Below are 53991 nucleotides of genomic sequence, written 5' to 3' on the forward strand. Positions count from 1 at the left end.
CCACCACAAAGGCAGCGATGAACCGGCCTCAACGGTTCAGAGGGTTGGCAACTGACCCGGGTGTGCAGCGTAAAGCACCAGAAGCAGTTATCCGGCGGGCAGGGACCGCGGTCGGAAAAACAATATGAATGGACTCGTACCGCGCCAGTAGCGCCGAAAGGTCAGCGCGAAGGACCGCATTACTGAAAAGCCCGGCCAATACCGGGCTTTTTGGAATGCCTACCTACCGTCAGGCAAATCAAGAGACACCGTTTGAAAGACACACATCACTCATCAATCACCCCCGGGAGGCGTGACATGACAAACGAGCAACAAGCGTTGCTGGACATGCCGATCTGGCTCGTCATCGTCCTCGCCCTGGTGGGCGGGGTGTCCGGCGAAATGTGGCGCGCCGACAAGGAGGGCGCCCGCGGCTGGTCATTGCTGCGGCGTCTGGCCTTGCGATCCGGGGCCTGCATGGTCTGCGGGGTCTCGGCCATCATGCTGCTGTATGCCGCTGGCGTGTCGATCTGGACGGCTTGCGCGTTCGGTTGCCTGACGGCGATGGCCGGGGCAGACGTTGCCATTGGTCTTTATGAACGCTGGGCGGCCAAGCGGATTGGCGTTTGCGAATTGCCGCCGCGAGATACCCGCCAGGATCACTGAACACCAAGCCCAATGGAATGGCGAGCAGCGGTGCCGACCAGCATCCGACCCGCAAGGACGCGGGTTTCCCAAGGCCAGTACCTTTCACTCAAACCCGCCAACCAGCGGGTTTTTTATTGCCCGGTGAAAACACCATGAAGATCACCCCCCTGATTACCCAACTGCGTGATCACTGCCCAACCCTCGACAATCGCGTTGCTGCCGGCATCGACCTCGAAACGCTGCAAGCCAGTACCCCGCTTTCAACTCCTTGCGCCTACGTAGTGCCGATTGCCGATCTGGCGGGCGCAAACGCGGCGCAAAACGCTACGCGGCAGACCATTCGCGACCGCTTCGAAGTGACCCTGGTGCTTGACACCACCGACGCTACAAAAGCGCTGGATCTGTTGCACGACCTGCGGGCCGAACTGTGGCGGGCGCTGGTGGGTTTCAAGCCCGGGAGTGATTACGACGCCATCGCCTATGACGGCGGCGAACGGGTTTCCATCAACAGCAACCGCGTGCTGTATCGCCTGCGCTTTTTTGCCGAGTTCCAGCTCGGCCGCAATCTGCCTGGTCAGCCTGCGGAGAGCTGGCACGAACGTGAACTGGACGGTTTGTCGTCCTTTACCGGGGTCACCGTGCGGGTCGATGCGATCGATCCGGCGGACCCCAATCTGAAACGCCCAGGCCCCGACGGACGCCTGGAACTGACTTTCTCTGGAGACGTAACCCCATGAGCAAACGCATCACCGTGCTGCCGGCCCCAGGCCGCGTCGTGCCGGACCCGGAAGCGGGCGATCTGTTGCCCCTCGAGGGCCGTGAAGTGCCGGACAACGCCTGGTGGCGTCGACGTCTGGCCGATGGCGATATCACTACCAAAGCCGTGAAAGCGGCAAAACCACAGGGAGCCAAATAATGGCGATCGGATTCAGCAACATCCCCGCGGACATTCGTGTTCCGCTGTTTTACGCAGAGATGGACAATTCGGCCGCCAATAGCGCGTCGTCGGCCATGCGCCGTTTGATCGTCGCTCAGGTCAACGACAACATTGCGCCGGCCGAGGTTGGCAAACTGGTGTTGGTGTCCAGCGTCGCGCTGGCCAAAAGCATTGGCGGCCAAGGCTCGATGCTCGCCTCGATGTATGAAACCTGGCGCAAGACCGACCCGATCGGCGAGATCTGGTGCCTGCCGCTGCACAACACCGAAGGCAGCATCGCCAAAGGCGTGTTGACCTTGACTGGTGCAGCGACCCAGAGCGGTGTGCTCAACCTGTATGTCGGTGGCGTTCGTGTTCAAGCGGCCGTCGTCAACGGCGCCACGGCAGCTCAGGCGGCTACCGCGCTGGCGCTGAAAGTCAACGCCTCGGCAGATCTGCCGGTCAGCGCTGCAGCCGTAGAAGGTATCGTGACCCTGAGCGCCAAATGGACTGGCGACAGCGGTAACGACATCAGCCTGCAATTCAATCGCCTGAAAGCTAAAGAACAAATCAAAGTTCATATCGCCAAAGGCAAAACCGATCTCGCCAATCAAGTCAGTGATGAGGCGATTGCCGCTATCCGTAAGGTGGTGAGCGACCTGGCTGGCTAGTTCATTCGAAATATCCGCTGTATCCAACGCCCACTCACCCGTGGGCGTTTTGTTTTTATTCAAACACGACCTGCTGCGCTGTTGTGCCAATAGCCATGCAGGGCTTTATTACAGGGAAAACAAACAATGGATTATCCAAAAAGCGTCCCCAGTGTCGGACTGGTCAATGGACGGTTTGTCGATGAAAACCCGGTGGCCGGTTCGCCTGGGTCGTTGATTCCGGCGGTGTGGGGCAATGCCGTCACGCAAGAGATTTTGAGTGTTGTCGCTGGCGCCGGGATGGCGCCGTTGGAGGCGGACACGGGGCAGTTGTTGAAGGCGATTCAGGCGCTTATCGGTGTGAGCAGTCCGGTGCGTTCGGTGGTGACCCGGCTAGCGGCATCGAAGCTGCTGGCGCCGGAAGAGCTCGGTCTGGTGCTGATTGATGCAAACCCTGGGGCCACCACCGTTACCCTGCCAGTGGCCAACACCGGTTTGGGGATTCGTGATGTGATCGTGCGACGGGTGGATAATGCTCGAGTTCTTGGGGCTTCGACGCGCGGCGTCTGGGTCGATAACTCCGATATCGGCGTCATTACACAGTCTTACTTCATCCACGCCACTGCCGATGCCGAACTTTAAGGAGGCTATTTTCATGAACTATCAACTCACTGAAGATCCGGCCACGGTCATTCGTCTGCCTGACGGGGCAACCGTTCCTCTACATCACCGCTTCTGGGATGAATACCAGCAATGGCTGGCGAGCGGTGGTGTGCCGCTACCTGCCATCCAGGCAAGTGCTCCGGAGGCCGTTGCCCGAGCCTGGCGCGACCAGGAACTGGCCGCCAGCCAATGGCTGGTCGAGCGTGATCGCGATGAGCACGCGGCCGGTACTCCGATGACCTTGAGCAGCGATCAATATCATGACTTGCTCGATTACCGGCAGGACCTGCGCGACTGGCCCTCGCTTGCCGGCTTTCCAAAAGACGCCAGCAAACCCTTGGCGCCGGTCTGGTTAAAAACAACGGCCAATGGAACATGACTCATGCCTCTCACTTCAGCGCAGTTGCAACACATATTCCCTGACGCCCGCTCCCAAGCGGGCGTTTTCATTTCCGCCCTCAACACCGCCATGACCCACCGCAACATAAACACCGCGAAACGCATTGCTGCCTTCCTCGCGCAAGTCGGCCATGAATCGGGGCAGTTTCAGTACGTGCGTGAACTGGGCAACAACCAATACCTCAGCAAATACGACACCGGCACCCTGGCCCTGCGTTTGGGCAATACCCCGCAAGCCGACGGCGACGGTCAAAAGTACCGTGGCCGAGGCCTGATTCAGATCACTGGTCGCGACAATTACCGTCAGTGCAGTCTCGGACTCTTCGGTGATGATCGTTTACTGTTTTTGCCGGAACTACTGGAACAACCGCAATGGGCCGCCGAATCAGCCGCGTGGTTCTGGGAGCAAAATGGCTTCAACGAACTGGCCGACCGCGACCAGTTCAACAGCATCACCCGTCGCATCAACGGCGGCCTGAACGGTTTGCAGGATCGCTTGCAACTCTGGGCACGGGCGAGGGCGGTGTTATGCCAGCCTTCGGTTTGATGCCGATGTCTTACCGCGTCATTGGCATTGTTATGTTTCTGGCTGTGTTGGCCGGTGGCTCGGCGGCGCTGGCCTGGCGCTTTCAGGATTGGCGTTATGGCGGGCAACTGGCGGAACAGGCAAGAGTGCACGCCGAAGCGCTGAATCAGCTGACCCTGGCAGCCGCGACGCAGCAACAGGCCGAGCAGGACAAGCGCCTGGCGCTGGAGCAGCGTCTTTCGACCAGCGAACAAACCCATTACCGAGCGCTTAGCGATGCCGAACGTGATCAAGGTCGCCTGCGCGATCGTCTTGCCACTGCTGATGTGCGCTTGTCAGTCCTCCTCGATGCCCATGACACTGCCTCTGTCTGTGGAGTGCCAACCGCCTCCGGAGCCAGCAGCGTGGATCATGGAGCCGCGCGCGCCCGACTTGACCCGGCGCATGCTCAGCGAATTATCGCCATCACCGACGCCGGGGACCGCGGACTGATTGCCTTGCAGGCCTGTCAGGCTTACATCAGAGCCCTCGCTCGCTAACATTTTGATCGATCCTGCGCCTTGCAAGCGTTATTGGCTCGTGTACGGTAGTTCTCATTCCGCTTGCTCAGGAGATGACCGTGAAAGAAATCACCCAACTGGCCGCTGAACTTGGCAGGCGCATGCAGGTTCTCAATGCTCATGTCACTGCCGCCGAGTCCTGCACCGGCGGCGGGATCAGCGAGGCGATCACCCGGATTCCGGGGAGTTCGGCATGGTTCGAGGCTGGTTATGTCACCTATTCCAATCGCCAGAAAACCGAGCAATTGAATGTTCCGGTCGAGTTGTTTGCAGCGGTGGGGGCGGTCAGTCGCGAGGTGGTCGAGGCCATGGTCCGAGGCGCGCAGGAGAAAAGCCGGGCGCGTTTTGCCGTGGCGGTCAGCGGTGTGGCGGGACCGGATGGCGGTTCGCCGAGCAAGCCGGTGGGCACTGTGTGGCTGGCCTGGGGCGTTGGTGAACAGGTGTTCAGCGAGGTGCAATACTTTCCCGGCAACCGTGACGAGGTCCGCCGACAAACGGTGAAGGCCGCGCTAGAGGGGCTGCTGCGCCATGCCGTTGGAGAAATCTCAAATCAGGGGTAGGCGATCCTGAAACGCTGTGGAATAATACTGGCTACTTATACAGGTGTTGGCCGTCAGGCCTTATTGATTACGTGAGGACTTTAATGGACGACAACAAGAAGAAAGCCTTGGCTGCGGCCCTGGGTCAGATCGAACGTCAATTCGGCAAGGGTGCCGTAATGCGTATGGGCGATCAGGACCGTCAGGCGATCCCGGCTATCTCCACTGGCTCTCTGGGTCTGGACATCGCGCTCGGCATTGGCGGTCTGCCAAAAGGCCGTATCGTTGAAATCTACGGTCCTGAATCCTCCGGTAAAACCACGCTGACACTGTCGGTGATCGCCCAGGCTCAAAAAGCCGGCGCGACCTGCGCATTCGTCGATGCTGAACACGCCCTCGACCCTGAATACGCCGGCAAACTGGGCGTCAACGTCGACGACCTGCTGGTTTCGCAGCCGGACACCGGCGAGCAAGCCCTGGAAATCACCGACATGCTGGTGCGTTCCAACGCGGTTGACGTGATCATCGTCGACTCCGTGGCGGCTCTGGTTCCAAAGGCTGAAATCGAAGGCGAAATGGGTGACATGCACGTGGGCCTGCAAGCCCGTCTGATGTCCCAGGCGCTGCGTAAAATCACCGGTAACATCAAGAACGCCAACTGCCTGGTTATCTTCATCAACCAGATCCGTATGAAAATCGGTGTGATGTTCGGCAGTCCGGAAACCACCACCGGTGGTAACGCGCTGAAGTTCTACGCTTCGGTTCGTCTGGACATCCGCCGTACCGGCGCGGTGAAAGAAGGTGACGAGGTTGTCGGTAGCGAAACCCGCGTCAAGGTTGTGAAGAACAAGGTAGCTTCGCCGTTCCGTCAGGCTGAGTTCCAGATTCTTTACGGCAAGGGCATCTACCTCAACGGTGAGATGATCGACCTGGGCGTGCTGCACGGTTTCGTTGAGAAGTCCGGTGCCTGGTATGCCTATGAAGGCACCAAGATCGGTCAGGGCAAGGCTAACTCGGCCAAGTTCCTGGCAGACAATCCAGAAATCGCCGCCAAGCTCGAGAAGCAACTGCGTGACAAGTTGCTGACCCCGGCGCCAGACGTTAAAGCATCGCCAGTCAAAGAGACTGCTGATGACCTGGCTGACGCTGATATCTGATTGATCCGATGACCGCCGTACTCGATACACTCGTCGCGGTGCGGCGAACCGCAATGGACCTGCTCGCGCGACGCGAGCACGGTCGAGTCGAGTTGACGCGTAAACTGCGTCAACGCGGCGCCCTCCCTGAAATGATCGACACGGCACTCGACCGTTTGACGGAAGAAGGCCTGCTGTCCGAATCCCGTTATCTCGAAAGCTTTGTTTCCTACCGTGCCCGTTCCGGTTATGGCCCTTTGCGTATTCGCGAAGAGTTGAGCCAGCGGGGCCTGCAACGTACCGACATCGAACTCGCTTTACGCGAGAGCGGTATCAACTGGCAGGAACAACTGGAAGACACCTGGCGACGAAAGTTTTCCGGGCATTTGCCGATAGACGCCCGGGAACGTGCCAAACAAGGCAGGTTCCTGAGTTATCGGGGATATTCCATGGAAATGATCAGCCGCTTGTTCAGCGGCCGAGGGATGGACGATTAACTGAAACGGCTCGCTATTTCGATAGCGGGCCGTTTTTTTTGCTTACGTAACCTTGGATGGTTCCCGCGAGCGCTGTTGCGCCTGGGGTTGGGATTGCGCCCAGTTTTCCGGCAGGTTGATGTAGTCCACCAGTTCCCGCAGGCGTCCATGATCACGGGCGTTGAAGGTGAAGGCGAGTCGCGCAAGGTGGCTGAACTGCGGCTCGTCGTGTTCCTCTCCGCTGTAGGCGTGTTGATGGAAGTGATCGCTCAGGCACAGGTCGGCAAATGCCTCCTGCATGTGTTCGAGCGCCTGGTCGCTGAGCTTGTGATTCATGCGGATCACGAATTGATGCTTGAGCCAGCGGCTGGAGTGGAAGTTGCTGTAGAACTGGTTGATCTGCTCCACAGCCTCTTCCGCGCTGTAGACCAGACTGACGAGTTTCATATCGGTCGGCAGGATGTAGCGATTTTCCTCCAGTTGATGGTGAATGAAGTCCAACGCGCCTTGCCAGAACTTGCCGCCGGGAGCGTCCAGCAATATCACGGGCACTAGCGGGCTTTTGCCAGTCTGGATCAGTGTCAGCACTTCCAGCGCTTCATCCAGGGTACCGAAACCGCCAGGGCACAGGACCAGCGCATCGGCTTCCTTGACGAAGAACAGCTTGCGGGTAAAGAAGAAGTGGAAGGGCAGCAGGTTGGTAGTGCCATTCACGGTGGGATTGGCATGCTGTTCGAAGGGCAGGGTGATGTTGAATCCCAGGCTGTGTGCCAGGCCAGCACCTTCGTGGGCCGCCGCCATGATGCCGCCACCGGCACCGGTGATGACCATCAGATCTGAGCGCGCCAGCGCTGCACCGAGCTCTCGGGCCAGACCGTACAGCGGATGTTCTATCGGTGTTCGGGCCGAGCCGAAAACGGTGACTTTGCGTCGACCCCTGAATTGCTCCAGAACACGGAAAGCGTGTTCCAGTTCGCGTAGGGCTTGGAGGGTGATCTTGGCATTCCAGCGGTTGTGATCTTCCTGGGCCATGCGTAGCACGGTCAGGATCATGTCGCGGTAGATCGGGATGTTCGGGCTGTTGGGTGAAACCAGGTTGAGTTGCTCTTCGACCTTGCTGATGAGGTCGTGGCCGCTTTCTTCAAAATGACGGCTCAGGAGGTCGTTCGGTTGGTAAGGCATCAACTTCTCCTTCCATACAGGCTCTGTTTTTCCCTTGGATGAAGGAAACATTCGCACAACAAGACGCGCAATGGGCAGCCCCTTTCCTGCCCTGAAAAGTAAACGTGAACACTATGAATCTAGACCCTCATAGCGTTTTTCGCTGACTTGATCATTGCGCTGCAAAGTCTTTCCTGGCAACCGGTTATTGGCGATTTGCAAGGTGCTTTCACCGCTCGTCTGAACAAAAGGCGGGTGTCTGACAGTCTGATTTACTAAATGACAGGCACGACACGACAACTTTGCGTCAAAGGCAGGACGCACGTTACAAGCGGTTCAAGGATTTTATCGCTCAAGTAAGGGCGAGGTGCAGGGAGGCGGGAAGCGATGGCCAGAGTCATTCTGGAGATCGATACGCAATTGTATCGATTACTGAAGTCATCGGCCGAGACCAATCATTTGAGTCTCGAAGAAGAGTGCTGCCGGCGTCTGGAGGGGGGCGACCGACGTTCCCGTTATTTGCAGGCGTTGTTGGCAGAACTGCGCGCCGAGGATGAACAGCGGCGCGCCAATTCCCAATGATTACTTCTTCTTGGTCGGAGCCGCTTTCGGGCAGTCCGATTCCTGATAGCTGGCGGAGCCGACTGCGCGGTTGGTCTTCACCTCAGTGAAGTCGTAACGCATGACCGCACCCTTGGCCATCAGTTTGCGGAACGATGGGTTGTTGCATACAGAGGCGCCAAGCTGGAAATACACGGCTTTCGGGTCGGCACGCATCTTGTTGGCGTGGCTGCTTTGTACGCTCAGATGGTTGATCAGCGTGTTGCCTTCGACGGTGTAGCCCTGATCAAGAATGTCTTCGTTGATCGCCCGTGGAGTACCAACACTGCTTTGTGTGGCGACGTTTCGCAGCTCTCTGTTGAGATTCTGCTCACTCAAGGAAGCAGCCTGAGCGCTGAAGGACGACGCCAGCAAAATGGCAGCGGTGGGAACGATAAGGCGCAGCATGAAACTCTCCTGGTTCAGTGACTGGTGGTTCGACCCGTCACATGACTGTGCGTTCAGTGGCGGCGAATTATAGGGGACGAGGCCTGGACGGTACAGGCTTGCGCCGGCTGCTCTGATAAACTGCCGCCACTTTCTGCCCTGCCGAGTGTTTTTCGTGTCGATTTTCTTCCCCTGCCGGCGTTGCCTGCGATGAACCCTGCAACCCCACGCTTTGCTGCAAACGCAGTAGCCCGCTTGCGCGATGAGCGAGAGGAGGAGGGCATCAAGCCGATTCAGGCCCGAGGCTGGAGGGCGCCGCGTTGCCGAGCCTGCCGCGTGATCGAGAGTCACTGCCTGTGCGCCTGGCGCCCGCAAGTCGAGGCCCGTTCTGGCGTGTGCCTGATCATGACCAACAAGGAAGTGTTCAAGCCGAGCAACACCGGTTGGCTGATCGCCGATGTGGTGCGTGACAACCATGCGTTCATCTGGTCGCGTACGGAAGTTGATGAACAATTGCTGGCGCTGCTGGCCGACCCGCAATGGCAACCCTATCTGGTGTTTCCGGGTGAGTACGTCGAACCCGAGCGTGTCACAAACAGCGTCGATGCCGATAGTTCGAAGCGTCCGCTGTTCATTCTGCTGGATGCCACCTGGACAGAAGCCCGGAAGATTTTCCGCAAAAGCCCCTACTTTGATCGGCTACCGATCCTGAGCCTGTTGCCCGAGAAGTTGTCGCGGTACCGGTTGCGCCGATCGACCCGCAGCGAGCATTTATGCACCGCCGAAGTGGCGGCGTTGTGTCTCGATCTGGCGGGTGATACTGAGGCTGCGTCGGCACTGGACGCTTATTTCGACGTATTCAGCCAACATTACCTTGATGCCAAACATCAGCTTGAAATGAATGTTTCAACACCGGCGCACGCCGAGCTGATGCCTTTTGTGTAAATCGGCGCCCCTGTCACGCGCTGATTGTCGCCCATACTGCAAAGAACTGTACTGGCCAAGCACCTTGACCACCCCGGCTTCGCTGGGCATGCTTGGCGCCGATTAGGGCGCGGCCAAGTTTGATACGCCGTATTCTTTACGTGGATAGCCACGTGATTGGCGTTGAACGTGCCCTGTTGGTACAGCTCCGTGGCTGTACCTCGAGTTGTTTGAAAAACAGGATCATTTGAAAAATGGCCACATACGAAATCCTGATTGCCGATGACCACCCTCTTTTTCGTAGCGCCCTGCATCAAGCGTTGACCCTGGGCCTGGGCCCGGAAGTCCGTCTGGTGGAAGTGGCAAGCATTGCCGAGCTGGAAACCCGTCTGGACGAGAAGTCCGACTGGGATCTGGTGCTGCTGGACCTGAACATGCCGGGGGCCTACGGTTTTTCAGGGCTGGTGCTGTTGCGCGGTCAGTATCCGCAAATTCCGGTGGTCATGGTGTCGGCCCAGGAAGAAGCCTCGATCATGGTCAAGTCCCGTGAATTCGGCGCCAGCGGCTTCATCCCCAAGTCCAGTGATCTGAGCGTCATCCAGAAAGCCGTACGCGCGGTGCTCGATGGTGATGTGTTCTGGCCGCCCCAGGCGTTCGAGGCAGTCAGCGTTTCCGCCGAAGCCAAGGCCGCCAGCGAAGGCCTTGCGAGTCTGACGCCTCAGCAGTTTCGTGTTCTGACCATGGTCTGTGAAGGCTTGTTGAATAAACAGATTGCCTACGAGCTGAGCGTTTCCGAAGCGACGATCAAGGCCCACGTGACGGCGATTTTTCGCAAGCTGAATGTGCGGACCCGGACCCAGGCGGCCTTGCTTCTGCAACAACTTGAGTCAATTTCGAGCTAATAAGGCGCGGCGCGTTCACGCTTTTTTGACTGTGCTTAATCTAGCCTTCCCACTTCATTTTTTGGTCAGTTGCCCACTTTATGTCACCTTTCAAAGGCCAAACGGGCCTAAAACGCATCCTCAACGCCTCCGGTTATTCGCTGGACGGTCTGCGCGCAGCCTTCACAGGCGAAGCGGCCTTTCGGCAACTGGTGTTGCTCAACGTCATATTGATCCCGCTGTCGTTCTTCCTGAACGTCAGTCGCGTCGAGCAGGCGTTGCTGATTGCAGTCTGCCTGTTGGCGTTGATTGTCGAATTGCTCAATTCGGCAGTGGAAGCGGCCATCGACCGCATTTCCCTTGAGTTGCACCCGCTGTCCAAGAACGCCAAGGACATGGGCAGCGCCGCTCAGTTCGTGGCCTTGAGCATGATTGCGCTGGTCTGGGCAGTTATCCTGCTTTAAGCGATGGTGGGCAGAACGATCTCGTCGCTGCGCTGAACCCCAGCGGTAAAAGCGCGGCACAGGTCGAGGAATTCACGCATCGCCGACGTCTGATATTTCTGTTTGTGCCAGATGAAATAGAACTGCCGCGCCAGATCCAGATCTGGCGTTTCCACCGGCACCAGGCTGCCACGGCGGAACGCGTCGCGCAGTGCCAGACGCGAAATGCAGCCAATCCCCAACCCGGACTCCACCGCACGCTTGATCGCTTCGGTGTGTTCCAGTTCCAGCCGGATATTCAGCGAGCTGCGATGGTGACGCATGGCCTGGTCAAAGGTCAGTCGCGTGCCAGAGCCCTGTTCCCGCAGAATCCAGGCCTCGTGGGTCAGCTCTTCCATGGTCGCCGTGCCGCGCTTGGCTAGTGGATGCTGGGGCGCGCAGAACACCACCAGTTCATCCTCGACCCAGCTCTGCACTTCGATGTCTGGATGGCTGCAGTCACCTTCGATTAGACCCAGATCAATTTCATAGTGGGCGACCTGCTGCACAATGTTGGCAGTGTTCTGCACGTGCAGCTTCACCTGGCTTTCCGGATGGCGCTGCATGAAGCTGCCAATCAGCAAGGTGGCCAGGTAATTGCCGATGGTCAGGGTCGCGCCAACCGCCAGAGAGCCGAATCCCGACTTGCCATTGAGCAAGTCTTCGATTTCCTTGGACTGGTCGAGCAGCGCCACCGCTTGCGGCAACAGCTGTTTACCGAGGGCGTTGAGGCTCAGCCGTTTGCCGGCGCGGTCGAACAGCTGACAGCTGGACTGACGCTCTAGCTCGGTGATCGAGGTGCTCGCCGCCGATTGCGAGAGGTTGAGCAGACCCGCAGCACGGGATACGCTTTCCTGCTGGGCGACGGCGACGAATACTTGAAGTTGACGGAGAGTAAATCGCATATCGATATAACCGATAACCCTTATCTTAATAATCCAGTTAACAGATATTGTCGCTGCCATTAGAATGCGATGCAATTGCGCACAGCAGCTCATTTTTCGCAGAGCAGGCGCAGAGCACGCGCAGACCAAATCTCCAGGAGTCCCACGTACATGAGCAACATGAACCACGAGCGTGTCCTCAGTGTTCACCACTGGAACGACACTCTGTTCAGCTTCAAGTGCACCCGCGACCCGGGCCTGCGCTTCGAGAACGGTCAGTTCGTGATGATCGGCCTGCAACAGCCCAACGGCCGGCCGCTCATGCGCGCTTACTCGATTGCCAGCCCGAACTGGGAAGAGCATCTCGAGTTCTTCAGCATCAAGGTGCCTGATGGCCCGCTGACTTCCCAGCTGCAGCATCTGAAGGAAGGCGACGAGATCATCATCAGCAAAAAGCCTACCGGCACGCTGGTGCTGGATGACTTGAAGCCTGGCAAACATTTGTACCTGCTCAGCACCGGAACCGGTCTGGCGCCGTTCATGAGCGTCATCCAGGACCCGGAAACCTACGAGCGTTTCGAAAAAGTGATCCTGTGCCACGGCGTACGTTACGTCAACGAAGTCGCTTACCGCGAGTTCATCACCGAGCACTTGCCGCAGAACGAGTTCTTCGGCGAGGCCCTGCGTGACAAGTTGATCTACTACCCGACCGTGACCCGTGAGCCGTTCGAGAACGAAGGTCGCCTGACCGACCTGATGCGCAGCGGCAAGCTGTTCAGCGACATCGGTCTGCCACCGATCAACCCGCAGGACGACCGCGCCATGCTGTGCGGCAGCCCGAGCATGCTCGACGAGACCAGCGAAGTGCTGAACAGCTTCGGCCTGAAAGTGTCGCCGCGGATGCGCGAGCCGGGTGATTACCTGATCGAGCGTGCGTTCGTCGAGAAGTAAGAACATCGCATCACTGAAAAGCCCCCATTGCCTATGCAGGCAATGGGGGCTTTTTTATGTCCGATGCAGGTTGGAGGCGGGGATGACTTCCAGGACACGGATTACCCCGGCTTCGGGGTAATGCCAGCGTACGTCCAGGTCCCAGAACTGCGCGCCGTATTCCCGTTCGGGTGTAGGTATCTGGTACGCCGGGCGTGGGTCTTGTGCCAGGCATTGCTCGATCAGCTCCACCAGCGGTTCTTCAAGGCGCTGAGCATGGCCGTGAGCCTGTTGCAGTGCTGAATCCGTCCACTGCACGGGAATCAGCTGCGGCGCAGCGCTGGCGATGCTGTTGGAGGCGGTATCGATGATGTCGGCGTAAGGCACGTAGGGTTTGATGTCGAGAATCGGCGTGCCGTCCAGCAGGTCGATGCCGGATATCCACAGGCGATTGGCTTCAACCTTGTCCAGCTTCACCACGGATTGGCCGATGCCATTGGGCCGATGCGTCGCGCGGGTGGCGAACACGCCCATGGATTTGTTACCGCCGAGGCGAGGAGGGCGGACTTTCAGCCGTGGCTTTTCTTCCAGTGCCTGATGAAACAGGAACAGCAGCCACACGTGGCTGACCTGTTCCAGACCTTGCACCGCATCGCCCTGATCGAACGGCGCCACCAATTCCAATATACCCCGAGCGGCCGGGGCCAGTTGTGGCTGGCGCGGGATGGCGAACTTCTCCTTGAAACAGGAGCGCACAAAGCCGATGGGGGAAACGCTGTAGGTCATGGTCTGGGGTCGAGGCGGGGTGAGGCGGGCATGATAACCCGATCAACTGTTGAATCGGTGGTGCCTGTCAGTCCGCCATCGCGAGCCTGCTCGCGATGGCCGCGCCGCCGATCTAGAGGCTAAACCCACCATCCAGAGGGATGATATTCCCGGTCATGTAAGCCCCGGCCGTACTCGCCAGACTGATCGCCAGCGCCGCCATTTCTTCCTCCCGGCCCCAGCGTTTCATTGGAATCAACGCCGTGTCATCGGCCAACGCCTGCTCATCATTGCCAATGTGCTGAGTCATCTTGCTCGGAAAACGCCCCGGCGCGATGACGTTGACGTTGATGTGCTGACTCACCAGCTCCCGTGCCAGAATCCGCGACAGTTGATGCAGGGCAGCCTTACTCGGCCCGTAGGCATACGCCTGTTCGCCGAAGGACGAAATGCCCGCCACTGAACCGATATTGATAATTCGCGCCGGATTCGCGGCCGAACCGGCCTTGCGCAGCAGTGGCAAAAACTGCTGAATGCAGTTGAACACCGAGGTCACGTTGAGCTGCATGACTTTTTCCCAGCCCTTGACCGGGTAGCTCTCCAGCGGCGCGCCCCACGTGGTGCCGGCGTTGTTCACCAGAATATCCAGATGAGTGATCTGCTCGCCCAGTCGCGTAGCCAGTTGAAGTACGCCTTCTTCGGTGGCCAGGTTGGCCGCCACTCCGTGGCAACGACCGAATGCGCTCAATTCATCAGCCGTTTGCTGACAGGCTTCGGCATCCCGGGCGCAGACGTACACGGTGGCGCCGGCCTCGACAAAAGCCTTGGCGATCATTTTGCCGATACCACGGGTGCCGCCGGTCACCAGAGCAGTGCGGCCTTGCAGGGAAAAGTACGGGTGCATGGCGAATCCTGAGAGCTGAGGGTTAATACACCCTAGTCGTCAGCCGCCGGAAGCGGAGCCACTATTTTTGCGAGGAATGAGGGTCTATACAGCCTGGCCTTGAGCCGCAGGTTTGCAGCTCAAGGCCAGCGGGCACTTACTGCGGGCGAACGCGCAGGGTCAGGCCCTTGAGGAAGTTGCGCAGCAACTGGTCGCCGCACGGACGGTAGTTGGTGTGGCCGAACTTGCGGAACAGCGCGCTCAGTTCAGGCTTGGACACCGGGAACTCGGAGGCCTTGAGGATGGCGTGCATGTCGTCTTCTTTCAGTTCGAAAGCTACGCGCAGTTTCTTCAGGATGATGTTGTTGGTCACCGGCACTTCGATCGGCTGCGGTGGACGGCTTTCGTCCTTGCCGCGCTTGAAGGTCACCAGACCGTCGAGGAAATGCGCCATGACTTCATCCGGGCAGCGTACGAAGCCTTCCTCGTCTTCCTCTTTCTTGTCGAGGTACGTCACCAGGTCTTCCAGGGTCACGTCCATGCCGCCGAGCTTGATGATCTCGATGACTTTCTTGTCGCTGATGTCGAGCATGTAGCGCACGCTGCGCAGTACGTCGTTATGAATCATGGTGTGCAGTCCTGATATTCAGCAGTGGGCGCCGCATAAACAGCGGCGCCAAAATGTGTGGCGGCGTGAGAAGTCTTAGAACTTCTCTTTGCCGGACAGGTAACGCCATTGGCCCGACGGCACTTTGCCGATGGACACGCCGCCAATGCGGATGCGGCGGATGGCGACGACCTTCAGGCCTACGGCCTGGCAGAACAGGGCGATGACGCCCGGTTGTGGGTTCTTCATCGCAAAACGCAGGCGGTTTTCGTTCTGCCAGCTGGCTTTGACCGGCGGCAGTTCCTTGCCCTTGTAGGTCAGGCCGTGGTTCAGGCGGTTGAGGCCGTGAGCCACCATGTCGCCTTCAACTTCGACCACATACTCTTGCTCGATCTTGGCGGAGTCGGCGGTGAGTTTGCGCAGGATCTTCCAGTCCTGGGTGAACACCAAAAGACCGCTGGCGTTGGCCTGCAAGTCGGTGCTGGCGGTCAGGCGCAGGAAGTGGCCCTTGAGCGGACGTTTGCTGAAGCGGTGTTCTTCGCTCAAGGTCTCGGCGCTGATCGTTGCCATGGCCGTTTCCGCATCCATGCCCACGGGCACGTTCAGCAGGATGGTCACCGGTTCCGGCGCAGTGGCCTTGGCTTCTGGATCAAGCTCGACTTTCTGGTTCTCGACCTTGAACTGCGGCTCGTCGATGACTTCACCGTCCACGGTGACCCAGCCGCCCTCGATGAACAGCTCAGCCTCCCGACGGGAACAGCCGACGAGTTCGATGAGGCGTTTGGAGAGACGAATCGGGTCAGTCATGACAGGGCCGTAACAAAAAAGGGGTGGGCATTGTACCTGCCTGGCGCCGGTTAATCCCGGCTCCATTTGCGCCGTGTGGCTTTTTTGTGGGAGCGGGCTTGCTCGCGAATGCAATTTGTCAGCTGACATCAATGTTGACTGACACACCGCTTTCGCGAGCAAGCCCGCTCCCACACTTGATCCGTGTTGTGTCAGCCATGCCGCGAATGTTGCTGGTTTTGGCGCAAACGCATGTGCAGCAGCGGATAAGGCTGGCCCATACCATCGACTTCCGAGCGACCGATCACTTCGAAGCCCTGTTTGAAGTAGAAGCCCAGGGCTTGCGGGTTCTGTTCGTTGACGTCCAGTTCATCGGCATTCAGGTGTTCCATCGCATAGCGCAGTAACTGCTTGCCCAGGCCCTGGCCGCGGTGAGCCGGGTCGATGAAGAGCATTTCGATCTTGCCCGCCGCAACCCCGGCGAACCCGGTGATGCGCTGGCGCGGGTCTTTGGTGCAGATCAGCATCACTGCATCGAGGTAGCGCGTCAGCACCAGGTTCTTCAGCAGTTCGATGTAGCTCTCCGGCAGAAAGTCATGGGTGGCGCGCACCGAGGCTTCCCAGACCTGAGTGAGTTCTTCGTAGTCGCTCTGTTTCGGCGTGTGGATGACCGAATGTTGGCGCATGGCCGGCTGCTCCTTCTTTTTAATAGCCGTTGCTGTCAATGATGCGAATCCTTTCTCCCACAAAACGATAGACGTAAAAAAGCCCCGCATCTCGTCAAGAGAGCAGGGCTTGTCGTATTTTTTGCGTTTAGATCTGTTCAGCCCACAGGTCGTATTCGTCGGCGTCGGTCACTTTGCACCAGACTTTATCGCCTGGTTTCAGGTTGCTGCCGTTGTCGATGAACACATTGCCGTCGATTTCCGGGGCATCGAAGAAGCAGCGGCCAACCGCGCCTTGCTCGTCGACTTCATCGACCAGCACTTCGATTTCACGGCCGACGCGCATTTGCAGGCGTGCCGAGCTGATGGCTTGCTGGTGCGCCATGAAACGGTCCCAGCGGTCTTGCTTGACGTCGTCCGGCACGATGGCCGCGTCCAGCAGGTTGGCCGGTGCGCCTTCGACCGGCGAGTACTGGAAGCAGCCGACGCGATCGAGTTGCGCTTCGGTCAGCCAGTTCAGCAGGTACTGGAAGTCTTCTTCGGTTTCGCCGGGGAAGCCGACGATGAAGGTCGAACGGATGATCAGGTCCGGGCAGATTTCGCGCCAGTTCTTGATGCGGGCCAGGGTCTTGTCTTCGAAGGCCGGGCGTTTCATCGCTTTCAGGATTTTCGGGCTGGCGTGCTGGAACGGGATGTCCAGGTACGGCAGGATTTTCCCGGCGGCCATCAGCGGAATCAGCTCGTCGACGTGCGGGTACGGGTAAACGTAGTGCAGGCGAACCCAGACGCCGAGGGTGCTCAGGGCTTCGCAGAGTTCGGTCATGCGGGTTTTCACCGGCGCGCCATTCCAGAAACCGGTGCGGTATTTCACGTCGACGCCGTAGGCGCTGGTGTCTTGCGAGATCACCAACAGCTCTTTGACGCCGGCCTTGACCAGGCGCTGAGCTTCGTCGAGCACGTCACCGACCGGGCGGCTGACCAGTTTGCCGCGCATCGACGGGATGATGCAGAAGCTGCAGCTGTGGTTGCAGCCTTCGGAAATCTTCAGGTAGGCGTAGTGGCGCGGGGTCAGCTTGATGCCTTGCGGCGGCACCAGGTCGATCAGCGGGTTGTGATCCTGACGCGGCGGCACAGCGTCGTGCACGGCGTTAACCACTTGCTCGTATTGTTGCGGACCGGTCACGGCCAGCACGCTTGGGTGCACTTTACGAATGTTGCCTTCTTCGACGCCCATGCAGCCGGTCACGATGACCTTGCCGTTTTCCTTGATGGCTTCGCCGATCACTTCCAGAGATTCAGCCTTGGCCGAGTCGATGAAGCCGCAGGTGTTGACCACCACGACATCGGCGTCCTCGTAAGTGGACACAACGTCATAGCCTTCCATGCGCAGCTGGGTAAGGATGCGCTCGGAGTCGACCAGTGCTTTGGGGCAACCCAGGGATACGAAGCCAACCTTTGGATTGGCCGGCGCAGGAGTGGTGGACATGTCTAACCTCGGTATTTGTGACGCCTCCAGCCGAAGTCGGCAAGGCGACAAACGGGCGCTTACGTCCTATCTCGTGAATACGCTGTTTTTTGACGAGTGACTGTTGTTGCCAGGCAAGGCGCCGCGCCGAGTCATAGCTTGCTATGGCGAGAAGCGGCAACGCAGCATGGCGACAACAGGCGCCGTCAAAAAGCAGCAGTGATTCGCGAGACAGGACGTTTTCTGCGCCTCTGATCAAAAAGTGCGCAATTCTAGCGATGAGAGGCGCACTTGACCAGCTTTATGCAGGGAAATACGACGAGTGCTGCGCTATGCTTCGCGCCTTTACGCTTTACCGAATTTTTACAGTCAATAAATCGTCTGTAACCTCAAGTAAAACAGCGCATGCTGCACGGCAAAGCATAGTGCTTCTTATAAGAAGTCCGGGTCTGAGTAGTAGGAGTTTTGGATGGGGCAGGCAAGTAGTCAGACGGCGGGCTCTGAGCATTCGGCGGCAAAGCCGATCGGCATGCTGGTCGCGGCGGTCGGGGTGGTTTATGGCGATATCGGCACGAGCCCGCTGTACACCCTTAAAGAAGTTTTTTCCGGCGGCTATGGCGTACCCGTCAATCATGACGGGGTGCTGGGGATTCTGGCGCTGATTTTCTGGTCGCTGATCTGGGTCGTGTCGATCAAGTACATGATGTTCGTACTGCGCGCCGACAACCAGGGCGAAGGCGGGATCATGGCCTTGACCGCCCTGGCTCGGCGGGCTGCGGCCGGGCATCCGAAGTTGCGCACTTTTCTGGTGGTCTGCGGGCTGATCGGCGCGGCGCTGTTCTATGGCGACAGCATGATCACTCCGGCGATTTCCGTGCTCTCGGCGATTGAAGGCCTGGGACTGGCTTTCGAGGGTATCGACCATTGGGTGGTGCCACTGTCGCTGATCGTGCTGGTGGCGTTGTTCCTGATTCAGAGTCACGGTACCGCGCGGATCGGCATCCTGTTCGGGCCAATCATGGTCACTTGGTTTGTGGTGCTGGGGGCGCTGGGTGTCTACGGCATCATGCAGCACCCGGAAGTGTTGAAAGCGATGAACCCGGTGTGGGGCGTGCGCTTTTTCACCCAGCATCCGGGCATGGGCGTGGCGATCCTCGGTGCGGTCGTGCTGGCGTTGACCGGTGCAGAAGCGCTTTACGCCGACATGGGCCACTTCGGCCGCAAGCCGATCGCCCGCGCCTGGTTCATCCTCGTGCTGCCGGCGCTGGTGTTGAACTACTTCGGTCAGGGCGCGTTGCTGCTCGGCGACCCTGAAGCTGCTCGCAACCCGTTCTACTTGTTGGCACCAAGCTGGGCGTTGATCCCGTTGGTCGGCTTATCGACCCTGGCCACGGTGATTGCTTCCCAAGCAGTGATTTCCGGTGCGTTCTCCCTGACGCGTCAGGCGATCCAGCTCGGTTACATTCCACGCATGCACATTCGGCACACTTCCAGTGCCGAACAAGGCCAGATTTACATCGGTGCGGTGAACTGGGCGCTGATGGTCGGCGTCATCCTTTTGGTGCTGGGCTTCGAGTCCTCCGGCGCGCTGGCCTCGGCTTATGGTGTGGCCGTGACGGGCACGATGCTGATGACCACCATTTTGGTGGCGGCGGTGATTTTGCTGCTGTGGAAATGGCCGCCGGTCCTCGCGGTTCCGCTGTTGGTCGGTTTCCTGTTGGTAGACGGTCTGTACTTCGCTGCCAACGTGCCGAAAATCATTCAGGGCGGGGCGTTCCCGGTGATCGCCGGTATCGTGCTGTTTGTGCTGATGACCACCTGGAAGCGCGGCAAGCAACTGCTGGTCGACCGTCTCGACGAAGGTGGATTGCCGCTGCCGATCTTCATCAGCAGCATCGCCGTGCAACCGCCGCATCGCGTCCAGGGCACTGCCGTGTTCCTGACCGCGCGGCCGGACGCCGTGCCCCACGCGCTGTTGCACAACCTGTTGCACAACCAGGTGCTGCACGAGCAAGTGGTGCTGCTGACGGTGGTGTACGAAGACATCCCGCGGGTGCCGGCATCACGGCGTTTCGAGGTCGATTCCTACGGCGAAGGTTTCTTCCGGGTGATCCTGCACTTTGGCTTCGTCGACGAGCCGGACGTGCCGCAAGCACTGAAACTGTGTCATCTCGATGACCTGGACTTCAGCCCGATGCGCACCACCTACTTCCTCAGCCGCGAGACGGTCATCGCCTCCAAACTCGAAGGCATGGCCCGCTGGCGTGAGGGGTTGTTCGCCTTCATGTTGCAGAACGCCAACGGCAATTTGCGTTTCTTCAATCTGCCGTTGAATCGGGTGATTGAATTGGGGACGCAGGTAGAGATGTAAGCAACATCAAAAAGCCCCCGTTGCCATTGCGGTAGCGGGGGCTTTTTTGTTTCTGGGGTTTTCTCCTGTTTCTCTCTAGCTTGATCCATGCTTAATTCAACGCAATTTTCTGTGCGCCCACGGACGTGTATGCGCACGATAGCGAATGAGAGGTGAATATGGCGGCAGCGGTCATCATTTATGTCGATGGACCCCAGGAAATGTTCGAGGAGCATGAGGACCTGCGGATTGAAGCCGCGGCCCGGGAGCGGCTAATGGGTTTTGAACAAGCCGATGCAGTCAGCCACGAAGATATGCTGGCTCGGTACGCCGAGAAAGGCTTGGGGCGTGTCTCGTCCTGAAGACAATGAAGATCCCACAAGGGATCTGTGGCGTCTGCGAGAATGAAAAAGCCCCCGCAACCATAGGCTGCGGGGGCTTTTTTGTCGGCGAGTTTCAGGTTACTCCTGAGCCGCCGTTTCCTTCGCTTGACGCTTCTCGATGATATCCACCAACCGCTGCGCCAGTTTCGGGTAATTCTCGTCGAAGTGGTGACCACCCGGCAATTTCATCGCTTCGCCCACGGCAGTCTTGTCGGTGCAGCCGCTCTCGTCGACTTCTTCTTCACCGTAGATGCACACCACTTTCTCCGGCGGCAGCTTGGCCATTTCCGGGCCGGTGGCGGCTTCTTTGCCGGCGTTGCCGAGCCAGCCTTCGACTTCGATTTCGAAGCTGCCGGTGCGGGCGAAGGCCAACAGGATGATCGCATCGACCCGTTGCTGTTCCGATGGCTCCAGGCGGTTGTAGATCGCCGGCAGGACGTCGGCGCCGAACGAGTAACCGGTCAGGATGAAGCGCTTGGTGCCCCATTTCTGCCGGTAGTGCTGCATCAGTTCGGCGAGGTCCAGGGCGCTTTGCTCCGGGCTCTTGTGTTGCCAGTAGTAGCGCAGGGTGTCGATGCCGACGACCGGGTAGCCGATCTTGGCCATCTCGCCCGCGACGTCACGGTCAAGGTCGCGCCAACCGCCGTCACCGGACAGGAACAGGGTCACGGTGTCCTTGGCTTGGCCGGCGGGCACTTCGACCACCGGGATCTGCAAGCCGCCAGCGGCTTTATCGCCACCGACTAGGATCTTGCGCAGTTCGTTGTTCAGCACTTGCGGCAAGTTGATGTCGTAGTCGCTGATGCTGGTTTCGGCGTTGGGTTGGTCGCGCACGAAGCCGGCGCTGGTGTCGTCCGGGTTGTCGTTCCAGGCTACCAGCCAGTGGCCGTGAGCGGCGCTTTTCGGTAGCAGGTGCGTGCAGCCGGGTTTTTCCAGGGCCAGGTCCACCGAGACGGCCTGGGCCTTGTCGCTCTTCTGCTCGGACAACCAGCGCCACGCCAGCACGGCGCCAGGACCGATGCCGCTGACCAGGGTCGCCGGACCTTTGAGTTCTCTCAGGGCCGATTGCAGGGCGCGACTTTGCAGCAGGCAGTCTTTGGGCAGGATCACCTGAACAATCTGCGCCGAGCCGCTGCGGCTCAGGGTCATCAGCTGTTTGTTGCTGAGCTTCTGCTCTTCATTGACCGCCACAAGCACCTGGGCGCGTGGCGTGTTGCCGGGGATGACGCGGGTCATCGCGGCGCCATCGGCCGGCGTCAGCTGTTCGAGGGTCGGTTCGGGTGCCGGGCGTTTCAGGTACCAGTAGCCGCCACCGAGAATCAGGGCCAGCACTACCAGTGTGGCCAGTACGTACCGCAAGGAGCGTTGAATCATCAGCGTTTCACCAATCCAGTCAAGCCACCTGCAATCAGGGCGGCAGTGTCGGCCAGGGCAACCAGCGGATCGAGTCCGGCGGGCACGGCCATATAACGGGGTTCCCAGTCAGGCTGGAATTTGTCTTTGAAGCGGCGCAAGCCTTGGAAGTTGTAGAGCTGCTCACCACGGCGGAAAACCATCGAGCCCAGACGCTGGGTCAGTGGTGCGCCACGACGGGGTTGCAACCCCGACAACGGCACCATGCCCAGGCTGAAGCGCGCGTATCCATGATTTTTATAATGTTGAATCAGGCCGACCATCATGAACTCCATGGTCAGCTTGGGGGCATCCGGGTGTGCGCGCATCAGGTCGAGGCTGGCCAGTTCATGGCCATAAGTCTCGAGCAGGTTGGCGAACGCCACCGGGCGCCCTTCGAAACGAATCACCGCGACGCGGAAATGTTTGAGGTAGTCATCGCTGAAGCGGCCGAGCGAGAAGCCTTTCTCGCGCACATTTTTGCCGGTCAGCCAGGCATCGGAGATTACCTTGAGTTCTTCCATCGGTGCTTGCCCTGGATCAAAGATCTCCAGCGACAGGCCATCGCGAGTGCCGCGGTTCCAGGTGTAGCGCAGGTCTTTCATCTCTTTGCCTTTGGCCTCGAGATCAAAGCGAAGCAAATCGACCCGGGCTTCTTCGCCGAGCTTGATCGCGGTCAGGCCGATGTCCATGTAGTACGGCAGGTTCTCGGCGCGCACTTGATAGAACACAGGACGAGCATGGTGGATGTCGCAAAGGTCGCGGAACTGCCAGATCATTTCCGCCCGTTGCTGGGTCGGGCCGATCGGGTCATACAAGGCCACCAGGCTGCGACCACGGCGTGCGTACATCAGGAACGCCTGGTCGTTAGGGTGAAACAGCAGCGCTTTGTCACCGGTCAGGGCGAGGCCGCCATCCGGTTGGGCAGAGGCCATCAGGATCTTTACCGCGCGGTCCAGTTCATCGGGCGTTGGCAGATGGATCACCGGGCGCGCGGTGCGCAGCAGCCAGGTCAGGGAAACCACCACCAGCAACACCGCAGCGCCCAGCAGCGAGCGCAAGCCACGCGGGGCATCGGCGTCGAGGGTGAACTGCCACCAGAGCTGATGGCTGTACGGGACGTCCTGATAGGCGAACAGCAACAGCCAGATCGACGCACCGAGTACGCACAGGCTCGCCACCAGATACAGCGGCGAGAACGGCACCTCGGTCAGACGGCTGGGGCGATAGAACGAGCTGCGGAAAACCCCCAGCAGGCTCGCAGTCAGCGTCAGCAAGCAGGCTTCTTCCCAGTCGAAACCCTTGAGCAGAGAGAGCAGGGCGGCGACCAGCAACAAGATGGTGGTCAGCATCCAGGCGGCCGACAGTCGGCGGCGCAGCCCTTGAGCCAGCAGCAAGCAAAGCACACCGATCAGGCTGGCACCGAAGTGCGAGGCGTCGACCAGTCGATGCGGGATCAGAAAGCCGATGTGTTCCAGGCGTGTGTCGATTTCCGGGGTGGCACCGGAGAACAGCAGCACCACGCCGGACAGAAAGACCAGCACCGCCAGAATCGGCGCGGCCAGGCCGGACGCCACCCTTAAGGACTGACGCGATTGAAACAGGCGCTGACCTTCGTTGATCAGCAGGAATACGCAGGCCACCAGCAACGGCAGCACGACGTAGATCAGGCGATAGAGCAGCAGCGCGGCAGCGAGTGGCGCGGCGCCGAGTGTGTCGGAGAAGGCAGCCAGCAGAATCGCTTCGAACACCCCGACCCCGCCGGGAACATGGCTGAGCACACCGGCGGCCAGGGCCAGCAGGTACACCAGCAGGAACGCGCCGAAGGGCGGTGCTTCAGGCAGCAACAGATAGAGCACGGTTGCTGCTGCGGCGACGTCCAGGGCCGTGATGATCAGTTGCAGGAACGTCAGGCGACGGCCCGGCAGGCGCAAGGTGCGGCGTCCGACCTTGACCAGCAGGTTGTCCGGGTAAGGTTGCTCTGGCAGGCGGCGGCGGTAAATCCCGATGGCCAGTACGCTGAAGAGCAGCAAAACGGCCGCGGCGATTGCCCCTAGCAATACCTCGGACAAACCCAGGGCGGCAGAGGCGCCAGGCAGGTTGCTGAGGGTCGCGAGGGCGGCCAGAGGGGGCAGGGCGCAGCCGAGGGAGAGGCTGGCGAACAGCGTCATGTGCGCGACGTCAGAAGCGCCCAGACCATGACGTGCATATAAACGGTAACGAACCGAGCCCCCCGAGAGCATCGAAAGGCCAATGGCATTGCCGATGGCGAATGCGGTGAACCCGCCCAGTGCCAGGGTTCGCGGCGCCAGTGTCACGCCTGCGTAGCGGCTGGCCGACCATTCGTAGCCCAGCAGGATAATGAAACCGACCACGGTCGCGCCCAACGCGCCCAATAATGCCGGTTTCGGAACGTCGAGAATCGAGTCGTGCAGAGCGTACAGATCGAGTTCGCTCAGCAGGTGGCGACAGGCAATCAGCGCGATAGCGAACAACAGCAAAGTGACTGCCAGGCCGATGGGCTGGCGGTATTTGCTGATTCGATCAAGCAAGCGCAGACGCTCGGCCTTGATCGGTTGTGTCGCTGTGACGGTGTCTTGTGGATCAGACGAGTTGGCGCGCATCAATCACCTCTTGGATTGTGCGCGACAGGATGGGGGTATCGAGCCAAGTTACCAATCCCTGTAGAAAAAAATAATCACAAATATTAACGCCTCTCACCGGTTATCGGCGATGGGTGCGTCATCAGTCGTAGAGGGTTCTGTCTGTGGTTCAGCATAGTCTGGGCTCAGAGCATGGGTGAACCCGAACGGCTCGCTACACAGTGGCATATCATTGTTGCGAAAGGACTTTTTCAACAGATACAAAAAAGGCCACTCTTTCGAGTAGCCTTTTTTGATGTTTGGTTGCGGGAGCCGGATTTGAACCGACGACCTTCGGGTTATGAGCCCGACGAGCTACCAGACTGCTCCATCCCGCGTCTGTGTGGCGGCATTCTACAGGCGAACGCCGGAGTGTCAACCGTTAATCCAGTATAGGGTCAAATAAGCGTAAATGAGTGGCGAACGGTCGTGGGGGAGGCTTAAGTTTCGGAATCAGAACGATTTCTCATTTCGGCACCGTCAGGCGTAACCCGCTCGTTTCCATGCTCAAATTTACAAAAGAGACGCGCACAAAAAAGGCCACTCTTTCGAGTAGCCTTTCTTGATGTTTGGTTGCGGGAGCCGGATTTGAACCGACGACCTTCGGGTTATGAGCCCGACGAGCTACCAGACTGCTCCATCCCGCGTCTGTGTGGCGGCATTCTACAGGTGAACGCCGGAGTGTCTACCGTTAATCCTGAATAGGGTCAAATAAGCGTAAATGAGCGGCGAGCGGTAGTGGGGGAGACTTAAGTTTCTGAATCAGAACGATTTTTCAATCCTGCGTGTCAGTCGTTACCCGCTCTTTCTATCTCGTGTTTACAAAAGAGACGCGCACAAAAAAGGCCACTCTTTCGAGTAGCCTTTTTCGATGTTTGGTTGCGGGAGCCGGATTTGAACCGACGACCTTCGGGTTATGAGCCCGACGAGCTACCAGACTGCTCCATCCCGCGTCTGTGTGTCGGCATTCTACAGAGGATCGGCGGGCTGTCAACCTTCAGCCCAGAGAAAACCTCTTCCCGTTCAATCGCTTAGCTTGAAAATAGGGCTGGGTGATTGGCTGTAAGGTCGGTGTGGCAAGGCTTTCAGCTCTATCGGGTGAGGCTTTTCGATTGAAAAAATAAATTCATCTGGCACTTTTCCTACGGGTGGAAAAGAACATTCGGAGTACTGGTGCTATATACAGGTGTCAGTGAGATACTGCCGATCTGACTCGCCAATACGCCATTTCTTCACCATGAACACTGCTTTTATATGACGCAGCGAAAAATCATCCACGTCGATTGTGACTGCTTCTACGCCGCCATCGAGATGCGTGACGACCCGCGCCTGGCCGGTAAACCCCTGGCGGTGGGTGGTTCGGCGGATCGACGTGGCGTGATCGCTACCTGCAATTATGAAGCGCGGGCTTATGGGGTGCGCTCGGCCATGTCTTCCGGACATGCCTTGAAGCTGTGCCCGGACCTGACCATCGTCAAGCCGCGCATGGAGGCCTATAGAGAGGCCTCTAAGGAAATTCACACGATCTTTCGCGATTACACCGACTTGATCGAGCCGCTTTCGCTGGATGAGGCCTACCTCGACGTGTCCGACAGCGCGCATTTCGGTGGCAGCGCCACGCGGATCGCCCAAGACATTCGCCGTCGCGTCTCTAATCAGCTGCACATCACTGTTTCGGCTGGGGTTGCGCCGAACAAGTTTCTGGCCAAGATCGCCAGCGACTGGAAGAAGCCCAACGGCTTGTTCGTCATTACGCCGGATCAGGTCGAGGATTTTGTCAGTGGTTTGTCGGTGAGCAAGTTGCACGGCGTTGGCAAAGTGACCGCAGACAAATTAGGCCGGCTTGGCATCGTCGATTGTTCGCATCTGCGCGAATGGGACAAGTTGGCGCTTGTGCGCGAATTCGGCAGCTTCGGCGAGCGACTCTGGAGCCTGGCCCGTGGGATCGATGACCGGTTGGTGCACAACGACAGTCGTCGGCAGTCGATCAGTGTCGAAAACACCTACGACGTGGATCTGCCAGACCTGGTGAGCTGCCTCGATAAATTGCCCGAGTTACTGGAAACCCTGGCCGGCCGCATGGCGCGAATCGACAGCAGCTATCGACCGGGCAAGCCGTTCGTCAAAGTGAAATTCCATGACTTCACCCAGACCACTCTGGAGCAGGCCGGGGCAGGGCGGGATTTGGGGAGCTATCAGTTATTGCTGACCCAGGCGTTCAATCGCGGCGGGAAACCGGTGCGGTTGTTGGGGGTTGGAGTGAGGCTGGAGGATTTGCGGGGCGGGTTTGAGCAGATGGAGTTGTTTGAGCGGTAGATTTGCGGTGAATGTCAGGGCCTCATCGCGAGCAGGCTCGCTCCCACATTGGATTTCGAAGCACCGAAGATCCCTGTGGGAGTGAGCCGGCTCCGGGCGGCGTTCCGACGATGCTTCTAGGCCTTAATTCGGTCCCGGATCCGCGACCAGTCGCCCGGCATTCTTGGTCAACGACTTGAGGAATTCGGTCTGCAACTCGGGATCGTTGCGCGTCAGTTCGATCAGGCTTTGTTCCAGCTCGGTGGCTTCTTCTTCCAGACCCAGTTCCGACAAGCGTTTGACCCGGTGTACCCACTGGCTCACTTCGTCGTCTTCGAGGTCGTCGTAAATCAGCCCGTGAGCTTCGAGCAGCTTGCCACGCAAGGAGCTACTGATCGCCAGGGACGAATCGGTGTGCACATTGTCCTGAGCGTCCTGGACACTGATCAGCAGCCGGCTCAAATGATTGATGTCATGTTCGGCGAACGGGCTGTCCAGCAGGTTCACGCGCAATACACCGTTTTTGTCGGTGCTCAGCTCGAACGTTTCCTTTCCGGCCTTGACCTCAACCGGGCGCTCGCTCCATGGCAGGCTCGAGTACTCGGTACGCTTGTCGAGCTGGACCTCGTCGATTCCCGCCAGGTTCTGCTGCGCGCGACCATGAGATTGCGTGTTCATGAACGGGTTGAGCCCGGCGAAACCATAGCTCAGCCAATCCTTGGTCACGCTGTCCGGCAGATTACCGAGAGCGAACACGTTGACCACGTTCGCACCGACGCCGGCCACTACGGCCACCGCACCCAGCGGAATCTCGTAAACCTCCCGCCAGGGTTGGTAAGGCGTGTAGCGGTCGTAGTGGCGTGTGACTTCGAATTCGGTGACTTCGAAAGTCTTCTGCTCGTGGATCTTCACCCGACGTTGCGGCAGCTCAAGCACCTTCGGCTCGCCGACATCAATCTGCAGGCTGTGATCGAGCAATTTACGCTCGACACGTTCCTCGTGCTCGCTGCGTTGTGACATGTGATTGGCACAGCCGCTGACCAGCAGGGTGCCGCACAGGGCGGCACCACCGAGGCCTAAGGTGTTTCGCTTGAACATGACTTCTCTATCTGGTGTCAGCGGCGGATACGGGACTGAAGGAAGGACAGCACGTCTGCGACCGGTAGCGCTTGCGCTTCGGGCTCGGTGCGGCTCTTGTATTCAAGATTGCCATCGGCGAGGCCGCGGTCACTGACCACTATCCGGTGAGGAATGCCGATCAGCTCCATGTCCGCGAACTTGATGCCCGGGCTGGTTTTCTTGTCGCGGTCGTCCAGCAGTACTTCGAAGCCGGCGGCAGTCAATTCTGCATACAGCTTGTCGGTGGCTTCGCGAACCTGTTCGGTTTCGTAGCGCAGCGGTACCAGAGCGATCTGGAACGGGGCCAGCGTGTCACTCCAGATGATCCCGTTGGCGTCGTTGTTCTGCTCGATGGCCGCAGCCACCACGCGGGAAACGCCGATGCCGTAGCAACCCATTTCCAGGGTGACTGGCTTGCCATTCTCGCCCAGCACTTCGCACTTCATCGCTTTGCTGTACTTGTTGCCCAGCTGGAAGATGTGCCCGACTTCGATGCCTCGCTTGATTTCCAGGGTGCCCTTGCCATCCGGGCTCGGGTCGCCGGCGACCACGTTACGCAGGTCGGCAACGGTCGGAACCGGCAGATCACGCTCCCAGTTCACGCCGAAATAGTGTTTGTCATCGATGTTGGCACCGATGCCGAAGTCGCTCATCAGCTCGACGGAACGGTCGATGATGATTGGCAGCGGCAGGTTCAACGGGCCGAGGGAGCCGGCACCGGCGCCAATGGCGTCGCGCAGTTCGGCTTCGGAGGCCATGACCAGCGGGCTGGCAACGCCAGGCTGGTTGCCGGCCTTGATTTCGTTCAGTTCGTGGTCGCCACGGATGATCAGGGCAATCAGCTTGCCTTTCTCTTCAGCGTGAACCACCAGGGTCTTGATGGTCTTTTCAATCGGCAGGTTGAAGCCTTCGACCAGTTGCGCGATGGTCTTGGCGTTCGGCGTGTCGACCAGGCGCAGCTCTTCGGCAGGCGCGGCGCGGGAGGTCTCGCGTGGCACGGCTTCGGCTTTCTCGATGTTCGCCGCGTAGTCGGAACCGTTGCTGAAGGCGATATCGTCTTCGCCGGATTCGGCCAGCACGTGGAACTCGTGGGAGCCGGCACCACCGATCGAGCCGTTGTCGGCTTCAACCGGGCGGAATTTCAGGCCCAGACGGGTGAACACGTTGCAATACGCCTGGTGCATGCGGTCATAGGTGACCTGCAGCGATGGCTGGTCAGCGTGGAAGGAGTAGGCGTCCTTCATGATGAATTCGCGACCGCGCATCAAACCGAAGCGTGGACGGATTTCGTCACGGAATTTGGTCTGGATCTGGTACAGGTTGATCGGCAGCTGTTTGTAGCTGCTCAGCTCGTTGCGCATCAGGTCAGTGATGACTTCTTCGTGGGTCGGGCCGGCGCAGAAATCGCGACCGTGGCGATCCTTGAAGCGCAACAATTCAGGGCCGTATTCTTCCCAGCGACCGGATTCCTGCCACAGCTCAGCCGGTTGGGTGCTCGGCATCAACACTTCGAGAGAGCCCGCGGCGTTCATTTCTTCACGAACGACGGCTTCGACCTTGCGCATCACTCGCAAGCCCATCGGCAGCCAGGTGTACAGGCCCGAGGCGAGTTTGCGGATCATGCCGGCGCGCAGCATCAGCTGATGGCTGATCACGACCGCGTCGGAAGGCGTTTCTTTCTGTGTGGCGAGCAAAAATTGACTGGTGCGCATGGTTGGCCGTTGTCGGTTGCTGATGACGAGAAATGACGGAGCATTGTACGGGCGAGATCTGCTGGCGTACAGGCGTGCGGTCGGCGGGGTGTGGCGGGAGGGCGGGAATCCCCGCGCCCTCTGCGCTGCTTCCTGCTAAAGAACCTACGATTCTTCCGCGACCTGGGTTGGAACCGGTTCTGGTGCCGGCGTTGGCGTCGGGCCTTCGCGGCGGCTCTCCTGGAACCAGTGCAACGCGATCAACAGCAGCGTCGGTACGCCCAGCAGGGCGGTGATCAGGAAGAAGTTGTGGTAACCGAATTTCTCCACCATGACCCCCGAGTAGCCGCCGATCAGGCGTGGCAACAAGAGCATGATCGAGCTGAGCAGGGCGTACTGGGTCGCGGAAAACTTCAAGTTGGTAAGGCTCGACAGGTAGGCGACAAACGCCGAGGTCGCCAGGCCCGAACTGAAGTTATCCAGGGAAATGGTGAGGATCAGCATGTTCAGGTTGGCGCCCATGTCGGCGAGCATCAGGAACAGCAGGTTGGTGCCGGCTGATGCAATGCCGCCGATGAGCAGAATCGGCAAGATGCCGAAGCGCACGATCAGCAGGCCACCCATGCCGGCGCCGACCAGGGTCATGATCAGGCCAAAGATCTTGCTGACGCTGGCAATCTGATCCTTGGTGAAGCCCTGGTCGATGTAGAACACGTTGGCCATCACGCCCATGACCGTATCGGACATCCGATAGGTGGCGATCAGCCCAAGCAGCAGGAACGCTTGCCAGCGGTAACGCAGAATGAAGTCGTTGATCGGCGTCAGCACCGGCGCCAGGCCACGACGGCCAATGGCCGACAGGCACAGAGCGGTGAGCGTGGTGTAGAGGATCGCGCGCAGGAACGCGCGGTCTTCGAGCAGCAGGTCGAGCACGCTCACGCCTTGGAAAAGCACGCTGGCGAAATCGGTGTTGTACAGCTGGGTGAACATGGCCGGCACGGAAACCAGCAGCACGATCAGCACAAACACTGAGGCCAGTTGATGCACAAAGCTGTAGCGCCCGGCCTGAAGCTGCGTACGCAGCGGCACCGGCGGTTCGCGCATGAAAAAGGAGGTCAGCAGCGCCGGAACCATCAAGGCGCCGAACAGGATGTAGGTGCCGGCCCATGCCGAATGCTTATAGTTGAAACCGGTTGAACCGAAGCCTTCAGCAAAGAACAGGGCGCCAGCGGTGGCCAGCAGCGCGGCGATCCGATAACCGGACATGTAACTGGCGGCGAGCGCGGCCTGACGGCTGTCTTCAGCGATTTCCAGGCGATAGGCGTCGACCGCGATGTCTTGCGTCGCCGAGGCGAAAGCAACGACCACAGCAATGGCGATCAGCCAGGACAAATGCTTTTGCGGGTCGCAGAAACCCATCCCGATCAGGCCGAGAATGACCAGTGCCTGGGAAAGCACCAGCCAGGAACGTCGGCGACCGAGCTTGCCGAGAAAAGGCAGGCGCCATTGGTCGAGCAGCGGTGACCAGACCCATTTAAAGGCGTAGGCCAGGCCGATCAGGCTTGCATAGCCGATGGTTTCGCGAGCAACGCCGGCTTCGCGCAGCCAGACCGAAAGTGTCGAAAACACCAGCATGTAGGGCAGGCCGGCGGCGAAACCAAGCAGCAACAGTACAAGCGTCGAGGGGCTGGCATAGGCGGCGAGCGCGGCGCGCCAGGTTTTACGGGGCATGGGCTGGAGTCTGCCTCAAGAAATACGGAAACAAAGCGCGCACTCTAACCGCTGTGCTCTACCGGGCGCCAGCCATGGCGCTGAATATCAACACGATTGTTCAGGATACTGATGCCCTCCATGCGCAAACGCGCGCGTTGTTCATCCCCTGAAGGGCTGCCTGCTGGCAGGCTGATACGCCCGCCGGCGCCGAGCACCCGGTGCCAGGGTAATTTGCTGTCGCCCGGCAGTTGGCTCAGTGTCCGTCCGACGAAGCGGGCGGCACGACCCAGTCCCGCCAGCTCGGCGAGTTGACCGTAGCTCACGACTTTGCCCTCCGGGACTTGCGCCAGTGTCAGGTACAGCGCCGTGCGTCGGATTTGCGCCGGACTATCGGTTTCAGTGGTTGAGTCGGTCACGTCGGCAGTTCCTGAAAAAGTTCGCCTTACCGTCTGTAGAGTAAATCCTGGATCACCCATTGAGAAATGAACTCAATAGAAATAGTCGGGTCAGTCCTTGTTAGGGCCTTATTCGTATGGATAATGCCGACTTTTTTTCGCAAACTTGAGCCTGTATTTGCTTATGTTGTCCAGAACCCTGCTGTGCCTCGCTGTCGTCAGCGCCTCCACGCCCTTGCTCGCCGATACCGTCTGGTTGAAGAACGGTGACAAGCTGAGCGGCAAGATCACCGTTTTCGATGGCGGCAAGCTGTTGATTCAGACTGAGTATGCCGGTTCCGTCCCGATCGACTGGAAACAGGTCAAAACCCTGGAAAGCGATCAGGAGTTGCTGGTCAAGCAGGATGCCTACACCGGTGAAAAGGCCAAGGCGCTGCATGCGGCAGAAGACGGCAAGGTCACCCTGGCCAACGGCGAGACACCCAAGACTGTGGAGCTGGCAAGCATTCAGCAGATTCTCAAGCCCAAGCCTGTCGTCGAGGATTTGGTGTGGAAGGGTAATATCGACGCGGCGCTGGATTATCAGCGGGCCGAGAAAGACACCGACGATTACGATATCGACTTCAAGACCACTGCGCGTCATGGCAGATGGCGGCACACCGCAGAAGGCGAGTACAACCGCGAATTTCAGGATAGCGTGGTCACTACCGACAACTGGCGGGGCGAATACTCGCTCGACCGATTCCTGACCGAAAAATGGTTCTGGCAAGGGCGCGCGGTCTATAAGCGCGACAAGGTCGAAGAGCTCTCTCGTCAGCGCACCGTCGGTACCGGTCCGGGTTACCAGTTCTGGGATAACGAGCTGGGCGCATTCTCGCTGGGCTCGCTAGTCAACCGCACGGACTATGAGTTCGCTGACGGCGGCAAAGAAAACTTCTATTCCGTGGCGATGAAGTGGGACTACAACCGCTACCTGATCGGTAAGAAGGTGGAGTTCTTCACCAATGGTGAAGTGGGCAAGCCGTTGTCGGGCGTGGCGGATTACGCGCTCGATGCCGAAATGGGCTTGCGCTACAAAGTGACCGAATGGGCGTCGCTTAACCTGAAGGCCGAGAGAGACATCATTAGCGGCACCGACGATGCTGATCTGGACAAGACCCGGTACACCGCTGGGTTTGGCGTGGCCTGGTAAGACGCAAAAAATCGCAGCCATGGGCTGCGATTTTTTTTGCCTGCAAAACAGACAGGCACAAAAAAGCCCCGCTTTTGAGGGCGGGGCTTTTTACTAAAGCAAGTACAAGTTAGATAACTTGAACTTCTTCAGCTTGCATGCCTTTCTGACCGCGGGTAGCGATGAAAGAAACCTGTTGGCCTTCTTTCAGGCTTTTGAAGCCGTCGGATTGGATAGCTTTGAAGTGAACGAACAGGTCGTCACCGGATTGTGGAGTGATGAAGCCGAAGCCTTTTTCATCGTTGAACCACTTAACGGTACCAGTTTGGCGATTAGACATGGTGTAACTCCTTGAACAAAGATAACTGCGACGCAGGAAGAACCCTGGCCGAGACTGAGTGCAAAGAGCAGGAAAAATTCTTGTAGATGGTTGGATCGAAATTCAACATATCGTGTAGAGATTCTCAGTGACACAAGCAGCACAGTGGCGCCACCTTAACCCTTTTTCCGGAACGTGCCAATGCTTGCGACGAAGGTTTCTCTGTTTTCATGACTGACGGTCCGCCGGTTTTCCCGCAAGGCCCGGAAATTACGGGGGATCGGCAAGATTTGTGCCCCGGACTTTGAACCCGAAGCGCGCGCCCGGTAAGATGCCGGACAGATTTTTTCCACCTCGCTATTCAGGACACCCGCCATGAGCATCAAATCGGACAAGTGGATTCGCCGCATGGCGCAAGAGCACGGCATGATCGAGCCCTTCGTAGAGCGCCAGGTGCGCGGCAGCGACGATAGCCGTGTGATCTCCTACGGCGTGTCAAGCTACGGCTACGATGTGCGCTGCACAAATCATTTCAAGGTGTTCACCAACATCAATTCGGCTATCGTCGACCCGAAAAACTTCGATGCCGGCAGCTTCGTCGACATCCACAGCGACGTGTGCATCATTCCGCCGAACTCCTTCGCCCTGGCCAGCACCGTCGAATATTTCCGCATTCCGCGTAATGTATTGACCATTTGCCTGGGTAAAAGCACCTATGCGCGCTGCGGTATCATCGTCAACGTCACGCCGCTTGAGCCTGAGTGGGAGGGTCATGTGACCCTGGAATTCTCCAACACCACCAATCTGCCGGCGAAAATCTACGCGAACGAAGGCGTGGCACAGATGCTGTTCCTTGAATCCGACGAAGAGTGCGAAGTGTCCTATAAGGACCGTGGCGGCAAGTATCAGGGCCAGCGCGGCGTTACGCTGCCACGCACCTGATCCGTTCGTCAGGCAAGTCGTGGGAATTCTTGAGCGGGTGGACACTCTATTGGGTGTACTGCCCGGTTCGCGCAACGCGGACGGGGCCATCGCTCAGGAGTGCCCTATGAAGATCGATCCGCGAATAAGTGCCGAACTGGCAAGGCTTGAGCCCAATCAGGTTGGCGTTTTGGCCTGGTCCTTGTTGGCACATCCACCTATCAGCACGGCGGGGGGCATCCCCGGTCAACCTGATCCCGATACCCCCAACGAACAACCCACCGAGCCTGGTGAGCCCACCTTGCCGGACGAGCCTCCTCCAGCGCCAGTTGTTTGATCGCCGCCTGCGAAAAACGAATGGCCAGTCAGCTGATGTCTTCAAAGACTTCAGCTGACTGGCCATATTTCGTTGTAGAGGTGGGAAGTGAGGTTATTTCAGGTTGCCGCTCAGGAACTGCTTCAACCGCTCACTCTTCGGATTGCCCAGCACGTCGTCCGGCGCACCTTCTTCCTCTACCAGCCCTTGGTGCAGGAACAACACCTGACTCGATACCTTGCGGGCGAAGCTCATTTCGTGGGTCACCATGATCATGGTCCGGCCTTCCTCGGCCAGACCCTGAATCACGCGCAGTACTTCGCCCACCAGTTCCGGGTCGAGTGCCGAGGTCGGTTCGTCGAACAGCATGACTTCCGGTTCCATCGCCAACGCGCGGGCAATCGCCACCCGTTGCTGCTGACCGCCAGACAGAAATGCCGGGTACTGATCGGCAACCCGCGCCGCCAGGCCCACCTTGTCGAGATAGCGCCGGGCACGGTCTTCGGCTTCCTCCTTGCTGCACCCCAACACCCGGCGCGGGGCCATGGTGATGTTTTCCAGCACCGTCATGTGGCTCCACAGGTTGAAGTGCTGGAACACCATGGCCAGGCGGGTGCGGATCCGTTGCAGTTCATCGGCGTCGGCCACGTGCATGCCGTGGCGATCCTTGATCATGCGGATGTTCTGGCCGTCCAGGCTCATGGCGCCGTCGTTGGGCTGTTCGAGAAAGTTGATGCAACGCAGGAAGGTGCTTTTGCCCGAGCCGCTGGCGCCAATCAGACTGATGACGTCGCCGGTGTTGGCCTTGAGCGAAACGCCTTTGAGTACTTCATGTTCGCCATAGCTTTTGTGCAGGCCTTCAATGGTCAGTTTGTACATGGGGCATGCATCCTCAAGGCGAAAGTAGATAGCCGCTGCGATAGGCTTCGGTGCCCGCAATGTGGGCGATCACCATGCCGGCAGTGGCCATGCGCCGTAGCGAACGGGCGTACATCAACCCGGCAACGGTGCAATGAACGGGGGTGACGCGGTCAAAGATCGGGTCGATGATTTCAGCGATCAGTTGCCCGGCTTCGAGGTATTCCCCTGGCAGCGCGGTGAACACCAGCAGCCCGCCGACCGGTGTCGCCACCGGTTCAACGCCGGCAAGCGGCGTAGCCGGGTAGGGCAGTTCAGGCAGCGAAGCGGGTTCGCCAGCGATGGCGCCGAAGTGAATCAGGTAATTGATCAACGCCTGGCAATCGAGGCTGGCCAATGGATGATTGACGTCACCCTGACCGCGCAATTCGACGGTGACCGAGAAACTGCCCAGCGGAATGTCGAAGTGTTCGCCGAAGCGCTCCTTCAACTGCCACCAGAGCAGAGTGAAGCATTCATCGAACGACTGACCGCCGGAGTCGGTAGCCAGCAGGCTGGCTTCGGCACCGATGTACCGCGCCAGTGGCTCGACCTGCGGCCAGGCCTCGGGCGTGGTGTAAAGGTGGGCGACCGCTTCGAAATCACAATGCAGGTCCAGCACCATGTCGGCATCGCAGGCCAGCCGTTGCAGCGCCAGGCGCTGGGATTGCAGTTGCGTGCTGGCCGTCTGTTGGGCGAGGGCATTGCGCAGGCTGCTGCGAATCAGTTCGAGGTTGTGCTGCGGATCGTCGCCGAGCAGGCCTTCGATCTCGTTGCCGACGGTTTCGCTCAGATCGACGAACCAGCGGTTGAAGTTCTGCCCGCTTTCGAGGTCGTAACGGCCCAGCGGCACATCCATCAGCACTTGTTCGAGGCCGACCGGGTTGGCTACCGGGACTAGTACGATTTCGCTGCGCAGACGGCCAGCGGCTTCAAGTTCCGCCAGACGCTGCTTGAGGTGCCAGGCAACCAGCATGCCCGGCATTTCGTCGGCATGCAGGGATGACTGAATGTAGATCTTGCCTTTGGCCGATGAGGGGCCGAAGTGAAAGCTGTGAATCTGTCGAGCGGTCCCCGGCAGCGGGGCCAGCAGGTCATGAATCTGGTGGCGCATGTCTCTTTATCCCTAAAGCGGGTCCTAGTGGGTCGGCCCGAGGAAGGCCAGCCATCGGCGTTCGGCGAGGCGGAACAGGCCGACCAGCGCAAAGGTAACGGTCAGGTAGATCAGCGCGGCGATGCCGAACGACTGGAAGGTCAGGAAGGTCGCCGAGTTGGCGTCCCGCGCGACTTTCAATATGTCCGGGATGGTCGCGGTGAAGGCCACGGTGGTCGAGTGCAGCATCAAAATCACTTCGTTGCTGTAATAAGGCAACGAACGACGCAGGGCCGAAGGCATGATCACGTAGGCATACAGCTTCCAGCCTGTCAGACCGTAAGCCTTGGCCGCTTCGACTTCACCGTGAGCCATGCTGCGAATCGCCCCGGCGAAAATCTCCGTGGTGTAGGCGCAGGTGTTCAGGGCGAAGGCCAGGATCGTGCAGTTCATCGCATCACGGAAGAACGCATCCAGTACCGGTTGTGCGCGGATGGCGGCCAGGCTGTAGATGCCGGTGTAGCAAATCAGCAGCTGGATATACAACGGCGTCCCGCGAAACAGATAGGTGTAGAACTGTACCGGCCAGCGGATGTAGAACTGCGGCGAGACCCGAGCGATGGACAGCGGAATCGACACCAGGAAACCGATGAAGATCGACGCGCTGAGCAGCCACATGGTCATGGCCAGGCCGGTGATGTTGTAGCCGTCGGTATAAAGGAAAGCTTTCCAGTATTCCTGCAAGAGTTCGATCATCGTACGGCCTCCCGGGAACCGGCGGCATAGCGGCGTTCGAGCCAGCGCAGGACGAAGTTGGAGGCGCTGGTGATCAGCAGGTAAATCAGCGCTGCAAGCACCAGGAAGTAGAACAGCTGATAAGTGCTTTTACCGGCATCCTGCGCCGCCTTGACCAGGTCGGCGAGGCCGATGATTGAGACCAGAGCGGTGGCCTTGAGCATCACCATCCAGTTGTTACCGATACCCGGCAGGGCAAAACGCATCATCTGCGGGAACACCACGATCCAGAAACGCTGTCCGCGCTTGAGGCCATACGCGGTTGCCGCTTCGACCTGGCCCCGCGGGACCGCGAGAATCGCGCCACGGAAGGTTTCGGTGAAGTACGCGCCATAAATGAAGCCCAGGGTGATGACCCCGGCGCTGAACGGGTTGATCTCGATGTATTCCCATTCCATTAAGTCGGTAAACGACGTCAACCAGGTCTGCAGGCTGTAGAAGATCAACAGCATCAGCACCAGGTCCGGCACACCGCGAATCAGCGTGGTGTAGAGCTGGGCCGGAACCCGCACCAGTTTGACTTTTGACAGCTTGGCACTGGCGCCGAGCAGCCCGAGCAATACGGCCACCAACAGCGACAACACCGATAATTTGATGGTCATCCAGGTGCCTTCCATCAGCAACGGACCAAAGCCCTTGAGGCTGAAGGCTGAGAGCCCCAGGTTTTGTAGTAGGTTTTCGAACATAAATCAGCAACCTGATCGGATAAAAAAAGCGCCCATCGCGAGATGGGCGCCGGGCATTATTTGCCGCTGTACAGATTCAGATCGCCAAAGTGTTTCTTCTGAATGGTGGCGTAGGTGCCATCGTCGTGTAACGCTTTGATACCTTTATCCAAAAGTGCCTTGAGGTCTTTGTTACCTTTCGAGATACCGACAGCCGTTTTGGCTGGCAGCAATTCGCTGTCTACCGGCTTGCTGATTTCGTAATCGGCGCCATTTGGCGACTTCAAAAAGCCCAGCTCGGCCTGCAGCATGTCCTGGATGCCGGCGTCGAGACGACCGGAAGTCAGGTCGGAATACACTTGGTCCTGGTTCTGATAGGCCTGGGTTTTCACGCCCGCCTTGTCCAGAACGGCTTTGGCATAGGCTTCCTGGATGGTGCCTTGTTCGTAGCCGACCGTTTTGCCCTTGAGCGAAGCGACGTCTGCGGTGACGCCAGAACCTTTCTTGGACACGTATGCGGTTGGGCCGGAGAACAGCTCGCTGGAGAAATCGATGACTTTTTCGCGGGCCGGGGTGACGGTCATCGAAGAGATCACACCGTCGAATTTATTGGCCTTCAGGCCCGGAATCATGCCGTCGAAATCGCTTTCGACCCATTTGCACTTGACCTTCAGCTCGGCGCAGATCGCGTTACCCAGATCGATGTCGAAGCCTACCAGGCTACCGTCAGCCGCTTTTGACTCAAACGGAGCGTAGGAAGGATCAACGCCAAAACGCAATTCCTTGTATTCCTTGGCCAGCGCGGAACCGGCTGCCATGCACAACGCCAGTGCAGAAAGGGTCAGCAATGCTTTTTTCATTATTCAATCCCTAAAAACCAATATGAGCGCTTGTGGCGCAGAATTATTGTTACTGGAAAGCGTAAGACCCTATGAAAGTAGCAATTTCCGAACCAGAGTCCCGAACAAGTGTTTTAAAAGGTGATTCAAGAAATGGCAAGGAGGGATTTGTGCACGAAAACGGGCGTCGGAAAATAGCTGCACCAACTTGGTTCAGGATGGCGCAGATCCATGTGGGAGTGAGCCTGCTCGCGATAGCGGAGTGTCAGGCAGTAAAGTGTTTCCTGATACACCGCTATCGCGAGCAGGCTCGCTCCCACAGGGAACTTGGTTAGCCCAGTAAGTCCTGCAGAGTTGCGAGATTGTCCGCCTCTTCGACCGACTTGTCCTGCCGCCAGCGCAACATCCTCGGAAACCGCACCGCAATCCCGCTCTTGTGTCGCCTGGACAGGGCGATGCCCTCAAATCCCAGTTCAAACACCAGACTCGGCGTCACACTGCTCACCGGCCCGAATGTCTCTACGGTGGTCTTGCGCACGATGCTGTCGACCTGGCGCATTTCTTCGTCTGTCAGCCCTGAATAGGCCTTGGCAAACGGCACCAGTGCGCGTTCGCTCGCGTCAGGCGGCCCGTCCCACACGGCGAAGGTGTAATCGCTGAAGAGACTGGCGCGGCGACCATGGCCGCGTTGCGCATAAATCAGCACCGCGTCGACGCTGAACGGGTCGACTTTCCATTTCCACCAGACGCCCATGTCCTTGGTCCGCCCGACGCCATATAACGCATCCCGGGCCTTGAGCATCATGCCTTCGACACCGAGCTTGCGGGAGGCTTGCCGCTGTCGGGCGAGGTCAAACCAGTCTTCGCCGGTGAGTACCGGTGAGGCGAGTAACACCGGGTTGTTGCTTCTGGCGACGACATGCTCCAGTTGAGTGCGACGCTTGGCCTGAGGCTGGTTGCGCCAGTCTTCACCCAGCCATTCCAGCAGGTCGTAGGCGAGGATCACCACCGGCACTTCTTCGAGGATTTTTTTGTCCAGGGTTTTACGGCTGATCCGCTGTTGCAGCAGCGCGAAAGGCTTTGCCGCGGGCGAAACCGGGGAATGAGGGTTGAAGGCATCCTCGGTGGTGGGTTGTCCGGTTTTCCAGGCGACGATTTCACCGTCGATCACCGTACCCTCAGGCAAGCAGTGAACCAGACTGTCGAGTTCGGGGAAGCGCTCGGTGACCAGCTCTTCACCTCGCGACCAGATCCACAGTCGTCCGTCGCGTTTGACCACCTGGGCGCGGATGCCGTCCCACTTCCATTCCACTTGCCAATCGCTGGCCGGGCCGAGCAGGGCTTCGAATTGTTCAACGGGTTGTGATAGCGCGTGAGCGAGGAAAAACGGATAGGGCTGACCGCCCCGTTGGGCATGTTCGTCAGACGATTCGGCGGCGATCAACTTCAAATAATCCGGCGCGTTCGGGTGGTTGGACAGGTCGGTGTAACCCACCAGTCGCTGGGCGACGCGTTTGCTGTCGAGCCCGGCCATGGCCGCCAAGGCGCGGGTGACCAGCAACTTGGAGACGCCGACGCGGAAACTGCCGGTGATCAATTTGATGCACAGCATCAGGCTCTGGCGGTCCAGTTGCGACCACAGGGCAGGCAGTCGCTCGGCCAGGACTTGCGGGGTTTCACCGCGCAGCGGCAGCAGTTTGTCTTCAATCCAGACGGCCAATCCATCGTTGGAGCTGTGAAGCGCTTCGGGCAGCACCAGCGAAATGGTTTCCGCCAGATCGCCGACCGCCTGATAACTCTCTTCGAACAGCCACGGCGCGAGTCCGGAGATCTCCACCGCCAACTCTCGCAGGATGCGCACCGGCACCAGTTGCCGAGGCCGCCCGCCGGACAAAAAGTAAACAGCCCATGCGGCATCTTCCGGCGCGGCCTCGGCGAAGTAGTGTTGCATCGCCGCCAGTTTGGCGTTGCTCGACGTCGTGGCATCGAGTTCGGCGTACAACTCGGCGAACGCCTTCATGCCAGCACCTCGGCGCTCTCGGGTTCGACGGCTGCGTTTTCTTCCTCATCGTCGCCGTACTCGGTGCTGAAACTCATGGCATCGAGACCCTGTTCGCGCAGATGGCGCACCAGTACGCCGACCGAACCGTGGGTCACCCTCACGCGCTCAGCACCGGTCTGTTCGATGGCCCAGAGCAGGCCGGGCCAGTCGGCATGGTCAGACAGAACGAAGCCACGATCCACACCACGTCGCCGCCGTGTGCCACGCAAACGCATCCAGCCGCTGGCGAAGCCGTCGCTGTAGTCACCGAAGCGACGCATCCAGGTGCTGCCGCCGGCCGAAGGCGGGGCCAGGACCAACGCCTTGCGCATCATGGGGTCGCTCTTTTTTACCTCGCCGGCATAGATTGTTGGCGGTAAATAAATACCACCTTCGCGATAAACCTGATTGAGCGGTTCCACGGCGCCATGCACCAGAATGGGGCCGATGCTGGCATCGATACCGTGGAGAATTCGCTGCGCCTTGCCGAACGCATAGCAGAATAAAACGCTGGTTTTGTCGGCGGCGGCGTTGGCTTGCCACCACTGATTGATCTCGGCAAAGACGTGCGCCTGGGGCTGCCAGCGATAAATCGGCAGGCCGAAGGTCGATTCAGTGATGAAGGTATCGCAGCGCACGGGTTCGAACGGTGCGCAGGTACCGTCGGGCTCGATCTTGTAGTCACCCGAGGCGACCCAGACTTCGCCGCCGTATTCCAGACGCACCTGTGCCGAGCCGAGGACATGGCCGGCGGGGTGAAAACTCAAGGTGACGCCATGGTGGGTCAGGGGTTGACCGTAGGGCAGGGTTTGCAGGTTGATGTCCTGGCCCAATCGCACACGCAAAATCCCTTCGCCGGGAGCGGCCGCCAGATAATGCTGATTGCCGGTGCGGGCATGGTCGCCGTGAGCGTGGGTGATGATTGAACGTTCGACCGGTCGCCACGGGTCGATGTAGAAATCTCCAGCCGGGCAGTACAAACCTTCAGGACGCGCGATAACAAGATCCATGTTGTTACCAAAATCGAGGGACTTGTTAGCTATGAGGTTTGCGCGAGACTAGAAGTTCTATTTATTTTTCAGAGATCAGAAGCAAAAGATCGCAGCCTCGTTTCACTCGACAGCTCCTACATTGAAATGCGTATCCCCTGTAGGAGCTGTCGAGTGAAACGAGGCTGCGATCTTTTGATCTTGCCTTATTTGCCAGGTGTAAGAGTCAACCGCGTCTTCCCATACACCTTGTCAAAGTTCTGCGGCTGCATCGGCAGACTCATGTATTGCCCTTTCAGCCACGGATCAATGCTGTCGAGGTAGTTCGGACTCGCCGGATTACCGGATTGCCCCGTACCGTTCTGCCCCATCAGCGGTTCGGCCTGGCCGAAGTCGACGATTAAGCGCATCGCCGGCGCCAGGGCGGTGTTGAAATCCTGACCCCAGGCGAATGCGGCAGTATTCAGTGTGGTGTGGTCGCCGCCGGCTGCAAGCGGACCGCGCACCGTCTGGCCACTGGCGTTTTTCCATTCGTAGCGGTGCAGTTTGCCCCACTGCCAGGCTTTGTGATCGCCGCCCAACTGACTGTCGCCCGCGCTGATCGCCGCTGCCAGGCTGCGGGCGAGGATCGCCGGTTTATCTTCTTTCTGCGGTGTGCGAGCGTCATCCCAGAACGGACTGTCCTCACGACCCAGCAGGTGATCGGCCTGGGCCGCGTAGGACAACTTGCCGTTGGCGATAAAGGCTTTCCACGTCGGGCTGCTTTCCGGGCCCAGTTCATCGATGAAAATCTGTTGGGTGCTTTGCTGGAGGAACAGCTCGTAAATCGCTGCATCAGCGGAGGTCGGGCTGAGTTTTCCGTCGAAGGCCATCAGGCGGGTATACGCCTCGCGAGCCTTGCCGCGATCCGCTTCAGGCAACGCTTCAATGGCCTGCTTGAGCGGTCGAGACATGCCCGGCGCTTCAAACATCTTCTTCAGCTTGGCAGCGAAAGTGGTGGTCTGGTCGTATTGCATGGCGATCAGGCTGCGCGTGTCGTGTTTGCCCACGCCCGCCAGTTCGGCCAGGCGTTCTCCACGTTCCGGTGCCGACCATGAATTGGACAGCTGCATGCCGTAGCCATGGGGAATGACGCGCTGGTTGGCAGTGCCGAGCCAGCCTTGGGCCGGATCCTGGTCATAGGGATGGAGCATCGGGTCGGCGTAACCGTCCCAATCGTAACGACCTTCCCAGCCCGGCGACGGCAGCAAGCCTTCGCCTTCGCGACGGTTCGGGTAGCGACCGGTGACTTGCCAACCAATGTTGCTGGCGTCGGCAAATACCAGGTTCAGCGCGATGGCGCGGATTTCGCGGCTGGCGTCCGAGGCTTTCTCGACGGTCTGGGCGCGGGACAGGTCGAAAAACGCGTCCAGGGTCTTGTCATCGGTGAAGTTCGGCGTCTGCAAGGCCAGGCCAAAACCGTTAGCCAGCGTCGTGCCTTGGGCACTGTTGAGCAGCGGGCCATGGCGGGTTTCGTACACGACTTCGCGAATCGGCCGCTGGCCTTTGACGAAGTAGGTTTCGTTTCGCACGATCGCCGGCTGCCATTTGCCGCCCACCTCGTAGGAAAGTCCGTTGCCCTGGCGTTTGATTTTTTCCAGGAACAGGTCCTGGTTGTCGCCCATGACGGTGGTCATGCTCCACGCCACTTTGCCGTTGAAACCGCCGAGCACCATCGGCAAACCGGCAATGGTTACGCCAGAGGCCTGGTACTTCGGCGCGCGGATCTGCACGTAACTGAACAACGACGGCACGCCCAGTGGGCCATGGCTGTCGCTGGCCAGCAGGCTTTTGCCGCTGCGGCTGCGTTGCGGGCCGATCGCCCAATTGTTCGACGAGGTGGCGCCCAGCAGATTCAGATCGGACAGTTGGCTCGTGGCTTTACTGATCTCGGCCAGGCCCGGGATTTGCCCGTTGAGCTTGATGCCCTGAAGTTTTTCAGCTTCGGCCAGCGGCAGCTTTTCATCGGGGGCGGACGGCGTCAGCCACGGGAGTTTGTCGGTGCTGACGGTCTGGGCCAGCATCAGCGAGGCAATCTCTTCCGGCAGGTTGGCCGACTGGCTGAAGTTCAGCAGGCAGAAAATCAGCGCCGAATCTTCCGGCTTCCAGTATTCAGGTTTGTAGCCCGTGGCCGCGAGGTCTGCCGGCAGCTTGTCGCGGTAACGGAACAGGTAGGCGTTGACGCCGCGGGCATAGACTTCGAAGAAGCGTTTGAGGCGCGGCGAAGACGCCTTGTACAGCTCGCCTGCGCTTTTCTTCAGATTGACGGCGCGCATGTAGCGGTCAGCGTCGAGCAGGTCCGAACCGGACATCTCCGACAAACGGCCCTGAGCCAACAGGCGCAGGGTGACCATTTGCGTGATGCGGTCGGTGGCGTGGACGTAACCCAGGGTGAACAGCGCGTCGTGGAAGGTGTTGCTTTCGATCAACGGCATGCCCATGGCATTGCGGCGTACCGAAACGTTTTGCGCCAGGCCCTTGAGCGGCTGCACGCCGGTGGTCGGTGGGAGGGTGTCCTGGGTGTTCCAGGTCTGACAACCGGTCAGGCTCAAAACACCGGCCACTGCAGCGGCAACGCCGAACCGGGGAAGAAAATGTGTAAGGGCTGGCGAGGCCATGGCAAAGCTCCTGCGGGGGTAGAGGCGCAATAAAGGCGCTACGTTAGTGAGCAGGAGGTGCCCGCGCAAGCGGGGTATCAGGTTATTTCAGGATTTAGGCGGATTGACCTTGGCCACCAGGGCATACGCCTTCACCGTCGCCGGACGGCTCTGGATGTGGTTAAACCAGCGCAGCACGTTGGGGAAGTCTTCCAGGTTCTGGCTCTGCCACTTGTGGGAAACGATCCACGGGTAGATCGCCATGTCAGCAATGCTGTATTCGCTGCCGGCGACGAAGTCTTTGTCGGCCAGCTGCTTGTCGAGGACCCCGTAGAGGCGGGCGGTCTCGTCGATGTAGCGCTTGATCGCATAGGGGATTTTCTCCGGTGCGAACTGGCTGAAGTGATGATTCTGCCCGGCCATCGGCCCCAGGCCACCCATCTGCCAGAACAACCATTGCAGCGCTTGTTGGCGACCGCGCAGGTCTTTGGGCAGGAACTTGCCGGTTTTCTCCGCCAGGTACAACAGAATCGCCCCGGACTCGAACAGTGCCAACGGCTCACCGCCATCGGCCGGTTCGGGATCAACGATGGCCGGAATTTTATTGTTCGGGGAAATTTTCAGGAATTCGGGTTTGAGCTGGTCGTTTTGGCTGATGTTGATCGGGTGCACGTTGTACGGCAGGCCGGCTTCTTCCAGGAATATCGAGATTTTGTGGCCGTTGGGGGTGGTCCAGTAATACAGGTCGATCATGGAGTACTCCAAATCAAAAGATGTCGTTACTTGCGGACAGCAAACGCCGGCATCAGGTCGTCCTGTTTGCGTTCGATAGCTTGCCTGTAGGAGGAGGTGATGCTGAAGTGTGGGAAATTCAATGACCCCGCATGAGAAAAAACGGCATGGAGCTCAAAACAAACGCGGCGCTGATCATCATCGATCAACAAAAAGGCATCCTGCATCCCAAACTCGGTCGCCGAAATAATCTTCAGGCCGAGCAGCGAATCCTCGATTTGCTAGGGCATTGGCGTCGAACCGGGCGACCGGTCATTCATGTACAGCACCTGTCCCGTTCACCCGACTCAGTGTTCTGGCCGCAGCAATCGGGGGTGGAATTTCAGGAGCGGTTTCAACCGCAGACCGGTGAGCAGCTTATCCAAAAGCAGGTGCCGGATGCGTTTTGTGCGACGGGGCTCGAGCGGACTTTGCGAGAGGCCGGGATCGATCAGTTGGTCATTGTCGGCGTAGCAACCAATAACTCGGTGGAATCCACGGCACGAACGGCCGGGAATCTGGGGTTTGATACGTGGGTGGCGGAGGATGCGTGCTTTACGTTCGACAAGGCTGATTATTTTGGCAACGCCCATTCAGCTGAAGACGTGCATGCGATGTCGTTGGGGAATTTGCATGGGGAATATGCGACGGTTGTCAGCACTGCGCAGATCCTGAAGTGAGGGTGACTTTGAGGGCCTCTTCGCGAGCAGGCTCGCTCCCACACTTGACCGCATCTACCTTGAGAATGCGATCTAATGTGGGAGCGGGCTTGCTCGCGAAGGCGATTCAACAGGCGAAGAAGATCTTCGCCCGAAGCATCAAGCGCCGTGGCACTTCTTGAATTTCTGGCCGTTGCCGCACGGGCAAGGGTCGTTGCGGCCGACGTCTTTCAGGGCGTTGCGCACCGGTTCCTGGTGGGCGTGGCCGCAGTTCGGGCCGTGGACATGGCCATGGTCGTGATCATGGTGGTCGTGATGGTCATGATCGTGGTTGCAGTCAGGGCCATGGACATGGGGTTGCTGGGTCATCGGTTTTGCTCCGGAATTAAATCGGCGGGGATTATCACGCCATTGCGCGCCAGGTGCACGTAGTGCGCGATGAATAAACCGGTTTCCAGTTCACCTTCCAGACGATAGGGAATGGGCTGGTCGGGTTTTTTCAGCAGTTTCACCAGATCCCGCACCTTGGGCCACAGGTTGGTGCGAATAGGCACTTTGAAGTAGGCACTGTGTTTGGGACCGACGGTGAACCAGTGTTCGTGCTCACCTTCGGTCAGCAGCATGTCGCCCAAGTGAATGCGGTACTCGATCCCCCGCACCGTCAGATCGCTGTCGTTGGGGTTGTCGACGCGAAAGTGCAGCAGGAATCGCTGCTGCATCAGTTTAGCCTGGACCACTTCGACCTTGACCAGATGCACTTGCGGTTCCGGTTCATCGTCGCCGAACCAGGACGCACAGCCGCCGAGCCCCAGAAACAGAAACAGGGTGAGGGTTTGAAAGACGCGCCGCTGACTGAGCATGGACTGACTCCCTTTGATGCCCAGTCTAGCCTCTCGGGGGGGACCTCAACTGCTGAAATAACCCGCACAACACTTCTTGAACTTCTGCCCGCTGGCGCAAGGGCACGCATCATTGCGCCCGGCTTTGAGTTGTACGGTGGGGTCGATGAAGTACCAGTGGCCGGCGTTCTGCACGAACGACGAGCGTTCGCGGTGGCTGTGTTCACCGCTGCCGTCGTGCCAGCGCGCGGTAAAGGTCACGAAGGCATGTTCCGGCTGACCGCCGAAGACCTCGGAGCTTTCCACCTCAAGGCCCAGCCAGGTGCTTTGGGCGCTCCAGTCGCTGATGGACTGTCGATCCAGGCCTGCCTGTTGTGCGGGCAGGGTGGTCGCCACCAGATAATCGATCAGCCCCAGTACGTAGGCGCTGTAGCGCGAACGCATCAAGGCTTCGGCACACGGCGCCGGATGACCGGCATGGTAATGGCCGCAGCAGGCATCCAGCAGGGTGCCGCTGCCACAGGGGCAAATGGATGTACTCATTGCGTTACCACCAATATTTCCCGAAGTTTTCCGGATTGGCCCAGAACCGTGAGTTAAGCCAGTCGGGGACTTGTTTGTAGTCAAGCAGATCATAGGTGAACAGGGTCAGCACTTGATCGTCGCGCTGGAAGCGTTCGCTGGCTTGCAGGGCCAGGGAGAAAAAATCGGTTTCCTGCCAGCCGCTGGCCGGCAAGTCCGCCAGCACCGCAATGCGACTGGCGTTGAGGTTACGCACCCCGCCAAGCAGGTTCAGGCCATCGCGTTTAGGCAAATGTTCGAGGCAATCGACCACCAGCGCCAGGTCAAACCGGCGCGCCGCCAGTTCGGCCGGCAACGGCCCAGGTGCCGCATGGGCCACAGAAGTGTCCGGGTGCGCCAGCTTGAAGGCCTCAAGCGCGGGGAACTCGCTGGCGCCAATCAGCAACAGGCGCGCGGGAGCGTAACGATCAAGCAAAGCGGCCAACGCCTGCTGGGGCGTGCGCGAAGAAATACCTGCAATCATCGAAGATCCTCAATCAGAGCTGCCAAGACTAGCCTGCTCAAAGGGCCGGGCCTAGAGCTGGTTTGTCCCAAAAGCGCCGATGTGCCGTGAACACGGGATAAAACTGCAATGGCCTATTGCTGGCGGAGATTAAAACTCGGGTCTTTACTACCTGAATCGGTTCTAAGCCGATCCCTCAGGAGAAAACTAGATGAGCATAGTTCGGACAGCATTACCCTTGGTTCTGCTAACCAGTGTGTTGACTGGTTGCGCAGGTTTGCAGAAAACCGACTGGCCGACCTGTGCGGCGGTCGGTGGTGTCGTGGGTGCAGGTCTCGGCGCGACCGAGAGCTCGGCATGGGCGGGGTATGGCGCGCTGCTCGTCGGCGGCACGGCTGCGGCCTATTGCTGGGTTCACGGTGATGGCGACGAAGACGGCGATGGCGTGCCGGATAGTCGCGACAAGTGCCCGGGAACACCTAGAGGCGTGCGGGTCGATGCCGACGGCTGCCCTCCACCGGTGCCTGCGCCAGTGGTCGAAGAAACGGCCGTGGTTAAAGAAGAAGTCATCGTCATTCGCGATGTTCACTTCCAGTTCGACAAGGCCACACTGACCCCTGCCGATAAAGAGGTACTAAACAAAATCGCCACTCGCCTGAAGCAGGAATCGAGTACCGCCCAGTTGACCGTAACCGGCCACACCGACAGCGTGGGCAGCGATACCTATAACCAGAAACTGTCGGATCGTCGTGCGCACTCGGTGGTTGAATACCTGATTTCCCAAGGCGTACCCCGCAGCGAATTCGTGTCTGTTACCGGTGCCGGTGAAAGCCAGCCGGTTGCCGATAACAAAACCGCTGACGGCCGCGCGATGAACCGTCGCACGGAAATCAAAATCAACCGCTAAACCCCTCGTACTCCGCGGCTTGTGCAGTCGCGGATGCGGGTCTTTACTCCTGTGTGACCGGCATTGGCCGGTAACACAGGAGCTTTCACCATGAGTGTTTTCACACGGACCGTCTTGCCGGTTGTGCTGCTGGGCAGCCTGTTGACCGGTTGCGCTACTCACAGCGATGGCACCGCCCCCCTCAATCAACGAACCTGGCCAATCTGCAGCGTTATCGGCGGCCTGGTCGGTGGCGGTCTGGGCGCTCTCGAAAGTGGCGGTTGGGCGGCCGGTGGGGCGGCGCTTGGTATCTTGACCGGTGGCTTGATCTGTTACGCCCAGGATGGCGACGAAGACGACGATGGTGTCTTCGATCGACGTGATCGCTGCCCTGATACGCCGGCCAATACCCCCGTCGAACATCATGGCTGCCCATTGCCGCAGTACCCGGCCAGCGTGAAACCTGAACCTGTGCAGTCGGAGGTCATCACCCTGAGCGACGCGGGCGACGTACTGTTTGCCTTCAACCAATCCGAACTGACCCCTGCCGCGCAGAGCAAGCTGGATTCGCTGATGCCCAAACTGCAAAGCGCCGATGTGGTGAGCATCAAGGTGATCGGGCATACCGACAGCGTCGGCTCGGACACCTATAACCAGGCACTCTCGGAACGTCGCGCCAGTAGCGTGGCGGCCTACCTGTTGAGCCAGGGCGTGGCGCCGGACAAGCTCACCAGCGAGGGCAAGGGCCAAAGCCAGCCGGTGGCCGATAACGAAACGGAAGAAGGACGGGCGAAAAACCGTCGGGTGGAGTTGCACATCAATCGCTGAGCCCCGTGATAGAGCCGTCGGACCACAATTGAAGTCGGCCCGGCGGCCATTCGGCGGTCTTCATGAAGAATTTTTCGTCGCCCTCTGGCTTATCCCGCGTGGAAGCCGGTACTGTGCGCGCAAAGAATAATTCTTAACGGGGGAGCGTATGAACGTGTTTTGGGGGCTGGGGAAGTTGTTGACCCTGCTGTTCTGGCTGGTGGTGCTGGTCAACCAGCTCACGCCGTTCGTCAATCCTCTGCATCTGCTGGTCGATCTGGCCGGCGGCCTGCTGGCATGCCTTCATCTTCTGGAGGCGGTGTTCTGTTTCCGCAGCCTCAGAGGTCGCGCCCACCCTTGGCTTGATCGCCTGAAGATCCTCTTTTTCGGCGTTTATCACCTGCAAACCATCCCGGCTCCGACCGCGTCTAAGGCTTCCCATGCGTAAACTCTGTCTGCTCGCTGCACTCATCAGCCCGTTGGCCTGCGCCCAGGTGGTGAGCGTCGAAACCAACTCGCTGATGCGTTTACCCAACACCGCCAGCACCTTGCAGCTGGAACGCCTGGAAGTGGCCGACTACGGCACGTTGTTGATTCCCTCGAATGTGACCGAGGTGTCCGTCGGTGAATTGCGTCTGGGTCGTGAAGCGCGAATCGCCATCGTCCCCGGCGAACAGCCGCTTGAGCTGAAGGTCAGTCGTGCGCAGTTGTCGGAAGGCAGCCAGATCACGGCTCGCGGCGCGCCGGGAACTTACCTCAAGGCAGCCCGCTCCGGGCGCAACCTGAACTTGCAGATCAAGGCACTGAGAGCGCCGCAATTGTTGGTGGACGCTCGCGGCGGCGCGGGCGCACCGGGTTTCGTCGGTCTCGATGGGGCCAATGGTCAGGCACCGGGTTGTACCTGGGGCCAGGCAGGCCGTGGTGCCGATGGCAGTGATGGCAGCGACGGTCAGCCGGGCGCGCCGGGTGCACTGGTTCGTCTGGAAGTGCCGCGCGATTACCCGGCGGAACTGATCAAGGTTCAGGTGGCCGGCGGTGACGGTGGTGTGGCCGGGCCTGGCGGTAAACCGGGCGCGGGTGGCAAGGCCAAGGGCTGCTTTGTTTACAAGGCTGATGGCGGCAAGAACGGCAGACCGGGTGTTGATGGTCAGCCGGGGCCTGCGGGTGCGGCGGGGGCGGTGACTGTTCAGCGTCTGTAAGAACCACCCCTCACCCCAACCCTCTCCCTTGGGGGAGAGGGGGAAAGGGAGTCGATCTCCATACTTTTCAAAGCCTGAGTTCGACTCGATCTTTCAGGTCGCAATATTTCCAAAGAACCCCTCGGTCAGTTCCCTCGCCCCTCGGGGAGAGGGTTAGGGTGAGGGGGGATGTTGATCTTGCTCTCAAAACATCGGCCGAGCCGCAGCAATCGCCACCAGCACCACCCCGACCATCAGATTAATCCCCACCAACTTGCGAATTTTCCCAAGCGTCGCGGCCCCGGTCGGCCAGTCCTGCGCCGCCACCGCCGTGCGCAACTCCGGAAACAACAACGCCTGAATCCGGATAAACAGCGCCGTCATCACCACGTACAACCCCATCATCACCTGCACATACCGCGGCGCCGCTTCAAAACCGCTGTACTGCAAATGAATCATGCCCACACCACTGACCGGCAACAGCACCACCGCGACCCAGACCCAGCGGAAAAAACCTTGAAACACTTCCACCCACAACTTCAACCGGGCAGGGCCCTCCAGAGCCTTCATCGCCGCGGGCCGCAAGACCATCCACGCGAAAAACATGCCGCCAACCCACACCAGGGCGGACAGGACATGCAGGGTGTAAACGATGCCAAAAGGTGTCATTGGGGTACTCCGTTCTGCGCGGGATTAATTAGCGGGGTATGATAGCGGCCGAACCGAACCACTGAAAATTTATCCAGCGTTTTTTGCGCCCGACAATCCATGATCAGCACCGAACTCAAAACCACGATCCAGGGCGCCTACTCGCGTTTTCTCGAAGCCAAGAGCCTCAAGCCGCGCTACGGCCAACGCCTGATGATCGCCGAAATTGCCAAGGTCCTCGGTGACATCGACACCGACGACGAAGGCCGGCGTAGTGGCGACCCCGCGATTGTCGCGGTGGAAGCCGGCACCGGTACCGGCAAAACCGTGGCCTACAGCCTGGCCGCCATCCCCACGGCCAAGGCTGCCGGCAAACGCCTGGTAATTGCCACGGCCACCGTGGCCCTGCAAGAGCAGATCGTCTACAAGGATTTGCCCGACCTGATGCGCAACAGCGGGCTGAATTTCAGCTTCGCCCTGGCCAAGGGGCGCGGGCGCTACATGTGCCTGTCCAAGCTCGACATGTTGCTCCAGGAAGGTCACGCGCAAACCGCCACGGCGCAGCTGTTCGAAGAAGAAGGTTTCAAGATCGAGGTCGACGAGGCCAGTCAGAAGCTGTTCACCAGCATGATCGAGAAACTCGCCGGCAATAAGTGGGACGGCGACCGCGACAGTTGGTCCACCGCACTGGAAGATGCTGACTGGGCGCGCCTGACCACCGATCACAGCCAATGCACCAATCGCCATTGCCCGAACTTCGGCCAGTGCGCCTTCTACAAGGCCCGCGAAGGCATGGGCAAGGTCGACGTGATCGTCACCAACCACGACATGGTCCTGGCCGACCTGGCGCTGGGCGGCGGTGCCGTGCTGCCGGACCCACGCGACACCATCTACGTGTTCGACGAAGGACACCACCTGCCGGACAAGGCCATCGGCCATTTCGCCCATTACACGCGTCTGCGTTCCACCGCCGACTGGCTGGAAACCACCGCCAAGAACCTCACCAAATTGTTGGCCCAGCATCCGCTGCCGGGCGACCTGGGCAAGTTGATCGAGCAGGTGCCGGAGCTGGCGCGGGAGATCAAGACCCAGCAGCAATTCATGTTCAGCGCCTGCGAGCAGGTCGCCGATTTCAAGCCCGGCGAAGACGTCGAAGGCCGCGAGCGGCCGCGTCATCGCTTCGTCGGCGGGGTGATTCCCGAGCACATGCGGGAAATGGGCGTCGAGCTGAAGAAGGGCTTTGCCCGTCTGACCGACCTGTTCACCCGGCTCACCGAACTGCTCAAGGAAGGCATGGACGGCGAGGTCAACATCGGCATCGCCAGTAACCAGGCCGAAGAGTGGTATCCGCTGTTTGGCAGCCTGTTGTCGCGTTCTTCGGGCAACTGGGAATTGTGGGTAGCGTTCACTGCTGAAGACCCGGAAGACAACCCGCCCATGGCCCGTTGGCTGACGTTGGCCGAAAGCGGCTCGCTGTTCGACATCGAGGTCAACGCCAGCCCGATCCTCGCGGCGGAAATGCTCCGTCGCAATTTGTGGAACGTGGCTTACGGCGCTCTGGTGACCTCGGCGACCCTGACCGCGCTCGGCACCTTCGACCGCTTCCGCATGCGCGCCGGCCTGCCGAAAAAAGCCGTGACCGCTGTGGTTCCGAGCCCGTTCCATCACGCCGACGCCGGTGTGCTGCGGGTGCCGGACCTGAAGGCCGATCCGCGTGATGCGCCGGCCCACACCGCGGCGATCATCCGTGATTTGCCGGCCTTGGTGGAAGGTTCGCGCGGTACGCTGGTGCTGTTCTCCTCGCGCAAACAGATGCAGGACGTGTTCGACGGTCTCGACCGCGACTGGCGCAAGCAGGTGTTCATTCAAGGCAACCTGTCGAAACAGGAAACCCTGAACAAGCACAAGGCGCGGGTCGATGGCGGCGATTCCAGTGTGTTGTTCGGCCTGGCGAGTTTCGCCGAAGGGGTCGACTTGCCCGGCGCTTACTGCGAGCACGTGGTGATCGCGAAGATTCCATTCTCGGTGCCCGATGATCCGGTCGAAGCGGCCCTGGCCGAGTGGATCGAGGCTCGGGGGGGCAATCCGTTCATGGAAATCTCCGTGCCGGATGCTTCGCTGAAACTGGTCCAGGCCTGCGGTCGCTTGCTGCGCACCGAAGAAGACCGCGGCACCATCACCTTGCTCGATCGACGTCTGGTGACCCAGCGTTATGGCAAAGCGATCCTCAATGCGTTGCCACCCTTCCGTCGAGAAATTTCCTGATACACCGGTGGGCAAATTTGCCCACCGCGTTGTCTATCTCTCTGCCATCGCTTTTCCACTGGCCCATCCGGGTCGTTAGGGAGAATTTCGTTCTCATGATTCGCCGTTCGTTGCCCGCTGTATTCGCTCTGATGTTCGCAGCCCCTTTGCTGGCGGCTCCTGCCGGCCAACAGACGCTGTTCAACTTTGTGCGCCCCGCCGATGTGGTCCAGGTGGCGACTCAGGACGCCAGCCTGCCGCAATCCAACGCCGAGCAAACGGCCGAAGGCGAAGTGCTGCGTCGGGTGACGTTCAACCCGGTGGCACAACCGACCTTGCGCCTGACCCCGCAGACTGGCGC

The 53991-nt window shown here is 59.3% G+C and carries 57 protein-coding genes, 3 tRNA genes and 2 pseudogenes (1 of these 62 cut by a window edge); 29 read left to right on the forward strand and 33 right to left on the reverse strand.

Annotation, left to right across the window (positions count from 1 at the left end):
• The first annotated feature begins 297 nt into the window (after positions 1-297).
• The 11 genes and pseudogenes from ACYZTZ_RS03085 (at position 298) to recX (ending at position 6513) form a co-directional block, all read left to right on the forward strand.
• Entirely contained in the window at positions 298-645 is a 348-nt protein-coding gene (locus ACYZTZ_RS03085) for a phage holin family protein (protein ID WP_046054584.1), read from the forward strand.
• Positions 646-779: 134 nt separating this feature from the next.
• Positions 780-1364 carry a phage tail terminator protein gene (locus ACYZTZ_RS03090; protein WP_461997179.1) on the forward strand — a complete coding sequence of 195 codons (585 nt, stop codon included), beginning with the start codon at positions 780-782 and terminating at the stop codon, positions 1362-1364.
• A complete protein-coding gene (locus ACYZTZ_RS03095; RefSeq protein WP_007907211.1) occupies positions 1361-1543 on the forward strand; it encodes a DUF2635 domain-containing protein in 183 nt (60 codons plus the stop codon). The genes ACYZTZ_RS03090 and ACYZTZ_RS03095 overlap by 4 nt, the downstream gene beginning before the upstream one ends.
• Positions 1543-2097, forward strand: a pseudogene (locus ACYZTZ_RS03100) (phage tail sheath subtilisin-like domain-containing protein); the annotation flags it as partial. The gene ACYZTZ_RS03095 and the pseudogene ACYZTZ_RS03100, both read left to right, overlap by 1 nt.
• Before the next feature lie 243 nt (positions 2098-2340).
• Positions 2341-2730 (forward strand): annotated as a pseudogene (locus ACYZTZ_RS03105) (phage tail protein); the annotation flags it as partial.
• Positions 2731-2848: 118 nt separating this feature from the next.
• The gene (locus tag ACYZTZ_RS03110) at positions 2849-3235 is read left to right on the forward strand and encodes a phage tail assembly chaperone (protein WP_461997180.1); all 387 of its coding nucleotides are present in this window, start codon (positions 2849-2851) and stop codon (positions 3233-3235) included.
• A 3-nt stretch (positions 3236-3238) separates the two neighbouring features.
• Positions 3239-3802: a glycoside hydrolase family 19 protein gene (locus ACYZTZ_RS03115; protein WP_461997181.1), complete on the forward strand. Its 564-nt coding sequence runs from the start codon at positions 3239-3241 to the stop codon at positions 3800-3802.
• Positions 3784-4320 (forward strand): lysis system i-spanin subunit Rz, encoded by a 537-nt coding sequence (locus tag ACYZTZ_RS03120; protein WP_461997182.1) that lies wholly within the window; start codon positions 3784-3786, stop codon positions 4318-4320. The genes ACYZTZ_RS03115 and ACYZTZ_RS03120 overlap by 19 nt, the downstream gene beginning before the upstream one ends.
• A gap of 80 nt (positions 4321-4400) precedes the next feature.
• Entirely contained in the window at positions 4401-4901 is a 501-nt protein-coding gene (locus ACYZTZ_RS03125) for a CinA family protein (RefSeq protein WP_461997183.1), read from the forward strand.
• A gap of 83 nt (positions 4902-4984) precedes the next feature.
• Positions 4985-6037: a recombinase RecA gene (gene recA, locus ACYZTZ_RS03130; protein WP_007907270.1), complete on the forward strand. Its 1053-nt coding sequence runs from the start codon at positions 4985-4987 to the stop codon at positions 6035-6037.
• Positions 6038-6045: 8 nt separating this feature from the next.
• Positions 6046-6513 (forward strand): recombination regulator RecX, encoded by a 468-nt coding sequence (recX, locus tag ACYZTZ_RS03135; protein WP_008010154.1) that lies wholly within the window; start codon positions 6046-6048, stop codon positions 6511-6513.
• 42 nt (positions 6514-6555) lie between these two features.
• On the opposite strand, the gene ACYZTZ_RS03140 is transcribed toward recX, so the two are convergent.
• A complete protein-coding gene (locus ACYZTZ_RS03140; RefSeq protein ID WP_056739214.1) occupies positions 6556-7674 on the reverse strand; it encodes an LOG family protein in 1119 nt (372 codons plus the stop codon).
• A gap of 366 nt (positions 7675-8040) precedes the next feature.
• Between ACYZTZ_RS03140 and ACYZTZ_RS03145 the strand changes: the two genes are divergently transcribed.
• On the forward strand, positions 8041-8235 hold the full coding sequence (locus ACYZTZ_RS03145; RefSeq protein WP_056739216.1) for a hypothetical protein: 195 nt from the start codon (positions 8041-8043) through the stop codon (positions 8233-8235).
• On the opposite strand, the gene ACYZTZ_RS03150 is transcribed toward ACYZTZ_RS03145, so the two are convergent.
• On the reverse strand, positions 8236-8661 hold the full coding sequence (locus tag ACYZTZ_RS03150; protein WP_056739218.1) for a PA3611 family quorum-sensing-regulated virulence factor: 426 nt from the start codon (positions 8659-8661) through the stop codon (positions 8236-8238).
• A gap of 189 nt (positions 8662-8850) precedes the next feature.
• Here ACYZTZ_RS03150 and ACYZTZ_RS03155 point away from each other — a divergent pair, with 189 nt between their 5' ends.
• The 3 genes from ACYZTZ_RS03155 to ACYZTZ_RS03165 all read left to right on the forward strand — a co-directional run bounded on the left by ACYZTZ_RS03155 (position 8851) and on the right by ACYZTZ_RS03165 (position 10909).
• Complete coding sequence (locus ACYZTZ_RS03155) at positions 8851-9585, forward strand: tRNA-uridine aminocarboxypropyltransferase (protein ID WP_283183243.1); 735 nt, start codon at positions 8851-8853, stop codon at positions 9583-9585.
• A gap of 233 nt (positions 9586-9818) precedes the next feature.
• Positions 9819-10466: a response regulator transcription factor ErdR gene (gene erdR, locus ACYZTZ_RS03160; RefSeq protein WP_046046272.1), complete on the forward strand. Its 648-nt coding sequence runs from the start codon at positions 9819-9821 to the stop codon at positions 10464-10466.
• Positions 10467-10546: 80 nt separating this feature from the next.
• Complete coding sequence (locus tag ACYZTZ_RS03165; RefSeq protein WP_008010143.1) at positions 10547-10909, forward strand: diacylglycerol kinase; 363 nt, start codon at positions 10547-10549, stop codon at positions 10907-10909.
• On the opposite strand, the gene ACYZTZ_RS03170 is transcribed toward ACYZTZ_RS03165, so the two are convergent.
• A complete protein-coding gene (locus ACYZTZ_RS03170; protein WP_008153977.1) occupies positions 10906-11832 on the reverse strand; it encodes a LysR family transcriptional regulator in 927 nt (308 codons plus the stop codon). The two genes, ACYZTZ_RS03165 and ACYZTZ_RS03170, sit on opposite strands and share 4 nt — an antisense overlap.
• Positions 11833-11982: 150 nt before the next feature.
• Between ACYZTZ_RS03170 and fpr the strand changes: the two genes are divergently transcribed.
• The gene (fpr, locus tag ACYZTZ_RS03175; protein WP_003443014.1) at positions 11983-12762 is read left to right on the forward strand and encodes a ferredoxin-NADP reductase; all 780 of its coding nucleotides are present in this window, start codon (positions 11983-11985) and stop codon (positions 12760-12762) included.
• Positions 12763-12816: 54 nt separating this feature from the next.
• Here the strand turns inward: fpr and tsaA are convergent, their stop codons facing one another.
• The 6 genes from tsaA to rimO form a co-directional block, all read right to left on the reverse strand.
• Positions 12817-13527, reverse strand: a complete 711-nt coding sequence (gene tsaA / locus ACYZTZ_RS03180) for a tRNA (N6-threonylcarbamoyladenosine(37)-N6)-methyltransferase TrmO (RefSeq protein ID WP_461997184.1) — start codon at positions 13525-13527, stop codon at positions 12817-12819.
• 112 nt (positions 13528-13639) lie between these two features.
• Positions 13640-14410 carry an SDR family oxidoreductase gene (locus tag ACYZTZ_RS03185; protein WP_046046270.1) on the reverse strand — a complete coding sequence of 257 codons (771 nt, stop codon included), beginning with the start codon at positions 14408-14410 and terminating at the stop codon, positions 13640-13642.
• A 136-nt stretch (positions 14411-14546) separates the two neighbouring features.
• Positions 14547-15017, reverse strand: a complete 471-nt coding sequence (locus ACYZTZ_RS03190) for a YehS family protein (RefSeq protein WP_056739223.1) — start codon at positions 15015-15017, stop codon at positions 14547-14549.
• Between the two features lie 75 nt (positions 15018-15092).
• Positions 15093-15803: an rRNA pseudouridine synthase gene (locus ACYZTZ_RS03195; protein ID WP_461997185.1), complete on the reverse strand. Its 711-nt coding sequence runs from the start codon at positions 15801-15803 to the stop codon at positions 15093-15095.
• 191 nt (positions 15804-15994) lie between these two features.
• Positions 15995-16468 carry a GNAT family N-acetyltransferase gene (locus ACYZTZ_RS03200; protein ID WP_461997186.1) on the reverse strand — a complete coding sequence of 158 codons (474 nt, stop codon included), beginning with the start codon at positions 16466-16468 and terminating at the stop codon, positions 15995-15997.
• 127 nt (positions 16469-16595) lie between these two features.
• Positions 16596-17933, reverse strand: coding sequence for a 30S ribosomal protein S12 methylthiotransferase RimO (gene rimO / locus ACYZTZ_RS03205; RefSeq protein WP_008153968.1), 1338 nt, complete (start codon positions 17931-17933; stop codon positions 16596-16598).
• A 448-nt stretch (positions 17934-18381) separates the two neighbouring features.
• Between rimO and ACYZTZ_RS03210 the strand changes: the two genes are divergently transcribed.
• Both ACYZTZ_RS03210 and ACYZTZ_RS03215 read left to right on the forward strand, forming a co-directional pair.
• Positions 18382-20283, forward strand: coding sequence for a potassium transporter Kup (locus ACYZTZ_RS03210; RefSeq protein WP_461997187.1), 1902 nt, complete (start codon positions 18382-18384; stop codon positions 20281-20283).
• Between the two features lie 158 nt (positions 20284-20441).
• A complete protein-coding gene (locus tag ACYZTZ_RS03215) occupies positions 20442-20624 on the forward strand; it encodes a hypothetical protein (protein ID WP_046046267.1) in 183 nt (60 codons plus the stop codon).
• A gap of 99 nt (positions 20625-20723) precedes the next feature.
• Here ACYZTZ_RS03215 and ACYZTZ_RS03220 read toward each other — a convergent pair whose 3' ends face one another.
• The 5 genes from ACYZTZ_RS03220 to ACYZTZ_RS03240 form a co-directional block, all read right to left on the reverse strand.
• Positions 20724-22019, reverse strand: coding sequence for a virulence factor family protein (locus ACYZTZ_RS03220; protein ID WP_461997188.1), 1296 nt, complete (start codon positions 22017-22019; stop codon positions 20724-20726).
• Entirely contained in the window at positions 22019-24661 is a 2643-nt protein-coding gene (mprF, locus tag ACYZTZ_RS03225; protein WP_461997189.1) for a bifunctional lysylphosphatidylglycerol flippase/synthetase MprF, read from the reverse strand. The genes ACYZTZ_RS03220 and mprF overlap by 1 nt, the downstream gene beginning before the upstream one ends.
• 279 nt (positions 24662-24940) lie before the next feature.
• A tRNA-Met gene (locus ACYZTZ_RS03230) sits at positions 24941-25017 on the reverse strand.
• Positions 25018-25249: 232 nt separating this feature from the next.
• Positions 25250-25326: transfer RNA gene (locus tag ACYZTZ_RS03235), tRNA-Met, on the reverse strand.
• Positions 25327-25555: 229 nt separating this feature from the next.
• Positions 25556-25632 (reverse strand) — tRNA-Met (locus ACYZTZ_RS03240).
• A 301-nt stretch (positions 25633-25933) separates the two neighbouring features.
• Between ACYZTZ_RS03240 and dinB the strand changes: the two genes are divergently transcribed.
• A complete protein-coding gene (dinB, locus tag ACYZTZ_RS03245; RefSeq protein WP_461997190.1) occupies positions 25934-26995 on the forward strand; it encodes a DNA polymerase IV in 1062 nt (353 codons plus the stop codon).
• Between the two features lie 123 nt (positions 26996-27118).
• Here dinB and ACYZTZ_RS03250 read toward each other — a convergent pair whose 3' ends face one another.
• From ACYZTZ_RS03250 to ACYZTZ_RS03265, 4 genes are all read right to left on the reverse strand, one after another.
• Positions 27119-28072 carry a hypothetical protein gene (locus tag ACYZTZ_RS03250; protein ID WP_046046263.1) on the reverse strand — a complete coding sequence of 318 codons (954 nt, stop codon included), beginning with the start codon at positions 28070-28072 and terminating at the stop codon, positions 27119-27121.
• A 17-nt stretch (positions 28073-28089) separates the two neighbouring features.
• Positions 28090-29805: a proline--tRNA ligase gene (locus ACYZTZ_RS03255; protein WP_461997191.1), complete on the reverse strand. Its 1716-nt coding sequence runs from the start codon at positions 29803-29805 to the stop codon at positions 28090-28092.
• Positions 29806-29949: 144 nt separating this feature from the next.
• On the reverse strand, positions 29950-31515 hold the full coding sequence (locus ACYZTZ_RS03260; RefSeq protein ID WP_461997192.1) for an AmpG family muropeptide MFS transporter: 1566 nt from the start codon (positions 31513-31515) through the stop codon (positions 29950-29952).
• Positions 31516-31559: 44 nt separating this feature from the next.
• The gene (locus tag ACYZTZ_RS03265) at positions 31560-31913 is read right to left on the reverse strand and encodes an MGMT family protein (RefSeq protein ID WP_008153938.1); all 354 of its coding nucleotides are present in this window, start codon (positions 31911-31913) and stop codon (positions 31560-31562) included.
• A 163-nt stretch (positions 31914-32076) separates the two neighbouring features.
• Between ACYZTZ_RS03265 and ACYZTZ_RS03270 the strand changes: the two genes are divergently transcribed.
• Positions 32077-33084, forward strand: a complete 1008-nt coding sequence (locus ACYZTZ_RS03270) for a DUF481 domain-containing protein (protein WP_461997193.1) — start codon at positions 32077-32079, stop codon at positions 33082-33084.
• 109 nt (positions 33085-33193) lie between these two features.
• Here ACYZTZ_RS03270 and ACYZTZ_RS03275 read toward each other — a convergent pair whose 3' ends face one another.
• Positions 33194-33403: a cold-shock protein gene (locus tag ACYZTZ_RS03275; RefSeq protein WP_002554837.1), complete on the reverse strand. Its 210-nt coding sequence runs from the start codon at positions 33401-33403 to the stop codon at positions 33194-33196.
• A gap of 354 nt (positions 33404-33757) precedes the next feature.
• On the opposite strand from ACYZTZ_RS03275, the gene dcd reads away from it, so the two are divergent.
• Together dcd and ACYZTZ_RS03285 are read left to right on the forward strand one after the other, a co-directional pair.
• Positions 33758-34324, forward strand: coding sequence for a dCTP deaminase (gene dcd / locus ACYZTZ_RS03280; protein ID WP_007904652.1), 567 nt, complete (start codon positions 33758-33760; stop codon positions 34322-34324).
• Positions 34325-34430: 106 nt separating this feature from the next.
• Positions 34431-34640 (forward strand): hypothetical protein, encoded by a 210-nt coding sequence (locus ACYZTZ_RS03285; RefSeq protein ID WP_046046259.1) that lies wholly within the window; start codon positions 34431-34433, stop codon positions 34638-34640.
• A 93-nt stretch (positions 34641-34733) separates the two neighbouring features.
• Here ACYZTZ_RS03285 and ACYZTZ_RS03290 read toward each other — a convergent pair whose 3' ends face one another.
• The 9 genes from ACYZTZ_RS03290 to ACYZTZ_RS03330 form a co-directional block, all read right to left on the reverse strand.
• Positions 34734-35498 (reverse strand): ABC transporter ATP-binding protein, encoded by a 765-nt coding sequence (locus ACYZTZ_RS03290; protein ID WP_461997194.1) that lies wholly within the window; start codon positions 35496-35498, stop codon positions 34734-34736.
• A 13-nt stretch (positions 35499-35511) separates the two neighbouring features.
• Positions 35512-36630 carry a succinylglutamate desuccinylase/aspartoacylase family protein gene (locus ACYZTZ_RS03295; protein ID WP_461997195.1) on the reverse strand — a complete coding sequence of 373 codons (1119 nt, stop codon included), beginning with the start codon at positions 36628-36630 and terminating at the stop codon, positions 35512-35514.
• Between the two features lie 24 nt (positions 36631-36654).
• The gene (locus ACYZTZ_RS03300; protein ID WP_461997196.1) at positions 36655-37365 is read right to left on the reverse strand and encodes an ABC transporter permease; all 711 of its coding nucleotides are present in this window, start codon (positions 37363-37365) and stop codon (positions 36655-36657) included.
• Positions 37362-38090: an ABC transporter permease gene (locus ACYZTZ_RS03305; RefSeq protein ID WP_461997197.1), complete on the reverse strand. Its 729-nt coding sequence runs from the start codon at positions 38088-38090 to the stop codon at positions 37362-37364. Before ACYZTZ_RS03305 ends, ACYZTZ_RS03300 begins: the two co-directional genes overlap by 4 nt.
• A gap of 56 nt (positions 38091-38146) precedes the next feature.
• Positions 38147-38929: a transporter substrate-binding domain-containing protein gene (locus tag ACYZTZ_RS03310; RefSeq protein ID WP_150654864.1), complete on the reverse strand. Its 783-nt coding sequence runs from the start codon at positions 38927-38929 to the stop codon at positions 38147-38149.
• 310 nt (positions 38930-39239) lie between these two features.
• A complete protein-coding gene (locus ACYZTZ_RS03315) occupies positions 39240-40928 on the reverse strand; it encodes an ATP-dependent DNA ligase (RefSeq protein ID WP_461997198.1) in 1689 nt (562 codons plus the stop codon).
• Positions 40925-41959: a ligase-associated DNA damage response exonuclease gene (locus ACYZTZ_RS03320; RefSeq protein ID WP_461997199.1), complete on the reverse strand. Its 1035-nt coding sequence runs from the start codon at positions 41957-41959 to the stop codon at positions 40925-40927. Before ACYZTZ_RS03320 ends, ACYZTZ_RS03315 begins: the two co-directional genes overlap by 4 nt.
• Before the next feature lie 185 nt (positions 41960-42144).
• A complete protein-coding gene (locus tag ACYZTZ_RS03325) occupies positions 42145-44595 on the reverse strand; it encodes a penicillin acylase family protein (protein WP_461997200.1) in 2451 nt (816 codons plus the stop codon).
• Positions 44596-44682: 87 nt separating this feature from the next.
• Complete coding sequence (locus ACYZTZ_RS03330; RefSeq protein ID WP_461997201.1) at positions 44683-45327, reverse strand: glutathione S-transferase N-terminal domain-containing protein; 645 nt, start codon at positions 45325-45327, stop codon at positions 44683-44685.
• Positions 45328-45473: 146 nt separating this feature from the next.
• Between ACYZTZ_RS03330 and ACYZTZ_RS03335 the strand changes: the two genes are divergently transcribed.
• Positions 45474-46025, forward strand: a complete 552-nt coding sequence (locus ACYZTZ_RS03335; protein ID WP_462000636.1) for a cysteine hydrolase family protein — start codon at positions 45474-45476, stop codon at positions 46023-46025.
• A 138-nt stretch (positions 46026-46163) separates the two neighbouring features.
• Here the strand turns inward: ACYZTZ_RS03335 and ACYZTZ_RS03340 are convergent, their stop codons facing one another.
• From ACYZTZ_RS03340 to ACYZTZ_RS03355, 4 genes are read right to left on the reverse strand one after another with little or no spacing between them, the layout of a single operon-like run.
• Positions 46164-46373 (reverse strand): SEC-C metal-binding domain-containing protein, encoded by a 210-nt coding sequence (locus ACYZTZ_RS03340; protein WP_461997202.1) that lies wholly within the window; start codon positions 46371-46373, stop codon positions 46164-46166.
• Positions 46370-46864 carry an LEA/WHy family protein gene (locus ACYZTZ_RS03345; RefSeq protein ID WP_461997203.1) on the reverse strand — a complete coding sequence of 165 codons (495 nt, stop codon included), beginning with the start codon at positions 46862-46864 and terminating at the stop codon, positions 46370-46372. Before ACYZTZ_RS03345 ends, ACYZTZ_RS03340 begins: the two co-directional genes overlap by 4 nt.
• Positions 46865-46909: 45 nt before the next feature.
• Entirely contained in the window at positions 46910-47386 is a 477-nt protein-coding gene (locus ACYZTZ_RS03350; RefSeq protein ID WP_095128046.1) for a YchJ family protein, read from the reverse strand.
• 4 nt (positions 47387-47390) lie between these two features.
• Positions 47391-47888 (reverse strand): DUF6231 family protein, encoded by a 498-nt coding sequence (locus ACYZTZ_RS03355; RefSeq protein WP_056739269.1) that lies wholly within the window; start codon positions 47886-47888, stop codon positions 47391-47393.
• Between the two features lie 190 nt (positions 47889-48078).
• Here ACYZTZ_RS03355 and ACYZTZ_RS03360 point away from each other — a divergent pair, with 190 nt between their 5' ends.
• From ACYZTZ_RS03360 to ACYZTZ_RS03375, 4 genes are all read left to right on the forward strand, one after another.
• On the forward strand, positions 48079-48774 hold the full coding sequence (locus tag ACYZTZ_RS03360) for an OmpA family protein (protein WP_046046244.1): 696 nt from the start codon (positions 48079-48081) through the stop codon (positions 48772-48774).
• A 90-nt stretch (positions 48775-48864) separates the two neighbouring features.
• Positions 48865-49581 carry an OmpA family protein gene (locus ACYZTZ_RS03365; protein WP_461997204.1) on the forward strand — a complete coding sequence of 239 codons (717 nt, stop codon included), beginning with the start codon at positions 48865-48867 and terminating at the stop codon, positions 49579-49581.
• A gap of 148 nt (positions 49582-49729) precedes the next feature.
• Complete coding sequence (locus ACYZTZ_RS03370; protein ID WP_461997205.1) at positions 49730-50008, forward strand: DUF1145 domain-containing protein; 279 nt, start codon at positions 49730-49732, stop codon at positions 50006-50008.
• The gene (locus ACYZTZ_RS03375) at positions 50001-50759 is read left to right on the forward strand and encodes a collagen-like protein (protein ID WP_461997206.1); all 759 of its coding nucleotides are present in this window, start codon (positions 50001-50003) and stop codon (positions 50757-50759) included. Before ACYZTZ_RS03370 ends, ACYZTZ_RS03375 begins: the two co-directional genes overlap by 8 nt.
• 183 nt (positions 50760-50942) lie before the next feature.
• Here ACYZTZ_RS03375 and ACYZTZ_RS03380 read toward each other — a convergent pair whose 3' ends face one another.
• On the reverse strand, positions 50943-51407 hold the full coding sequence (locus tag ACYZTZ_RS03380) for a CopD family protein (RefSeq protein ID WP_461997207.1): 465 nt from the start codon (positions 51405-51407) through the stop codon (positions 50943-50945).
• A 99-nt stretch (positions 51408-51506) separates the two neighbouring features.
• On the opposite strand from ACYZTZ_RS03380, the gene dinG reads away from it, so the two are divergent.
• Together dinG and ACYZTZ_RS03390 are read left to right on the forward strand one after the other, a co-directional pair.
• The gene (dinG, locus tag ACYZTZ_RS03385) at positions 51507-53651 is read left to right on the forward strand and encodes an ATP-dependent DNA helicase DinG (RefSeq protein ID WP_008153901.1); all 2145 of its coding nucleotides are present in this window, start codon (positions 51507-51509) and stop codon (positions 53649-53651) included.
• 95 nt (positions 53652-53746) lie between these two features.
• Positions 53747-53991, forward strand: the beginning of a protein-coding gene (locus ACYZTZ_RS03390) for a beta-galactosidase (protein ID WP_461997208.1). The gene runs 2176 nt beyond the window's last position; 245 of the gene's 2421 nt are visible here — the first part of the coding sequence; it begins with the start codon at positions 53747-53749; the stop codon falls past the right edge of the window.

This window comes from Pseudomonas sp. LB3P58 (assembly GCF_054897895.1).

What these genes read in the sequence shown, in the direction of transcription:
- recX (WP_008010154.1), top strand. Translation starts at nt 6,046, where the DNA reads ATGACCGCCGTACTCGATACACTCGTCGCGGTGCGGCGAACCGCAATG.
- ACYZTZ_RS03220 (WP_461997188.1), bottom strand. Translation starts at nt 22,019, where the DNA reads ATGATTCAACGCTCCTTGCGGTACGTACTGGCCACACTGGTAGTGCTG.
- ACYZTZ_RS03085 (WP_046054584.1), top strand. Translation starts at nt 298, where the DNA reads ATGACAAACGAGCAACAAGCGTTGCTGGACATGCCGATCTGGCTCGTC.
- ACYZTZ_RS03260 (WP_461997192.1), bottom strand. Translation starts at nt 31,515, where the DNA reads ATGCCCCGTAAAACCTGGCGCGCCGCGCTCGCCGCCTATGCCAGCCCC.
- ACYZTZ_RS03295 (WP_461997195.1), bottom strand. Translation starts at nt 36,630, where the DNA reads ATGCGCCACCAGATTCATGACCTGCTGGCCCCGCTGCCGGGGACCGCT.
- fpr (WP_003443014.1), top strand. Translation starts at nt 11,983, where the DNA reads ATGAGCAACATGAACCACGAGCGTGTCCTCAGTGTTCACCACTGGAAC.
- ACYZTZ_RS03325 (WP_461997200.1), bottom strand. Translation starts at nt 44,595, where the DNA reads ATGGCCTCGCCAGCCCTTACACATTTTCTTCCCCGGTTCGGCGTTGCC.
- ACYZTZ_RS03210 (WP_461997187.1), top strand. Translation starts at nt 18,382, where the DNA reads ATGGGGCAGGCAAGTAGTCAGACGGCGGGCTCTGAGCATTCGGCGGCA.
- ACYZTZ_RS03340 (WP_461997202.1), bottom strand. Translation starts at nt 46,373, where the DNA reads ATGACCCAGCAACCCCATGTCCATGGCCCTGACTGCAACCACGATCAT.
- ACYZTZ_RS03165 (WP_008010143.1), top strand. Translation starts at nt 10,547, where the DNA reads ATGTCACCTTTCAAAGGCCAAACGGGCCTAAAACGCATCCTCAACGCC.
- recA (WP_007907270.1), top strand. Translation starts at nt 4,985, where the DNA reads ATGGACGACAACAAGAAGAAAGCCTTGGCTGCGGCCCTGGGTCAGATC.
- ACYZTZ_RS03380 (WP_461997207.1), bottom strand. Translation starts at nt 51,407, where the DNA reads ATGACACCTTTTGGCATCGTTTACACCCTGCATGTCCTGTCCGCCCTG.
- ACYZTZ_RS03190 (WP_056739223.1), bottom strand. Translation starts at nt 15,017, where the DNA reads ATGATTCATAACGACGTACTGCGCAGCGTGCGCTACATGCTCGACATC.
- ACYZTZ_RS03110 (WP_461997180.1), top strand. Translation starts at nt 2,849, where the DNA reads ATGAACTATCAACTCACTGAAGATCCGGCCACGGTCATTCGTCTGCCT.
- ACYZTZ_RS03120 (WP_461997182.1), top strand. Translation starts at nt 3,784, where the DNA reads ATGCCAGCCTTCGGTTTGATGCCGATGTCTTACCGCGTCATTGGCATT.
- ACYZTZ_RS03275 (WP_002554837.1), bottom strand. Translation starts at nt 33,403, where the DNA reads ATGTCTAATCGCCAAACTGGTACCGTTAAGTGGTTCAACGATGAAAAA.
- ACYZTZ_RS03140 (WP_056739214.1), bottom strand. Translation starts at nt 7,674, where the DNA reads ATGCCTTACCAACCGAACGACCTCCTGAGCCGTCATTTTGAAGAAAGC.
- ACYZTZ_RS03345 (WP_461997203.1), bottom strand. Translation starts at nt 46,864, where the DNA reads ATGCTCAGTCAGCGGCGCGTCTTTCAAACCCTCACCCTGTTTCTGTTT.
- ACYZTZ_RS03270 (WP_461997193.1), top strand. Translation starts at nt 32,077, where the DNA reads ATGTTGTCCAGAACCCTGCTGTGCCTCGCTGTCGTCAGCGCCTCCACG.
- mprF (WP_461997189.1), bottom strand. Translation starts at nt 24,661, where the DNA reads ATGCGCGCCAACTCGTCTGATCCACAAGACACCGTCACAGCGACACAA.
- ACYZTZ_RS03360 (WP_046046244.1), top strand. Translation starts at nt 48,079, where the DNA reads ATGAGCATAGTTCGGACAGCATTACCCTTGGTTCTGCTAACCAGTGTG.
- ACYZTZ_RS03285 (WP_046046259.1), top strand. Translation starts at nt 34,431, where the DNA reads ATGAAGATCGATCCGCGAATAAGTGCCGAACTGGCAAGGCTTGAGCCC.
- ACYZTZ_RS03320 (WP_461997199.1), bottom strand. Translation starts at nt 41,959, where the DNA reads ATGGATCTTGTTATCGCGCGTCCTGAAGGTTTGTACTGCCCGGCTGGA.
- ACYZTZ_RS03170 (WP_008153977.1), bottom strand. Translation starts at nt 11,832, where the DNA reads ATGCGATTTACTCTCCGTCAACTTCAAGTATTCGTCGCCGTCGCCCAG.
- ACYZTZ_RS03310 (WP_150654864.1), bottom strand. Translation starts at nt 38,929, where the DNA reads ATGAAAAAAGCATTGCTGACCCTTTCTGCACTGGCGTTGTGCATGGCA.
- ACYZTZ_RS03150 (WP_056739218.1), bottom strand. Translation starts at nt 8,661, where the DNA reads ATGCTGCGCCTTATCGTTCCCACCGCTGCCATTTTGCTGGCGTCGTCC.
- ACYZTZ_RS03290 (WP_461997194.1), bottom strand. Translation starts at nt 35,498, where the DNA reads ATGTACAAACTGACCATTGAAGGCCTGCACAAAAGCTATGGCGAACAT.
- ACYZTZ_RS03185 (WP_046046270.1), bottom strand. Translation starts at nt 14,410, where the DNA reads ATGCACCCGTACTTTTCCCTGCAAGGCCGCACTGCTCTGGTGACCGGC.
- ACYZTZ_RS03155 (WP_283183243.1), top strand. Translation starts at nt 8,851, where the DNA reads ATGAACCCTGCAACCCCACGCTTTGCTGCAAACGCAGTAGCCCGCTTG.
- ACYZTZ_RS03200 (WP_461997186.1), bottom strand. Translation starts at nt 16,468, where the DNA reads ATGCGCCAACATTCGGTCATCCACACGCCGAAACAGAGCGACTACGAA.
- ACYZTZ_RS03315 (WP_461997198.1), bottom strand. Translation starts at nt 40,928, where the DNA reads ATGAAGGCGTTCGCCGAGTTGTACGCCGAACTCGATGCCACGACGTCG.
- ACYZTZ_RS03250 (WP_046046263.1), bottom strand. Translation starts at nt 28,072, where the DNA reads ATGTTCAAGCGAAACACCTTAGGCCTCGGTGGTGCCGCCCTGTGCGGC.
- rimO (WP_008153968.1), bottom strand. Translation starts at nt 17,933, where the DNA reads ATGTCCACCACTCCTGCGCCGGCCAATCCAAAGGTTGGCTTCGTATCC.
- ACYZTZ_RS03095 (WP_007907211.1), top strand. Translation starts at nt 1,361, where the DNA reads ATGAGCAAACGCATCACCGTGCTGCCGGCCCCAGGCCGCGTCGTGCCG.
- ACYZTZ_RS03215 (WP_046046267.1), top strand. Translation starts at nt 20,442, where the DNA reads ATGGCGGCAGCGGTCATCATTTATGTCGATGGACCCCAGGAAATGTTC.
- dinG (WP_008153901.1), top strand. Translation starts at nt 51,507, where the DNA reads ATGATCAGCACCGAACTCAAAACCACGATCCAGGGCGCCTACTCGCGT.
- ACYZTZ_RS03335 (WP_462000636.1), top strand. Translation starts at nt 45,474, where the DNA reads ATGGAGCTCAAAACAAACGCGGCGCTGATCATCATCGATCAACAAAAA.
- ACYZTZ_RS03330 (WP_461997201.1), bottom strand. Translation starts at nt 45,327, where the DNA reads ATGATCGACCTGTATTACTGGACCACCCCCAACGGCCACAAAATCTCG.
- ACYZTZ_RS03300 (WP_461997196.1), bottom strand. Translation starts at nt 37,365, where the DNA reads ATGATCGAACTCTTGCAGGAATACTGGAAAGCTTTCCTTTATACCGAC.
- erdR (WP_046046272.1), top strand. Translation starts at nt 9,819, where the DNA reads ATGGCCACATACGAAATCCTGATTGCCGATGACCACCCTCTTTTTCGT.
- ACYZTZ_RS03255 (WP_461997191.1), bottom strand. Translation starts at nt 29,805, where the DNA reads ATGCGCACCAGTCAATTTTTGCTCGCCACACAGAAAGAAACGCCTTCC.
- ACYZTZ_RS03145 (WP_056739216.1), top strand. Translation starts at nt 8,041, where the DNA reads ATGGCCAGAGTCATTCTGGAGATCGATACGCAATTGTATCGATTACTG.
- ACYZTZ_RS03115 (WP_461997181.1), top strand. Translation starts at nt 3,239, where the DNA reads ATGCCTCTCACTTCAGCGCAGTTGCAACACATATTCCCTGACGCCCGC.
- ACYZTZ_RS03195 (WP_461997185.1), bottom strand. Translation starts at nt 15,803, where the DNA reads ATGACTGACCCGATTCGTCTCTCCAAACGCCTCATCGAACTCGTCGGC.
- dinB (WP_461997190.1), top strand. Translation starts at nt 25,934, where the DNA reads ATGACGCAGCGAAAAATCATCCACGTCGATTGTGACTGCTTCTACGCC.
- ACYZTZ_RS03375 (WP_461997206.1), top strand. Translation starts at nt 50,001, where the DNA reads ATGCGTAAACTCTGTCTGCTCGCTGCACTCATCAGCCCGTTGGCCTGC.
- dcd (WP_007904652.1), top strand. Translation starts at nt 33,758, where the DNA reads ATGAGCATCAAATCGGACAAGTGGATTCGCCGCATGGCGCAAGAGCAC.
- ACYZTZ_RS03090 (WP_461997179.1), top strand. Translation starts at nt 780, where the DNA reads ATGAAGATCACCCCCCTGATTACCCAACTGCGTGATCACTGCCCAACC.
- ACYZTZ_RS03370 (WP_461997205.1), top strand. Translation starts at nt 49,730, where the DNA reads ATGAACGTGTTTTGGGGGCTGGGGAAGTTGTTGACCCTGCTGTTCTGG.
- tsaA (WP_461997184.1), bottom strand. Translation starts at nt 13,527, where the DNA reads ATGACCTACAGCGTTTCCCCCATCGGCTTTGTGCGCTCCTGTTTCAAG.
- ACYZTZ_RS03350 (WP_095128046.1), bottom strand. Translation starts at nt 47,386, where the DNA reads ATGAGTACATCCATTTGCCCCTGTGGCAGCGGCACCCTGCTGGATGCC.
- ACYZTZ_RS03355 (WP_056739269.1), bottom strand. Translation starts at nt 47,888, where the DNA reads ATGATTGCAGGTATTTCTTCGCGCACGCCCCAGCAGGCGTTGGCCGCT.
- ACYZTZ_RS03365 (WP_461997204.1), top strand. Translation starts at nt 48,865, where the DNA reads ATGAGTGTTTTCACACGGACCGTCTTGCCGGTTGTGCTGCTGGGCAGC.
- ACYZTZ_RS03305 (WP_461997197.1), bottom strand. Translation starts at nt 38,090, where the DNA reads ATGTTCGAAAACCTACTACAAAACCTGGGGCTCTCAGCCTTCAGCCTC.